Origin of the sequence: Clostridium frigoris, from assembly GCF_018861865.1 — a bacterium.
Lineage (GTDB): Bacteria > Bacillota > Clostridia > Clostridiales > Clostridiaceae > Clostridium_AD > Clostridium_AD frigoris.
Genome location: NZ_JAHLDV010000017.1, coordinates 1 through 57,671, shown reverse-complemented (window position 1 = coordinate 57,671; position 57,671 = coordinate 1). Strand labels below are relative to the sequence as shown.

The 57,671-nt window shown below is 30.3% G+C and carries 53 protein-coding genes, 2 tRNA genes, 2 riboswitches and 1 other annotated feature (1 of these 58 running past the window's edge); of the genes, 41 read left to right on the top strand and 14 right to left on the bottom strand.

The genetic code is table 11. The annotated features are described in order from the left end of the window. Positions 1–35, bottom strand: the beginning of a protein-coding gene (locus tag KPL37_RS20075) for a cell wall hydrolase (protein WP_425514034.1). It extends 643 nt beyond the left edge of the window; the window shows 35 of its 678 coding nt (coding positions 1–35); its start codon is at positions 33–35; its stop codon lies beyond the left edge, outside the window. Positions 36–188: 153 nt separating this feature from the next. Then, positions 189–315: riboswitch (cyclic di-AMP (ydaO/yuaA leader) on the bottom strand. A 221-nt stretch (positions 316–536) separates the two neighbouring features. Here KPL37_RS20075 and KPL37_RS09500 point away from each other — a divergent pair. Further along, positions 537–692: a hypothetical protein gene (locus KPL37_RS09500; RefSeq protein ID WP_216148551.1), complete on the top strand. Its 156-nt coding sequence runs from the start codon at positions 537–539 to the stop codon at positions 690–692. Positions 693–811: 119 nt separating this feature from the next. Here KPL37_RS09500 and KPL37_RS09495 read toward each other — a convergent pair whose 3' ends face one another. The 5 genes from KPL37_RS09495 to KPL37_RS09475 form a co-directional block, all read right to left on the bottom strand. Then, positions 812–1,324: a tryptophan transporter gene (locus KPL37_RS09495; protein ID WP_216148549.1), complete on the bottom strand. Its 513-nt coding sequence runs from the start codon at positions 1,322–1,324 to the stop codon at positions 812–814. 133 nt (positions 1,325–1,457) lie between these two features. Further along, positions 1,458–1,705 (bottom strand) — a binding site (T-box leader). A 311-nt stretch (positions 1,706–2,016) separates the two neighbouring features. Next, positions 2,017–2,976: a UV DNA damage repair endonuclease UvsE gene (gene uvsE, locus KPL37_RS09490; RefSeq protein ID WP_216148546.1), complete on the bottom strand. Its 960-nt coding sequence runs from the start codon at positions 2,974–2,976 to the stop codon at positions 2,017–2,019. 427 nt (positions 2,977–3,403) lie between these two features. After that, the gene (locus KPL37_RS09485) at positions 3,404–4,822 is read right to left on the bottom strand and encodes a sensor histidine kinase (RefSeq protein WP_246578211.1); all 1,419 of its coding nucleotides are present in this window, start codon (positions 4,820–4,822) and stop codon (positions 3,404–3,406) included. Positions 4,823–4,874: 52 nt separating this feature from the next. After that, complete coding sequence (locus KPL37_RS09480; RefSeq protein WP_216148543.1) at positions 4,875–5,558, bottom strand: response regulator transcription factor; 684 nt, start codon at positions 5,556–5,558, stop codon at positions 4,875–4,877. Between the two features lie 185 nt (positions 5,559–5,743). Beyond that, the gene (locus KPL37_RS09475) at positions 5,744–6,205 is read right to left on the bottom strand and encodes a DUF4342 domain-containing protein (protein WP_216148540.1); all 462 of its coding nucleotides are present in this window, start codon (positions 6,203–6,205) and stop codon (positions 5,744–5,746) included. Positions 6,206–6,486: 281 nt separating this feature from the next. Between KPL37_RS09475 and KPL37_RS09470 the strand changes: the two genes are divergently transcribed. The 9 genes from KPL37_RS09470 to KPL37_RS09430 all read left to right on the top strand — a co-directional run bounded on the left by KPL37_RS09470 (position 6,487) and on the right by KPL37_RS09430 (position 14,216). After that, the gene (locus KPL37_RS09470) at positions 6,487–7,932 is read left to right on the top strand and encodes a DEAD/DEAH box helicase (protein ID WP_216148537.1); all 1,446 of its coding nucleotides are present in this window, start codon (positions 6,487–6,489) and stop codon (positions 7,930–7,932) included. Positions 7,933–8,448: 516 nt separating this feature from the next. Next, the gene (locus KPL37_RS09465) at positions 8,449–8,775 is read left to right on the top strand and encodes a hypothetical protein (protein ID WP_216148534.1); all 327 of its coding nucleotides are present in this window, start codon (positions 8,449–8,451) and stop codon (positions 8,773–8,775) included. A 266-nt stretch (positions 8,776–9,041) separates the two neighbouring features. Continuing rightward, positions 9,042–10,244 carry a MerR family transcriptional regulator gene (locus KPL37_RS09460; RefSeq protein WP_216148531.1) on the top strand — a complete coding sequence of 401 codons (1,203 nt, stop codon included), beginning with the start codon at positions 9,042–9,044 and terminating at the stop codon, positions 10,242–10,244. A 122-nt stretch (positions 10,245–10,366) separates the two neighbouring features. Next, complete coding sequence (locus KPL37_RS09455) at positions 10,367–11,551, top strand: DegT/DnrJ/EryC1/StrS family aminotransferase (protein WP_216148528.1); 1,185 nt, start codon at positions 10,367–10,369, stop codon at positions 11,549–11,551. A gap of 18 nt (positions 11,552–11,569) precedes the next feature. Continuing rightward, on the top strand, positions 11,570–12,691 hold the full coding sequence (locus KPL37_RS09450; protein WP_216148525.1) for a DegT/DnrJ/EryC1/StrS family aminotransferase: 1,122 nt from the start codon (positions 11,570–11,572) through the stop codon (positions 12,689–12,691). Positions 12,692–12,725: 34 nt separating this feature from the next. After that, positions 12,726–12,926 carry a hypothetical protein gene (locus KPL37_RS09445; protein WP_216148522.1) on the top strand — a complete coding sequence of 67 codons (201 nt, stop codon included), beginning with the start codon at positions 12,726–12,728 and terminating at the stop codon, positions 12,924–12,926. Positions 12,927–13,013: 87 nt separating this feature from the next. Continuing rightward, positions 13,014–13,337: a PadR family transcriptional regulator gene (locus KPL37_RS09440; RefSeq protein WP_216148519.1), complete on the top strand. Its 324-nt coding sequence runs from the start codon at positions 13,014–13,016 to the stop codon at positions 13,335–13,337. Further along, positions 13,321–13,488: a hypothetical protein gene (locus tag KPL37_RS09435; protein WP_216148516.1), complete on the top strand. Its 168-nt coding sequence runs from the start codon at positions 13,321–13,323 to the stop codon at positions 13,486–13,488. The genes KPL37_RS09440 and KPL37_RS09435 overlap by 17 nt, the downstream gene beginning before the upstream one ends. After that, entirely contained in the window at positions 13,485–14,216 is a 732-nt protein-coding gene (locus KPL37_RS09430; RefSeq protein WP_216148513.1) for a TraX family protein, read from the top strand. Before KPL37_RS09435 ends, KPL37_RS09430 begins: the two co-directional genes overlap by 4 nt. A 116-nt stretch (positions 14,217–14,332) precedes the next feature. On the opposite strand, the gene pdaA is transcribed toward KPL37_RS09430, so the two are convergent. Further along, a complete protein-coding gene (gene pdaA, locus KPL37_RS09425; protein WP_216148510.1) occupies positions 14,333–15,247 on the bottom strand; it encodes a delta-lactam-biosynthetic de-N-acetylase in 915 nt (304 codons plus the stop codon). A gap of 262 nt (positions 15,248–15,509) precedes the next feature. On the opposite strand from pdaA, the gene KPL37_RS09420 reads away from it, so the two are divergent. Further along, positions 15,510–17,039, top strand: a complete 1,530-nt coding sequence (locus tag KPL37_RS09420) for a S24 family peptidase (RefSeq protein WP_216148507.1) — start codon at positions 15,510–15,512, stop codon at positions 17,037–17,039. 56 nt (positions 17,040–17,095) lie between these two features. Here KPL37_RS09420 and KPL37_RS09415 read toward each other — a convergent pair whose 3' ends face one another. Further along, positions 17,096–17,920: a hypothetical protein gene (locus tag KPL37_RS09415; protein WP_216148504.1), complete on the bottom strand. Its 825-nt coding sequence runs from the start codon at positions 17,918–17,920 to the stop codon at positions 17,096–17,098. Positions 17,921–18,268: 348 nt separating this feature from the next. Here KPL37_RS09415 and KPL37_RS09410 point away from each other — a divergent pair, with 348 nt between their 5' ends. From KPL37_RS09410 to argH, 8 genes are all read left to right on the top strand, one after another. Further along, entirely contained in the window at positions 18,269–19,126 is an 858-nt protein-coding gene (locus KPL37_RS09410) for a DegV family protein (RefSeq protein ID WP_216148501.1), read from the top strand. Positions 19,127–19,724: 598 nt separating this feature from the next. Continuing rightward, entirely contained in the window at positions 19,725–20,771 is a 1,047-nt protein-coding gene (locus tag KPL37_RS09405) for a carbamoyl phosphate synthase small subunit (protein WP_216148498.1), read from the top strand. A gap of 79 nt (positions 20,772–20,850) precedes the next feature. Further along, a complete protein-coding gene (gene carB / locus KPL37_RS09400) occupies positions 20,851–24,057 on the top strand; it encodes a carbamoyl-phosphate synthase large subunit (RefSeq protein ID WP_216148494.1) in 3,207 nt (1,068 codons plus the stop codon). A 328-nt stretch (positions 24,058–24,385) separates the two neighbouring features. Then, positions 24,386–25,186: an ABC transporter substrate-binding protein gene (locus KPL37_RS09395; protein WP_216148491.1), complete on the top strand. Its 801-nt coding sequence runs from the start codon at positions 24,386–24,388 to the stop codon at positions 25,184–25,186. Between the two features lie 62 nt (positions 25,187–25,248). Next, positions 25,249–25,896 (top strand): amino acid ABC transporter permease, encoded by a 648-nt coding sequence (locus tag KPL37_RS09390; RefSeq protein ID WP_216148489.1) that lies wholly within the window; start codon positions 25,249–25,251, stop codon positions 25,894–25,896. 15 nt (positions 25,897–25,911) lie between these two features. Further along, entirely contained in the window at positions 25,912–26,643 is a 732-nt protein-coding gene (locus KPL37_RS09385; protein ID WP_343216241.1) for an amino acid ABC transporter ATP-binding protein, read from the top strand. Between the two features lie 59 nt (positions 26,644–26,702). Then, complete coding sequence (locus KPL37_RS09380) at positions 26,703–27,908, top strand: argininosuccinate synthase (protein WP_216148483.1); 1,206 nt, start codon at positions 26,703–26,705, stop codon at positions 27,906–27,908. Between the two features lie 48 nt (positions 27,909–27,956). Next, positions 27,957–29,273 (top strand): argininosuccinate lyase, encoded by a 1,317-nt coding sequence (argH, locus tag KPL37_RS09375; RefSeq protein ID WP_216148480.1) that lies wholly within the window; start codon positions 27,957–27,959, stop codon positions 29,271–29,273. Between the two features lie 121 nt (positions 29,274–29,394). Here argH and KPL37_RS09370 read toward each other — a convergent pair whose 3' ends face one another. Then, on the bottom strand, positions 29,395–30,441 hold the full coding sequence (locus KPL37_RS09370; RefSeq protein WP_216148477.1) for a patatin-like phospholipase family protein: 1,047 nt from the start codon (positions 30,439–30,441) through the stop codon (positions 29,395–29,397). 139 nt (positions 30,442–30,580) lie between these two features. After that, a riboswitch (TPP riboswitch) is annotated at positions 30,581–30,689 on the top strand. A 135-nt stretch (positions 30,690–30,824) separates the two neighbouring features. Here KPL37_RS09370 and KPL37_RS09365 point away from each other — a divergent pair. The 7 genes from KPL37_RS09365 (at position 30,825) to KPL37_RS09335 (ending at position 37,473) form a co-directional block, all read left to right on the top strand. Beyond that, positions 30,825–31,115 carry a thiamine-binding protein gene (locus tag KPL37_RS09365; protein ID WP_216148473.1) on the top strand — a complete coding sequence of 97 codons (291 nt, stop codon included), beginning with the start codon at positions 30,825–30,827 and terminating at the stop codon, positions 31,113–31,115. Beyond that, entirely contained in the window at positions 31,087–31,863 is a 777-nt protein-coding gene (locus tag KPL37_RS09360; protein ID WP_216148470.1) for an ABC transporter permease, read from the top strand. Before KPL37_RS09365 ends, KPL37_RS09360 begins: the two co-directional genes overlap by 29 nt. Positions 31,864–31,902: 39 nt before the next feature. Continuing rightward, positions 31,903–32,907 (top strand): ABC transporter substrate-binding protein, encoded by a 1,005-nt coding sequence (locus KPL37_RS09355; protein ID WP_216148467.1) that lies wholly within the window; start codon positions 31,903–31,905, stop codon positions 32,905–32,907. Beyond that, complete coding sequence (locus KPL37_RS09350) at positions 32,888–33,643, top strand: ABC transporter ATP-binding protein (RefSeq protein WP_216148466.1); 756 nt, start codon at positions 32,888–32,890, stop codon at positions 33,641–33,643. Before KPL37_RS09355 ends, KPL37_RS09350 begins: the two co-directional genes overlap by 20 nt. A gap of 212 nt (positions 33,644–33,855) precedes the next feature. Next, a tRNA-Glu gene (locus KPL37_RS09345) sits at positions 33,856–33,930 on the top strand. Positions 33,931–33,942: 12 nt separating this feature from the next. Continuing rightward, positions 33,943–34,017 (top strand) — tRNA-Gln (locus KPL37_RS09340). Between the two features lie 126 nt (positions 34,018–34,143). Continuing rightward, positions 34,144–37,473, top strand: coding sequence for a DEAD/DEAH box helicase (locus KPL37_RS09335; RefSeq protein WP_216148461.1), 3,330 nt, complete (start codon positions 34,144–34,146; stop codon positions 37,471–37,473). A 50-nt stretch (positions 37,474–37,523) separates the two neighbouring features. Here the strand turns inward: KPL37_RS09335 and KPL37_RS09330 are convergent, their stop codons facing one another. After that, the gene (locus tag KPL37_RS09330) at positions 37,524–38,348 is read right to left on the bottom strand and encodes an MBL fold metallo-hydrolase (protein WP_216148458.1); all 825 of its coding nucleotides are present in this window, start codon (positions 38,346–38,348) and stop codon (positions 37,524–37,526) included. A 173-nt stretch (positions 38,349–38,521) separates the two neighbouring features. Here KPL37_RS09330 and KPL37_RS09325 point away from each other — a divergent pair, with 173 nt between their 5' ends. Both KPL37_RS09325 and KPL37_RS09320 read left to right on the top strand, forming a co-directional pair. Then, positions 38,522–39,139, top strand: a complete 618-nt coding sequence (locus KPL37_RS09325) for an acetate uptake transporter (RefSeq protein WP_216148455.1) — start codon at positions 38,522–38,524, stop codon at positions 39,137–39,139. Positions 39,140–39,451: 312 nt separating this feature from the next. Further along, entirely contained in the window at positions 39,452–40,759 is a 1,308-nt protein-coding gene (locus tag KPL37_RS09320; RefSeq protein ID WP_216148452.1) for a UDP-glucose dehydrogenase family protein, read from the top strand. Positions 40,760–40,820: 61 nt separating this feature from the next. Here the strand turns inward: KPL37_RS09320 and KPL37_RS09315 are convergent, their stop codons facing one another. From KPL37_RS09315 to KPL37_RS09305, 3 genes are read right to left on the bottom strand one after another with little or no spacing between them, the layout of a single operon-like run. After that, positions 40,821–41,816, bottom strand: a complete 996-nt coding sequence (locus KPL37_RS09315; RefSeq protein WP_216148448.1) for a GDP-mannose 4,6-dehydratase — start codon at positions 41,814–41,816, stop codon at positions 40,821–40,823. A gap of 17 nt (positions 41,817–41,833) precedes the next feature. Continuing rightward, positions 41,834–42,970 (bottom strand): glycosyltransferase family 4 protein, encoded by a 1,137-nt coding sequence (locus KPL37_RS09310; RefSeq protein ID WP_216148445.1) that lies wholly within the window; start codon positions 42,968–42,970, stop codon positions 41,834–41,836. 49 nt (positions 42,971–43,019) lie between these two features. Continuing rightward, entirely contained in the window at positions 43,020–43,391 is a 372-nt protein-coding gene (locus KPL37_RS09305; RefSeq protein ID WP_216148442.1) for a hypothetical protein, read from the bottom strand. A gap of 213 nt (positions 43,392–43,604) precedes the next feature. On the opposite strand from KPL37_RS09305, the gene KPL37_RS09300 reads away from it, so the two are divergent. Then, positions 43,605–44,366, top strand: a complete 762-nt coding sequence (locus KPL37_RS09300) for an exodeoxyribonuclease III (protein WP_216148562.1) — start codon at positions 43,605–43,607, stop codon at positions 44,364–44,366. Positions 44,367–44,496: 130 nt separating this feature from the next. After that, complete coding sequence (locus KPL37_RS09295) at positions 44,497–45,510, top strand: WG repeat-containing protein (RefSeq protein WP_216148439.1); 1,014 nt, start codon at positions 44,497–44,499, stop codon at positions 45,508–45,510. A gap of 107 nt (positions 45,511–45,617) precedes the next feature. Here the strand turns inward: KPL37_RS09295 and KPL37_RS09290 are convergent, their stop codons facing one another. Beyond that, positions 45,618–46,511, bottom strand: a complete 894-nt coding sequence (locus KPL37_RS09290) for a LysR family transcriptional regulator (RefSeq protein ID WP_216148436.1) — start codon at positions 46,509–46,511, stop codon at positions 45,618–45,620. Positions 46,512–46,940: 429 nt separating this feature from the next. Between KPL37_RS09290 and KPL37_RS09285 the strand changes: the two genes are divergently transcribed. From KPL37_RS09285 to KPL37_RS09235, 11 genes are all read left to right on the top strand, one after another. Beyond that, positions 46,941–47,738 (top strand): CoB--CoM heterodisulfide reductase iron-sulfur subunit B family protein, encoded by a 798-nt coding sequence (locus KPL37_RS09285; RefSeq protein ID WP_343216240.1) that lies wholly within the window; start codon positions 46,941–46,943, stop codon positions 47,736–47,738. A gap of 19 nt (positions 47,739–47,757) precedes the next feature. Then, positions 47,758–48,168 (top strand): 4Fe-4S dicluster domain-containing protein, encoded by a 411-nt coding sequence (locus KPL37_RS09280; RefSeq protein WP_216148433.1) that lies wholly within the window; start codon positions 47,758–47,760, stop codon positions 48,166–48,168. 48 nt (positions 48,169–48,216) lie between these two features. Next, entirely contained in the window at positions 48,217–50,202 is a 1,986-nt protein-coding gene (locus tag KPL37_RS09275; protein ID WP_216148430.1) for a CoB--CoM heterodisulfide reductase iron-sulfur subunit A family protein, read from the top strand. After that, the gene (locus KPL37_RS09270) at positions 50,193–50,657 is read left to right on the top strand and encodes a hydrogenase iron-sulfur subunit (protein WP_216148423.1); all 465 of its coding nucleotides are present in this window, start codon (positions 50,193–50,195) and stop codon (positions 50,655–50,657) included. The genes KPL37_RS09275 and KPL37_RS09270 overlap by 10 nt, the downstream gene beginning before the upstream one ends. Then, positions 50,645–51,628: a 4Fe-4S dicluster domain-containing protein gene (locus KPL37_RS09265; RefSeq protein ID WP_216148421.1), complete on the top strand. Its 984-nt coding sequence runs from the start codon at positions 50,645–50,647 to the stop codon at positions 51,626–51,628. Before KPL37_RS09270 ends, KPL37_RS09265 begins: the two co-directional genes overlap by 13 nt. Then, positions 51,625–52,659: a 4Fe-4S dicluster domain-containing protein gene (locus tag KPL37_RS09260; RefSeq protein WP_246578210.1), complete on the top strand. Its 1,035-nt coding sequence runs from the start codon at positions 51,625–51,627 to the stop codon at positions 52,657–52,659. Before KPL37_RS09265 ends, KPL37_RS09260 begins: the two co-directional genes overlap by 4 nt. 1 nt (position 52,660) lies before the next feature. Then, positions 52,661–53,512, top strand: coding sequence for an FAD/NAD(P)-binding protein (locus tag KPL37_RS09255; protein WP_216148418.1), 852 nt, complete (start codon positions 52,661–52,663; stop codon positions 53,510–53,512). A gap of 62 nt (positions 53,513–53,574) precedes the next feature. Further along, positions 53,575–54,255 carry a 4Fe-4S dicluster domain-containing protein gene (locus KPL37_RS09250; RefSeq protein WP_216148415.1) on the top strand — a complete coding sequence of 227 codons (681 nt, stop codon included), beginning with the start codon at positions 53,575–53,577 and terminating at the stop codon, positions 54,253–54,255. 50 nt (positions 54,256–54,305) lie between these two features. After that, entirely contained in the window at positions 54,306–55,916 is a 1,611-nt protein-coding gene (locus KPL37_RS09245; RefSeq protein ID WP_216148412.1) for an FAD-dependent oxidoreductase, read from the top strand. Positions 55,917–56,055: 139 nt separating this feature from the next. Continuing rightward, positions 56,056–56,898 (top strand): fumarate hydratase, encoded by an 843-nt coding sequence (locus KPL37_RS09240; protein ID WP_216148410.1) that lies wholly within the window; start codon positions 56,056–56,058, stop codon positions 56,896–56,898. Between the two features lie 12 nt (positions 56,899–56,910). Next, positions 56,911–57,462: a Fe-S-containing hydro-lyase gene (locus KPL37_RS09235; RefSeq protein ID WP_216148407.1), complete on the top strand. Its 552-nt coding sequence runs from the start codon at positions 56,911–56,913 to the stop codon at positions 57,460–57,462. Positions 57,463–57,671 lie beyond the last annotated feature (209 nt).

Genomic DNA, 57,671 nt, shown 5'->3' with positions numbered 1-57,671 from the left:
TGTATGGTACCACTTGGTAGTCTATTGTTTTTCATTAAAACATTTGTAGTTGTGTTATAGGCATTACTGATTTCACTTAATGTATCACCCGATTTAACTTGATAAGTAGCAGCATATACGGAGCTGCTACTCGCTAAAACTAAGGTTAATGCTAGTATAGTGTTTTTTAAATTTAATTTAATGATATTGAAGCCTCCTTTATATGCCTGCGAGGTTAGTTGACGGATTCGGGTTAAAGGTACCCTACTCTAAAGAGAGATTCACCCCATTTATAATCCCCCGTTCTCCATTTAGGAAATTCGGCAATATATTAGCTATATTATAACATGAAACGACAAAATAACCTATGTTAGAAATTGTAACAATATAAAAATACATAATGAGATTAAAAATATAAAAATATTTATATCTGGTTATATAATTATTTTCAGAAAAAATTTGTTTAAGAATATATATATTTTTTATTTTTGTAAATACTATAGGTAAGCGATGCAATAAATATTTTGTATCCAAAAAAGATAAGAGGAGATGTTATTTTGGACAATGATAGTAATAAAAAAGTAAGTACAGAAAAGCAATATGTAGAGAAGAAAAATGGAGATAAGAAAACTTTTGTAAGTGAAGTTCAGGAATTTAACAAACCGGAAAATTACGATGATGCATTTAAACAGTATTATCCTGAGCAAAGCTAAATCTTTAATTATAATAAAATAGAACGGAATGGTTAAGAAGAATAGAAGATTTTTAATTAAAGAATCAAGCTCTATTATGAGCTTGATTCTTTAACGTTTTTATATCATATTCTTAAAAGTTAAAAATTTATAAATTTACTTTTTAATGCTGGGTTTGTTGCAATAAGTTTATGAATAGAAAATCCTACGAAACAATTAAATACAGAAGTAGGAAGTACTATTGACACAAAAAGTGCTAAAAAAGGTGCAGGTAAACTAAATAGAAAGAGAGCAGAGCTTAAAAAAATACTTCCACTTACTATTGTTCCAAGAAAATAAATGCTTGCTAATTTAAGTGAAGAATTAGATTTTAGATTTTTATATATAACATATACAAATATTGAAGTTATTATTTTATCTATAATGCTAGGAAGTTGCCCACCTGGAAAAGTAGTAGTTAAAGCACATAAAACACCGGCAACTATACCTGTTATTAACGCAATTTTAAAATCTTTCGTAATTGTTATGGATAAAATCATAAATACCAATAATAAATCTGGTTTCATACCTAAAAATATACCTGGTGTAATTTGATGCAATATAAGACCTATTGCTAGTAATAGAGATGTTATTATTATTTTATTTGTTTTCATAAAAAGTAACCCCTTTTCAAAATAATTAAGATTCATTGGTTTTAATATTATCTTAGAAGCCGGTATCTTTCAGCACATCAAATTGATCACCACCTTTATATTAATTATTAAAATAAAAAAAACCTCCGCCCCATATTAGGGCGAAGGATATTCGCTATACCACCTAAATTATGCTGAAAAAAGAAGCATATTTTATACTTCGAGTACTAAAATACTCTAGCCCTTCTAACAGTGGGCATCCGGTAACTACTACACTCAAAGTTTGAGTTCGGGTTACTTCTAGCAGGTCCATTCACTAAAGTTATCAATACTGAGATTACACTATCCTCAGCTCTCTGAAATTGCATTACTTTAATTACTCTTCCTGTTCAGTGAATTTGTATATAATTAATAACTTTACTTTGATAGTTATTAAGTTTTATAAGATTGTATAAATCATAGCATTTAAATTATTAATTGTAAACATGTTTTGTTAAAAAAATTTAAATATCCTTAACAGCTTCTATTATGAAGCTATTTTTAATAACATCTCTTGTAAGTGAAATGTAAGCTGTTGGGGGATTATCAATTGTAGCAATATTATTCCTCTTTTATATTACATATTTAAATGCATTGTAATCAGGATTACATAAAAGAGAAGACTTTAGCAATAAAAATATTGCTAAAGTCTTCTCTTTTATAGAAGTATTCTATTAAAATTCTATAGTAGTTTTATCAAGCCAAGTCCATTCTGGTTTAAAGACTTTTACATCTTCTAGAAGTTGAAAGAAAGCCACATCAGCTAGTTTTGCTTCTAATAATACATCAAAATCTATTCCCAAAGGGATACACTTTTCAATAAACTCAATGAATGATGCTGCATCGAGGTTATCAGCATGTTTTTTATCTTTTTCTCCAGTTTTCGGACTAGAAAAATGTACCTTAGGTGGTAAAGATTGACCTTCCCAAGTTTCAAATATGTCTTTTATCATAGGTTCTAAATCGTCACCACCGTTATTGCAATTATGATGATGTACATCTAGTACCATAGGTGCCTTTATTTCTTGGCAAATACTTAATACTTCTTTTGTAGTAAAGCTCTTATCATCATTTTCAAATATTAGCATATCTGTTATTTCTTTTGGTAAGTTATTAAAATTCTTAAAGAATCTTTCTGTAGCAGCAAGTTTTCCGCCTTCCTTACCTCCAATATGTAATACCATTTTGCCTAAAGGATAACTAATATCTTTAAAAATATTTGCATGAAACTGTAAACTTTTTATAGTGCTTTTTATTACTTCTTCCTTTGAACTATTTATAACGTTAGATTCATCTGGATGCATATCTACCCGTAAATTATTATTGTTAATATAATTTCCAAGCCATTCAAAATCCATTTTTAAAATTCTTCTAAATTCCCAGTTAGTTACTTCAGGATGTACTGCTAAAGGAATTAAAGCTGAAGTTATTCTATAAAAGTGGACATCATTTTTTACAGTGTATTCCAAAATTTTATGCAAATCATTAACATTTGAAACTGCTACCTTTTGTAGCTTTTCAAGCTTATCCCTATCAGTTGATTGTTTTGTATATGTAGAAAAAGTTACAGTGCTTGCGGAAGTTATTTTAGCTGACTTTAATGCTGTAGCCACATATCCTAACCTTATTTGCATAATATCACTCCTCATATAATATAGTTATACCATTGAATAAAAATTAAAATATTTCTAATAACTAATATTCATTAATATATTTAAATTGTTGTACTAACATATCAAAATCTATTGTATAAATTAAAATATCTTTAATTTGTATAATTTTATTGCTATCATATTATCTATAATAAAGTTAACTTACAAATATTGTATATGAAATATTGAGTAAAGGTCAGAAAACTTACTGGCGAGATAGTTTCCTATTAATCTCCATAATGTAAAAGCAAATACAATATTTTAAATAATTTTTAAGAATACTTTATTAAATAAATATAATATCTAAATAGATTTAAGAACGAACCCAAATTTAATCATATCACATAACTATAGTGTATGTAAAACAATATACACATAATTGAATAAATATTTGTAAGTAGTGTGAATACTATTTCTTTTCCATTGGAAGGCCAATGGTTATTTTTGTGCCCATTTCCGGTTTGCTTTCTACTAGAATTGATCCATTATGCATTCCTATGATCCATTTTGATATAGATAGACCAAGGCCAGTTCCACCACTTTCTTTTGTTCTTGATTTATCACATCTATAAAATCTAGTGAAAATATGGGGAAGATCATCTTTCGCGATACCAATTCCTGTATCTATAATTTCAATTATTAAATTACTTTTTTTTACATAACTATTCAACTTAATATTTCCTCCAATAGGGGTATACTTAGTACTATTATCAATGAAAATTCGTAAAGCTTGTTTTAGTAAATTCCTATCTGCATAAATAGATAATTTCTCATTAATATCACTTGAAACTTCATGACTTAAGTCAATTAGTTTAGTTTCCGTTATGATTTCCTTTATTAATTCATTTATATAAAAATCTTCTTTATAAACTTTTTTTGTTTTCTTATCACTCCTTGCTAGGAAAAGAAGCTTTTCTACTAGTTGTTGCATATTGTAAGACTCGCTTTTAATAGCAGTAATTGATTCTTCTAGTACATCTTTATCATCTTTTCCCCAGCGGGATAACATATTAGCATAACCTTGGATAACGGCAATAGGCGTTCTGAGTTCATGAGATGCATCTGATACGAATTGATTTTGCATTTCATAGGAAATTTGTATCCTATTTAGCATCTCATTAAAAGTTTCTGCTAGTTGTTTTAATTCGTCGTGTGAAGTGCTAACATTTAGCCTCTTTTCTAAAGCATTAATTGAAATAGCTCTTGTTGCTTTCGTCATATTTCTTATAGGTAAAAGCATTTTTTTACTAGCTCTAGAGCCAAATCCTAATGTAACAATTAAAGATAATATATTCACGATAAAAATAATTGCTGCGAAAATAGCTAAATAGTCATTTTCTTTGCTTAAATTTTTAGAAGACTGAAGAAAAAAGGTTTTATTATTAACTTCAAGTTTAGTGGTAACAAAAACAAGTTGTTGGTTGAGTTCGTTGATAAATAGGGTAGTAGATGTATCCTTATGAAAAGATATACCATTTTTATCGTTTTGACTGGAATAAACAAGATTTTTATTCTCATCAAATACACTCAACGTAACATATTCTATGTTAGCAAAAGCGCTATGATTAAAGCTCTTCAGGTCTTTGTCTGCTTTAGCATAACTAATAGCTAATGTGCTATATTTAGTAAGTTCATTTTGGACTTCATTAATTAAAAAAAACCTGAAGCCAATAATTAAACCAACACTTAACACAAACAGTGTAATAGAAAAAATGAGAGTATACAAAGCTGTCATCTTAAAGTTAATTGAAAATCGTAGCCGTTTATTAATTGTGTATGCTAATTTTCTTAATAACTTTGGTGTAAAGGTTACTATTATTACGAGCATTCTTAAGAGTAATCTGAAGCATTTTATTGTAATTTTAAAGAGAAATCTTATATTATTCATACTTTAAAATATATCCCACCCCTCGTACTGTATAAATAAATTTCTTGTCAAATTTATCATCTATTTTACTTCTTAAATATCTAATGTATACATCTACTACATTAGTATCACCCATATATTCATATCCCCATACAATATCTATAATTTTGTTCCTTGTAAGTGCTATATTTTTGTTTTCTATTAGCAATTTAAGTAAATCAAATTCTGTCTTAGTTAGGTCTATGGTGCTGTTATTATAAGTGACCATATGTTGATCTAAATCTACGGTTAATTCTCCAACAGATAATATATTTAAGACTTTTTTTATTCTTGTATTCTTTTTTAATGCGGTTCTTATTCTTGCAAGTAATTCTTCAATGGCAAAAGGCTTAGTCATATAGTCGGTTGCACCTATGTCAAGTCCAGTAACTTTATCCATTATCTCATCTTTTGAAGTAAGTATTATGATAGGGATATCTGACACTTGTCTTAGTCTTCTTAGTACTTCTAGACCGTTTAAAGTAGGCAACATAATATCAAGAAGTAACAAATCAAAGACTTCATTCATAGCCTTATTTAAACCTTCACGTCCATCATGACTTTGTGAAACTATATAACCTTCATACTTTAGCTCGAGTTCAAGAAATCGTGCTATTTTTACCTCATCCTCAATTATTAAAATCTTTTGTCCGTTCATATATAACTATACCTCCAAAACATAATATATTAATCTACATTATAATTTTCTTATCAAATTATTAAATATATAATAATAGTATTATTATATGTTATTTAGAATATAATTGCAGATAATTAGACATATTCAATAAACTTATTATCTTTAAAAAAACCTACATTAGCAAAATGTAGGTTTTTTAAGCTTTATTCAGTTTTCGTTTCTTCTTTAATTTTTTTAGTCACCTTATTAACAATAATAGACACTTTATCAAAGATTTTATTTGCCTCAGAATTTTCATTATTTTTCTTTACAATTCTTATTTTGTGATTAGTTATAATAGCGAGTAGTAACCCTACAATTACTATTGGGGCAGCGACTATTGTTAGAATAACAGCGAGTGTTATGCAAATATTTAAAACCACATTATCATTTTTTTTAATTAATATCTTCGTTTCGTTACCAGTTTTAATAAGAATTTTTACCTTTTTAAAAAATGTACTGTCATTACAAGGCTTTTCATCTGGCTTGATTTTGTTCTGCTTTTCAAGGTATATTAAGGATTCAATGAGATTACCCTCGTTTTGCTCCAAAGCATTTTTAGCATCCTCATAACTTACATTCGCTCTTTTTCTTAATTCATCAATTTGATCTAAATTTATTGACATATTTATTCCTCCCTTTTTTATTTTAGTAGATAACAATTTTACTTTGCTATAGCTGTTTAGTTGTTTTCTATACCTTTATTATAAGACCTGAGAATTAAAGAAATATTAGTAAAAGATTAGAATTGCATTAAAATATATCAGTGTTAAACAAACAAATTTATAGTATTTCAAAAATTATAATATGAATTATAGTCTTAATCATGGTATAATATAAACTTATGAGCTAAAAATTCATTTAAGGTATACTTAAAATTATATATGAAACAAGAGAGGAAGTTAAAATGAGTAACATGAAATTTGAGGAATTTAATATCAGTGAAGAAATACTAAAAGCAATTAAAAATTTAGAATATAAAAAACCTTCAGATGTACAAGCAGCTGTAATACCTATAGCTCTTGAAGGTAAAGATATTATAGTAAAATCACAAACCGGTAGTGGAAAAACAGCTGCATTTGCTATACCACTTTGCGAAAGTGCTGATGTAGAAGAAACACAGCCTCAAGCTTTAGTATTAACACCTACTAGAGAACTAGCACTTCAAGTAAGTCAAGATATAACAAACATAGGAAGGTATAAAAAGATTAGAGCAATAGCTGTTTTCGGTAAACAACCAATCGAAATGCAAAAAAAACAACTTAAGCAAAGAGTACATGTAGTAGTAGGTACCCCAGGAAGAACTTTAGATCATATTGAAAGAGGCTCTATTAATTTATTTAAGGTGAAATACCTAATAATAGATGAAGCAGATGAAATGCTTAGTATGGGCTTTATAGAACAGGTGGAAGAGGTTGTTAAGGCTGTTCCTAAAAACAGAGTTACTATGTTATTTTCAGCAACAATACCTGAGTCTATTGAAGCAATTTGTATGAAATATATGGTTGATCCTGTTAAAGTAGAAATAAACCCTGAGAAGTTAACAGTTGATAAGATTGATCAAATATGTTACGAGGTAGATGAAGATAGGAAATTTAGTTTGCTCAAGAGATTACTTTATATTGAAAATCCAGATTCTTGCATTGTATTTTGCAGAACAAAAGAAAATGTAGACGAAATTACTGTTCAAATGAAGAACCGTCATTATTCATGTATTAAGATACATGGAGGTATGATTCAAAATGATAGATTAGATGCTATGGAGAGATTTAGAAAAGGCGAATTTAGGTTCCTAGTGGCTACAGATGTTGCTGCAAGAGGAATAGATGTTGAAAACATAACACATATTATAAATTATGATTTACCAATTGAAAGAGGTAATTATGTACATAGAATAGGTAGAACTGGGCGTGCAGGAAAAAAAGGAAAAGCTATAACTTTTGTTACTCGTAATGAAGAGAGATTTTTAAAGGCTATAGAACAGTATATCGGGATGGAAATACCAAAGGGATCAATTCCAACAAAGGAAGAGTCAGAGCCTTTTAGGGAGGCATTTTATAAAAAGCATGATGCCAAACCTGTTATTAAAAAGACTAAATCATCAAATTTTAATGGCGATATAATGAAAATGTACATTAGCGCAGGGAAAAAGAAAAAAATAAGAACTGTGGATATTGTAGGTACTATTTGCAATATAGAAGGAATTAGTTCTGATGACATAGGTATTATAGATATTCAAGATAGTTTTTCACATGTAGATATTATGAATGGAAAAGGTAATTTAGTGTTGGAAGCCCTTAAAAATGGTACAATAAAAGGAAAAACTATTAGGGTTGAGAAGGCTAATAAATAGTATTTTATAACATTACTTTAATATGTAATTAAAAATAGGAATGAGATAGATAAATTAATTATCTATCTCATTTTATTTTAAAAAAATTTAAATAAATAATAAATATAGAGTGATTATTGGATTTTATATATTTTATAATCAAGATAGTTAACAATTATTTTATGCATATTCACATTCAATAATAATACTGTATTCATGAATATTTTTTAGTGATTTGCAAAATATATATTTGTCATAAGTTTTATAAAAGAAGTATATATGTACAGTATAATATGTGTTCGTAATTTCTATCTTTTGAATGTGCAAGATTAGGTCTTAATTTGACAGAATAACAATAGAGTTATAATATTATTATATAAATGTAATTCAAATTTTCTTTGATATGTGTTAAAATGTAAAAGTTGTTGAAAAGATTTGGTAAAGCGTGATATTTAAAACAAACAACTAGGATTTATAGAATATATTAATTGTAATATAGATGATAAATAATATTACCTGTTAAAAAGGAGAGCTATAATGAAAGCATTTCAAGATTTAGTAAATGAGACTTTAGAAGTTCAAGATTTAGAAGAATTAGAATCGGCAGCAGATTTATTTCAGTTTGGTATTGAAAAAGGATATTATAATAAACGACAAGCGGATCAATTTAACGTTACTTATTGGAAAATGAAAAACAAGTGCTTAGCTTATGAAGTTGCCAAAGAAATAAAGGGTAATAAATTAGATATAATTACTATGGTTACTAGTGCTCCAACGGAAATAAAAGATAACATACGAGAACTTACTAATTATGTGAATGGACGAGTTAAAGCTCTGAAAGGTAAAATGAACGGTATTAGATAGTAGTAATATTTTATAAATAAAAATAGAGGTATATATTGTTATAAGTAAGTAATTATAATAGTATATACTTTTATTTATGTAATTTTAATATTTAATAGAAAAAAGTTTATAGTATATAAAAAAACAATAAGGAATAATTTTCTGAAAGATTTTTTAATGTTCAAAAAAACTATTGCATATGACGTAACGTAATGTGTTAAAATAATTGTAGAACCATTAATTACGTATGGTTATTGGTCAAAGTTTCATAATTAGGAGTGATCATATTGGAAAAAAATGAACTTGATTTTTTTACAATTGGTGTATTCGCAGAAAAAGCTGGTGTTACCTTAAGGACACTTAGATATTACGATAAAATAGCTTTAATGAAACCGAGTTCCTACAGCGCTGCGGGGCACAGATTATATAGTAATCAAGATTTTGCAAGGCTTCAGCAAATTTTAACATTGAAATTTATTGGATTTTCTCTAGATGATATCAAGCAAATAGCACAAAGTGATGTGACAGACAAAAATTTTGTAAAATCATTAGAAATACAAAAAAAAATTATGAAGCAAAGAGTTCAACATACTTTAATGGTAATTAAGGCAATTGATGAAGCTATTGATATGGAGAATAAGGCAGATGTAAGTTGGGATAAGTTTACTAACATTATAAATGTGATTAATTCAGATAAAAAGTTACTTGAACAATATGAAAATGCTTCAAATCTAAGAGCTAGAATGAATATTCATGAGAGGTATAGTGTAAACAAATATGGTTGGATGAGGTGGTGCTTTGAGGAATTGGATTTACCTTCAAAGTGTAGGATTCTTGAACTTGGATGTGGAGATGCTAGTTTATGGAAAAAAAATAAAGGTAAAATTTCTAGTGAACTTGATATAACTTTGAGTGATTTTTCTAAAGGAATGTTAAATGATGCTAAGATAAACTTAGGTAAAGAGTCTGAAAATTTTAAGTTCCAAATTATAGATGCAGAGGATATACCGTGTGGCGATTGTAGTTTTGACGTTGTAATTGCAAATCATATGCTTTATCATGTTGATAATATAGGTAAGGCATTGTCTGAAATATATAGAGTATTAAAACCGGCTGGGTATTTTTATTCTTCAACTGTTGGAGAAAATCATATGATTGAAATTAGAGATATAATGGTTAAATTTAAATCAGAAACAATGGATATTAAAAGTTCAGATATTACTTCAAGGTTTAAACTTGAAAATGGTGTTGAAAAATTAGAAACATTGTTTGATAATATAGAAATGAAAAGATATGAAGATAACTTAATTGTAACTGAAGCTACACCTATTATTGATTATATTTTTTCGATGCCAGGTAATGTACGTCAAAGTTTTAATAAAGAAAGACTGGATGAACTTACTAAATATTTAGAAGCGAGAATTGCTACTGAAGGTGGAATCTATATAACTAAAGACACTGGATTTTTTAAGGGTCAGAAGGGTTTGTAATTAAAAATTTATGGGCACTACACTTTTTTCTTTTGCTATTTAGTTATAAGATCAAAGTTAAAAATAAATAAGTCAATGATTATATTACAAAATAAATTGAATATGAAAGGTAGGAGATATATATGAAAATAAAGAATATTCCATTTTCACCACCAGATATAACAGATGTTGAGAAAAAACTAGTAATGGAGGTACTTGATTCAGGCTGGATTACAACTGGACCTAAGACTAAGGAGTTCGAAGATGAAATTACTACATATTGCGATGCAAATAATGCAGTAGTTCTTGCAAATGCAAGTGCAGGATTAGAACTTATACTAAAGGTGTACAATATTTGTGAGGGTGATGAAGTTATTACAACACCTTATACATATGTAGCAACATCAAATGTAATACTTCATAGGGGAGTTAAACCAACTTTCGTAGATGTTAAAAAAGACAGTTTTTTAATAGACGAGCAAAAATTAGCTATGGCAATTACTCCTAAAACAAAAGCAATAATAACTGTAGATATTGCAGGAGTACCTGTTGATTATGATGCTATAAGAGCAATACTTAAGGAGAAAAACAGAGAAGATATTATATTTATATCAGATTCAGCTCATTCTTTCGGTGGAATATATAAGGGCAAAAAAGTTGGAGCACAAGCTGATTTTAATGTTTTTTCATTTCATGCAGTAAAAAATTTAACAACAGCAGAAGGTGGAGCAATTACTTTTAATGATAATAAGTTTAAAGGTAAGGAAGACTTAGTAAAAGAATTTAAAATAACTTCACTTCAAGGTCAGTCAAAGGATGCTTTGGCTAAGATGAAGGCGGGAGCTTGGAAATATGATATTATAACAGATGGTATGAAATGCAATATGACAGATATTAATGCAGCTATAGGTCTTGGACAGATTAGGCGTTATGAAGGAATGCTTACTAGACGTAAGGCCATTTTTGAAATATATACTAAATCTCTTGATAATAAAGAGTGGGCAATTATTCCTTTTACAAAGGATGAAATTAGAGAGACTTCATATCATCTATATACATTAAGATTAAAAGGATTTAAAGAAGCTCAAAGAGATGAATTAATACAAAAGCTTGCAGATATAGGTATAGCTACAAATGTTCATTTTACGCCACTACCAATGTTTACACTTTATAAAAATCTTGGCTATTCTATAAAGGATTATCCAAATGCATACAATCAATATGCGAATGAAATAACACTACCAGTATACTCAACACTTAAGTTAGAGGATGCAGAATATGTAGTAAACAATGTAATAAAGTGTGCTGAAGAGATAATATCTAAATAATAAAACGGAGGTTACATTATGAAAGTTAAATTTTTTACACCGACAAGAGAATATCAAGAGAAAAAATCAGAATTTGACAATGCTGTTCTAGGATTTATGGAAAGAGGCGTATCAATGCTTGGTAAGGAGGTAACTGATTTTGAAGAGTCAGTTAAAGAATTTACTGGTGCTAAATATGCAGTTGGTGTTGCATCAGGTACAGATGCATTGGTAATGGCATCTGACATACTTGGGTTTAAAGAAGGCAAAGAAGTAATAACTTCGCCATTTACTTTTTTAGCTTCTGCATCTTGTATAGCGAAAAATGGTGCAAAACCTGTATTCGTTGATATTGATGAAGAAACTTTTGCTATAGATGCTAGTAAAATTGAGGAAAAAATAACAAAGGATACAGTAGGAATTCTTCCAATCCATTTATTTTCACAAATGAGTGATATGGATAAAATTATGGATATAGCGAGTAGACATAATTTAAGAGTTCTTGAAGACTCAGCAGAATCTTTTGGTATGAGATGGAAAGGTAACGGAGCTGACTATAGACATGCAGGAACTATAGGAGACTTTGGTGTATTCTCATTTTTCCCAACAAAGACTTTAGGAGCATATGGCGATGCAGGGATGATCGTAACCAATGATGAAAATTTAGCAAATCTTGCTAAAATGTATAGAGTTCATGGAGCGTCTAGAAAATATCATTATGATTTTATTGGATATAATTCAAGACTTGATTCAATGCAAGCATGTATATTACAAGTTAAAATTAAATATATAAATGATGCAATTAAAAAGAGAGATCATATTGCAAAATTATATATGAAAAGGTTAGAAGAGTGTGAGTTTATTGAAATACCTAAAATTAAAGGAGATCAAAAATCAGTTTATTACGCATTTAATATATTAGCTGATAGACGTGATGAGCTTTCGGAATGTTTAAAAGCAAACGAAATAGGAACTAGTATTTATTATCCAATTCCACTTCATCTTCAAAAATGTTTTGCCTACCTTGGGTATAAAAAAGGAGATTTCCCAGTAGCTGAAAAGATATGTGAAAGAATAATTGCACTTCCTATATATCCTGAAATAACTGAGGAAGAAGTAGAATTTGTTTGTCAAACTATTAAGAAATTCTATAAAAAATAAATTATAGTACAGGAAAGATCATAAGGAGAACATTATGGATAACGAAATAAAAGAAATGTTAATAGAAATGCAGACAGAGATTAAAGATATTAGCTTAAGGCTAAAAAATGTTGAAAATAATCAAACAAATGTTGCAAATGCTGAACATAAAAATTGGCATATGTTAGCAGATAAATTAGGACAATATGATTCAATATTGCATAAAATTTATGGAAAAAAGGCTTCTGATAAATAAAAAAAGTAAATAATAAAACAATAAATAATATAGTAGGGAGGACACCAAGATGTGACTTCCCTATTATTTTTTTGTATAGTTTATAAAATGTTGACATTCACTTATTTTATTTTACTTACATTAGTAAAGCCTATGCATGGATACGGAATAATGCAGGAGAGTGAAAAAAATTCAAAAGGTGAAATGGTAATAGGTCCAGCAAGTCTTTATACAATTATAAAGAAATTACAAAATGCAGATCTTATCTCATTAGTAGAAGACGATGAAGAAAGACGAAAAACCTATACACTTACATTAAAGGGCAAAGAAATGCTAAAAAAAGATATTAATAGAAGAATATCTATGGTAAGGCATGGAGAGAAAGCTTTAAAATATTTAAAGGGGGACGATATTAATGGAAAAGAAGAATAAATATATTTTGAATATGGGGCTAGCTTTTGATGAAGACAGGGTATTGAAAAAATTAAGGCAAATGGCTAAAGAAGGCTGGATTCTTGAGAAAATGTCATTGATTAGGTATAATAAGCATTATTCTAATAATTATTGGGGGCGGTATTCATGACAACTAGCATGTTAAAATTTACTGCATGTATATTAATGCTAATTGATCATATAGGACTAATGTTTTTCCCAAAGACTATATTCTTAAGAATGATAGGAAGATTGTCGTTTCCTATATTTGCTTATTTAATTGCTATAGGGTACTCTAAAACAAAATCGTTTTATAAATATGTATATAGAATATTTATATTTGCAGTTGTATCGCAAATGCCGTTTTCAGTAGCTTTTAGTGAACAAATTAAAATTAATAGTTTATCTGACTTTTTAAACTTTTTTATAGGAAAACCATATTTGCATTTAAATATCTTTTTTACTTTAGCAATTGGACTAATTGTAATTCGTGTATGGGACACAGGTGAGTCAAAGTTTTTTAAAACAATGAGTATTTTGGCATTGAGTATAATGGCTGAAACCTTTAATACAGATTATGGGCTTTATGGAGTTGCTATTATATTATCATTTTATATTTTTAGAGATAGCAAAGTTAAAATGCTTATATCACAAGTTATAGTATATTTACTATTTAACGCATCAGGAACTTTATTATATGTGTATGAAATTCAAGGTAAAGCAATAAATCCTAGTTATTTTGTTCAAATATTATCACTTTTATCATTAATTTTTATATTTAGATATAATGGTAAGAAGGGTAGAAATTTAAGATATGCTTTTTATGCTTTTTATCCAATGCATTTATTAATATTAGGCATTATAAAAATTTTAACATAGATGAATTTTTTAAATATAAATACTACAATTTATACTAATTTTAATAGACTGTAGTATTTATAATAAAGTTAAAGATATATTTTTTTAAATAAAACAATTATTACAACAGATGGTAATTATTTTTTAATAGGTAACTCATCTAAGCTCTTTAATACGTAGCCTTGTTTCTTCCACTGCGTTATTACATCATCTAATATTTCGGCATTAGTTTTTGATACTGCGTGTAGTAATATAATTCCACCATTATGGGTCCTTTGCATTATACGTTTTTTTGCATCTTCATGTGATGGTTGTTTGTTAGTTAACCAATCCATATAAGCAAAACTCCAAAATATAGTTTTATATCCATAGTTTTTAGTATATAGCAGAGATAATTCACTATATTTGCCCATAGGAGGTCTAAAATACTTAGACATTTTTTTGTGAGTGATACTTTCAAAAACATCTTCTACATCAGATAATTCTTTATCAAATTTTACTTCATCTTTTATAGAAGCCATTGATAAATGGTGATTACTATGATTACATACTAAGTGTCCTTCTGCTACCATTCGTTTAATTAATTCTGGACTAGAAGTAATATAAGGCTTTACTACAAAAAATGCTGCTTTTACATTATGTTTTTTCAAAACATCTAATATTGGCGCTGTATATCCAGCTTCATAACCCTCATCAAATGTAAGATATAATACTTTTTTAGAAGTATCGCCTAAATGAAAACAACCATATTTTGATATAAGTTGGCTAGTTTCTTTAGGCCCATCTGGTGGAGTATTGTCATTTTTAGGTTGAAAATACCAATTATATTCTTTTGTACTTATCTCAACATGGTTTTTATTATTACTAAAAACATTTTTGATGAAATTTACTATAGTAATTGCTTTTGTATTATCAGGGTTATCATGTTTAATAAATTCAGTTTTTATATTTCCTTTCGGAAAAATTTTTAAACTTTTACTGTAACAAACACCTGTTAAACTATTAGCTACAATAGTTGAACAAATAATAAGACTTATCATTTTTCCGTTCATATAAATCACCTCTAGTCTATAATATTTAGATAAGTTAATTATTTAATATATAACTTATTATGCTCAGTAAATGTATTAAGATATTCATAAATTTAATGTTGTTATATTGGTAATTTTTCAATTTTTTTGTTTGACTTATTTTAATTTGTATTTAATATGAAGAAGTTAAATAGCAAATATTTTATAAGTGAATCAATAAAAATTTTACTTTAACAACGTTGTTATTGTATAATATTATTAAGAGGATAGTGGAGGTAATTAAATGGAACTAGATTTAAAACAACGCAGAATGATTCATAGCAAGCCTTCAAGATATAGTTTAGTTAGAGGCGATAAAGGAACAGGTAAAACAACGGCAGCCATTTATAGAAGCCTTTATTTAAAAAACAACTATTGTTTATACGAAGATGATAAAGTATTAATGCTTACATCTGAGGACGAAGATATAAATTTTATTGAAGATATATACGTAGCAGCAGAAGAAGAAACTAGGTTTGAGTATTTAAGCTTATTTTCTGATGAAAAAAGAAAAATTCATGTGAATACATTAGAAAGTATTATGTATAAATATTTTTTAAAATATGAAAATAAAAAAGAAATAATTATAGATAATGATAAAAAAAATATCATAATGAAAGAATGTATAATTAAGGTTAAGGAGAATTATCCTAGGTTAAGAATACTACACAGTGATTATATTCAGTTCTTTATAGATGAGGTAAAATGGATTAAAAGTTGTAATTATTTAAAAGTAGATTTATATTTACAAGCAAGTAGAATAGGAAGAAAATGTGAAAAAGGAAAAGGGCCACAAAAAATTAATAAAAATTCTACTGTTAGAAAAGCGATATATGAGCTTATGCTTATGTATAACGAAAAGATGAACTTGGAAAACTTCATTGATAATGAAGATGCTAATATATATGCACTAAAAATGTTACAGTCCGATCCAGCGAATAAGTATACCCATATTATAATTGACAAAAGTGACAATTTAACTAAGGTGCAATTGGAGTTTATTAATGATCTTTATGAACAGAAATCTTATTCTACTATGACATTTATTGTTGATATAGGGGAAATACGTAATGCGAATTCATGGGTTATAAGAGGCAAAAAGGTTAATCTTAGGCCTCTAGGAGAAAAAGTAAAGTCATACATATTCAAAAATAATTATCAACTCCAAGAAAAGCTTATGGAAGTTCATGAAGATATAGTAGTTAATAATTTTAATATTGATGATCTAGAGAATTTTCAATATTGTGATATAAGACATGGCAGAGCATATGAATTTATGAGGGATTATAGTAGAATATCTGATATTATAGTAAATGATGAAAAAGGTGATTACGAGTACATAAATGAAGAATTAGTTGAACTTCCTGTATATAGTGATATAGCAGCGGGGGAACCTATACAGATCAATTCCGAAATAGAAGGCAATTTCTACATCCCAAGGTATTGGTTAAAGGGAGTCAACAATCCATTTATTTTAAAAGTTAAAGGTGATAGCATGATTGGGGCTAATATCGATGATGGAGACTATGTGGTTATAAGGCAGGAACAAGCAGCAAACAATAAGGATATTGTGGCAGTAGACATAGGTGGAAATGCTACTCTAAAGAGGCTTTCTATAGGTAGGGATAGGATATTACTAATGCCAGAGAATGAAAAATATAAACCTATTGTTATTGATAGTGAAGATACATATATTATAGGTATAGCTATTGGAATTATAAAACATAAAAATAATGGTTTAGAAGGAAATGGTATAAAACAAATAAACCTATAAAAAATAATATCCTAGGATATACTAGAATATTATTTTTATAGGTTTATAATAAATATTTATTTTCTAAGAAAAAAGCTAAATTTATCTTTGTTTGTAGTTGTAATGGATAAATTTCGTTTATGAAGTATAGTACTAAATTCTTCAATTTGTCCATCACATATGTTAGCATAATCAGTTTTACCTTCTTTTACCCAACCCATAAATATATAGGCATGAGAGGGGGTACCGACTTTTCCTGGCATATCTGTTGTAAAACAAAGATCACCTTTTTTTAACTGAGCTATGTTACGATTCTTTTTCCAGTCCAAAGCAATTAAAGATGACATCAATTGTTTAACAGTTGTTGTTTTTGCAGGTATAGCATATTCATTAGATCTTAAAATTTCTGATATTAGGTATACATTAAGACCTTTTTTGCTCCCATGGTTTAAATCAACTGCTTTTTTTAAGACGGAGGTTCTATTAGCTTGGACATTTAAATATTCATAAATATTAGCTGGACCTACAACAGCTTTATCGGTGTTAGTAGCAGTTGTAATACTAGCAGAATTTTTAGTAGCGGTTTTACTTTTAACTACATCCGTTTTGGGTTTCATAAATGAAGTGTTCATTAAAATAGAAAATATAATTATAGATACTACAACTATTCCAAGCCCTATAACAACTATATTGTTTTTAAATTCATTTTTGTCTGCAATATCATGCATTTCTTTTATGTATTTTTTACTTTCTGTATCATTTTTTAACTTATTTGATGCACCATACTCAGTTTTAGAGTTATATTTTTCAGATTTGTCTCTATTTGAATACAATTTATTTATAATTTCATTATTGTCATTGTTGTCCTTATTGTTCTTATTTTCTACGTCATCTTTATTCATATTTTTCTGCTAAGAATATAGGTTGAAATCTTATTATTAACCTATAATTTGCAGCACCTCCCTTTGTATTATATTAAAGATTTAATTATAAATATTATTCATTTTAATTGATGTAATTTATTATACTATTTATACCACCCACTTTTTACACTATAATTATAACATATGGAAAGGTATTTAGGTGCTATTTGTAAAAGTTCAAAATAAGTTAATATTTTGTGTAATATATTACATTTTCTTATTCATATATACGATATAAGAGTTGGCTTAATTTTTTTATATACAATTTGAAAGATATATTTGTAGTATAATATACTTAATATTTAATAAGCGAGGGATTAGTTGATTATGGCTGTAAAAATAATAACAGATAGTACTTCCTATATAAGTTTAGAATTAAAAGAAAAATATGATATTTTCATAGTTTCATTAAGTGTTATTTTTCAAAATGAGGAATTTAGAGAAATAAATATTGAAAATGAAAATTTTTATGAAAAGCTAAATAAAGATTTAAGTATTCCAACTTCATCCCAACCATCGATTGCTGAAATGTATGAAATTTTAGAAAATGAAGTAAGGGATAATAATGAAGTAGTTGGCATTTTTATGTCGTCGGATATGAGTGGAACTTATTCAAATGCATGCCTTGCAAAGAGGATGATTCTTGAAAAATATCAAAATGCAGTGATTGAAATTATAGATTCAAGATCTAACTCAATGCAACTCGGCTTTGCAGTATTGGCAGCAGCGAGGGCGGTGTATCAAGGAAAGCCAATAGATGAAGTAATTAATATAACACAAGATAACATTAAAAGAAGTAAATTTTTGTTTATACCTGACACTTTAGAGTATTTAAAAAAAGGAGGTAGAATAGGAGGAGCAAGTGCCTTAGTTGGTACTATCTTTCAGATAAAACCTATTCTTACAGTAGTAAATGGAAAAACAGAACTATTTGATAAAGTAAGAACTAAAAAACGTGCTATTCAAACTATGGTTGATAAATTTATTGAAGATATAACAAAACATGGACTAGGAGAGGTAATTGTTCATCACATAAATGATGTGGAAGGAGCACTTGCTTTTGCAAAAATAATTGAAAAATGTATAGGAAAAAAAGTAGATATAGCTCCTATTGGACCTGTAATAGGAACGCACGTTGGACCTGGTGCATTAGGTATTGTATACTATACAGAGTCGAACTTATAAAAATAATGAGTTGTAATTAAATATACACTGTAATTATTGCAATTATATATGAGTAAAAGGAAGAAGCGTTATGAAAGGGTTTTAGTATAATTATACATAAAAAAATAAAATTACGTTTTTTATATTTCTTGTTTTTATTTTTTTTGAACAGGCTGCATCCTTATATTTTATAAGGTTAAGACGTGTATGAATACGTTGTAAATAATAATATATATAGCTATATATTATTGATTCTGAATAAAGTTGCAATTTAATTTTATAATTATACATTGACAAATAATAAAATTTACATTAAAATAAGAAGAAATTATAAATTAAACAAAGGTACACTTTTAAGTTAGCCCTGTGAGGCTAGGAAGGAGTATAGATAATTATGAAATGTGTTATTTATTCTGTCAATTTTGAATTTAATTTTATTAAATATAATGCAGCTATGGCTTTACGCAATAAAATTGTAAGTATATTTTTTATTTCATTAATAAATGCGGTTACCACATTAAGAAGGATAACAGAGTGATTATTTTAATAGTTGCTTTGTTATCTTTATTAGTATACTTGGAAGAATATGTACTTTTATGCAATTTAAGGAGGATTTAATATGAAAGGTAAGTTAATTTTAGAAAATGGAATAGTCTTTGAAGGTAATTTGTTTGGATATTTAGAAGAAAGCGTTGGAGAAGTAGTTTTTAATACAGGAATGACGGGGTATGAAGAAATTTTAACGGATCCATCCTATTATGGTCAAATAGTAACTATGACTTATCCACTTATTGGAAATTACGGAATTAATTTAGAAGATGTAGAATCAAAGTCTTCTAAGGTTAAAGGTTTTATTGTCAGAGAAAAATGCGATTACCCTAGTAACTGGAGATGCGAAATGAATCTTGAGGGATATTTTAAACAAAATAAAATAATAGGACTTGAAGGTATTGATACAAGAGCATTAACAAAAATACTTAGAGAAAATGGTACTATGAAAGGAATAATTACAACTTCGAAGCTTACAAAGGCTGAAATAGAGCAAAAACTAAAGAACTTTAGTAATAGTGATGCAGTAATGAAGGTTACTACAAAGAAAGCTTATACAATTGAAGGCAGTGGACAACATGTAGCTATTGTAGATTTTGGAATAAAGGAGAATATACTTAGGTCTTTCAAAAAGAGAAATTGTAAACTAACGATTTTTCCAGCTGGTTCTAAGGCACAAGAGATATTAGAGGTTAATCCAGATTTGATATTTTTATCGAATGGACCTGGTGACCCTCAGGAGTTACAAGAGGCTATTAAAATGATAAAAGGAATTATAGGTAAAAAGCCCATTGTAGGAATTTGCCTAGGACATCAACTTTTGGCATTAGCTCTTGGTGGTAAAACGGGAAAACTTAAATTTGGTCATAGAGGATGTAACCATCCAGTTAAGGATATAGAAGCGAATAAGGTTTATATTACATCACAGAATCATGGCTATTATGTAAGTGAACTTCCTGAAAATATGCAAGTTACACATGTTAGTGTAAATGATGGAACCATAGAGGGAATGAGACATAAAAGTCTTCCTATATTTAGTGTGCAATTTCATCCAGAAGCTTGTCCTGGACCTAAGGATATAGATGTGATTTTTGATAAGTTTCTTTCATTTATATAGAACATTTTAAATAACCATTTTTATGAAATTTAAGGTACATAAATAGAATTTAATAACAGATTATACGGGAGGAATTCATATGCCATTAGATAAAAGCATTAAGAAAGTATTAGTAATAGGATCAGGTCCAATAATAATAGGTCAAGCTGCGGAGTTCGATTATTCTGGAACACAGGCTTGTCAAGCACTAGAGGAGGAAGGCGTAGAGGTTGTACTTGTAAACAGTAACCCAGCAACAATAATGACAGATAAAGAAATTGCTGGTATTGTTTATATAGAACCTTTAACTATAGAGTTCCTAGAGAAAGTTATTGCAAAGGAAAGGCCAGATAGTTTACTTGCTGGTATGGGTGGACAAACAGGGTTAAATTTAGCTGTAGAATTATCTGATAATGGAATCCTTAACAAATATAATGTAAGAGTAATTGGTACATCTATAGAATCAATAAAAAAAGGTGAAGATAGAGAGCTTTTTAGAGATTTGATGCAAGAAATTAATCAGCCAGTTGTAGTAAGTGAAATTGCTACAGATATTGCAACTGGAGTAAAGTTTGCAGGCGAAATAGGTTATCCTGTAATTGTAAGACCAGCATATACTATGGGTGGTAGTGGAGGCGGAATTGCTGAAACTGAGGAGGAACTAATTGAAATACTAGAATTAGGATTACAATTAAGCTCTATAGGGCAAGTTCTTTTAGAAAAGAGTATTAAAGGTTGGAAAGAAATAGAGTATGAAGTTATGAGAGATAGTTTAGGTAATTGTATTACCATTTGCAATATGGAAAATATAGATCCTGTAGGAATACACACTGGAGATAGTATTGTTGTCGCCCCTAGTCAAACTCTTTCTGATAAAGAGTACCAAATGCTTAGGAGTGCATCCATAGATATTATAAACAGCGTAGGAATTGAAGGTGGGTGTAATGTTCAACTTGCACTTGACCCAAAAAGCTTTGAGTATGCAGTTATAGAAATTAATCCAAGAGTAAGCCGTTCTTCAGCATTAGCATCAAAAGCTACAGGATATCCAATTGCAAAGGTAGCATCTAAAATAGCATTAGGATATGCACTAGATGAAATAAAGAATGCGGTAACACAAAAAACTTATGCGTGTTTTGAACCATCACTGGATTATGTAGTTGTGAAAATTCCTAGATGGCCTTTTGATAAATTTGATGGTGCAAATAGAGTGCTCGGCACCAAAATGATGGCAACTGGTGAAATAATGGCAATCGGAAGTAATTTTGAAGCAGCACTACTAAAGGGAATTAGATCTCTAGAAATAGGACAATATTCACTGCAATATGATTCATTATCAAATAAAAATTTAAAAGAACTAAAGAAAAGGGTAATGGCTGCAGATGATGAGCGAATATTTTACTTAGCTGAGATGCTACGTCGTGATTACAGAGCTCAAAAGGTCTCAGAAATTACAGGGATAGATAATTTCTTTGTAAATAAGATTAAATGGATAGTAGATGAAGAGGAAAAAATAAAAAAATCTACACTTAATGATATGACTAAAGAATGGTTGTACACATTAAAGAAAAAAGGATTTTCTGATAAAGGAATAGCAGACTTATTAGATGTGAGTCCAAATGAAATTTATAAACTAAGAAATACCTTGGATATTAAACCTGTATATAAGATGGTAGATACATGCGGCGGAGAATTTGAAGCATTATCACCATATTACTTCTCGACTTATGATGAATATGATGAGGTTGAAGTTAGTAATAAAAAAAAGGTTATGGTAATTGGGTCAGGTCCTATAAGAATAGGGCAGGGAATTGAATTTGATTATGCATCAGTTCATAGTGTATTTGCACTTAAAAAGCTAGGAATTGAAACTATAATAGTAAATAACAATCCTGAAACTGTTAGTACGGACTTTAATATATCAGATAAATTATATTTTGAACCATTAACAGAGGAAGAAGTATTTAATATTGTTGAAAAAGAAAAACCAGATGGAGTTATACTTCAATTTGGAGGTCAAACAGCTATTAAACTTGCTCAGTTCTTAAGCGAAAAAAATATATCAATATATGGAACTAAACCTGATCAAATAGATGCTGCAGAGGATAGAGAAAAATTTGATGCATTACTTGAAAAACTAAATATAAACAGACCCAAAGGAAAGGCAGTTTGGAATCTTAAAGATGGATTATGCGAAGCTGAAAAAATAGGGTATCCAGTTTTGGTTAGACCATCGTATGTATTAGGTGGACAAGGAATGGAAATAACTTATGAAGAAAAAGAACTAAGACATTATTTAAAGAATGCATTTGTGAAGGACAAGAAAAATCCCGTCTTAATTGATAGGTATTTATTAGGCAGAGAAATAGAAGTTGATGCTATCTGTGATGGGGAAGAAATATTAATTCCTGGTATTATGGAGCATCTAGAGAGAGCGGGGGTTCATTCTGGAGATAGTATTACAATATATCCAAGTCAAAATATATCGGATGCTATAAAAGCTAAAATATTAGAATATACAAAAAAAATAGCGATAGGTCTTGAAATTATAGGTATGGTTAATATTCAATTTATAGAGTTTAAAGATGAACTTTACATAATAGAGGTTAATCCAAGGGCTAGCCGTACAGTCCCATATATAAGTAAGGTTAGTAAGGTTCCGATAGTAGATCTTGCTACAAGAGTAATGCTTGGAGAAAAATTAAAGGATTTTGGATATGGATTAGGAATTTACAAGGAGCCTAAATTAGTGTCAGTTAAGGTACCTGTATTTTCAACTCAAAAACTTCCTGAGGTTGAGGTATGTCTTGGACCGGAAATGAGATCGACTGGAGAAGTTCTAGGGGTAGGAAGAAATTTTGACGAGGCTTTATATAAAGGCTTTGTTGCATCTGGTATGAAGGTTAAAAAAGAAAAAGGTGTTATACTTGCAACAATAAATCCTCAGGATTATGATGAATTCTTATATATAGCCAAAGGATTTAGTGAACTTAATTATAAATTTATAGCAACAGAAGGTACAGCGAAGGTATTAAGAGATAATGGAATTGATGCTATAGAGGTTAAAAAGATTTCAGAGGGCACACCTAATATAATCGATGTAATTAAGGGTAGACAGGTTGATTTAGTGATAAATACACCTACAAAAGGAAATGATTCAGAAACAGATGGATTTAGAATTAGAAGAACAGCAATCGAAAGTTCACTCGGTGTACTAACATCACTTGACACTGCAAAGGCATTAGTTGATCTTATGAAAAAAAATATTAGAAGTGAAGATTTAGAAGTATTTAACTTGGCCGAATAAGTCATTAATAAAAACAAATTAAAAAATAAAAATGCCATTAGCTTATTATAGAGCTAATAGCATTTTTATTTTTAATTTTTAAAAGAATCAAAAAATAAATTAGTTTGAAAAGTTCTCATCATATATCATGCATAAATATCATATATAATGAATAAATATTAATAAAAAACATTGCATTATCATTAAAAGTAATATATAATAAGTACAAGTAAGTGAGATAAATCAATAATAAAAGTTAGCAGTTAGTTAATTGAAAAAATAAAAACAAATATTTAATATACATTGAAATGCATAAATATTCATAAAGTTATTTAATATAAATGGGGGAATGATTAAATTGAAAAAATTCATGTCAATAATATTAGTTGTTACTATGGCAAGTGTATTACTTGTTGGTTGTGGGCAGAAAAAAGCAAAACTTAATTCATTACAGGCTGTTAAAGAATCAGGTAAATTGACGGTAGGATTAGATGACTCTTATCCTCCGATGGAATTTAGAGATTCTAAAAATAAATTAGTTGGTTTTGATGTGGATTTGGGCGATGCAGTAGGGAAAAAATTGGGTGTTAAAACAGAGTATACATCAACAGATTTTAATGGGATACTTTTAGCTCTTGGATCATCAAAATTTAATGTTATAATTTCAGCTATGAGTATTACTGATAAGAGAAAAAAGAGTATTGATTTTTCGGACGCTTATGTAATGGGTGGTCAAGTTGCTGCAATAAAACAAGGAAATACTACAATAAAGAGTTTAGCAGATTTAAAGGGCAAAGTTGTATCTTGTCAATTAGGATCTACTGGAGATACTGCAGCGACAGCAATGAAAGGATTAAAGGAAGTCAAAAGATATGATAAAATAACAGAAGCTTTCCAAGAACTAACATCGGGAAGAGTGGATGCAGTAATTATGGATGCTCAAGTTGGTGGTTATTACGTAGCGAAGAAAGCAGGTCAGTATCAAGTTTTAACAGAGAAAATAAGTGAAGAACCAATTGGAATTGGATTTAAAAAAGAAGATAAAGAATTAAAAGTAGCAGTGCAAAAGGCGCTTGATGAACTTAAGGCAGATGGAACTCTTTCTAAGCTTTCACAGAAATGGTTTGGATTTGACGCATATAAGAAATAATCATAAGGGATAACAATTTATAATTGTTATCCGTTCACAGAGAAATGCTAGGAGGAACAAGAATGGATGTAGATGTTATAAAAGAAGTTTTTCCTGTGTTATTACAAGGAAGTTTAATGACACTTGAATTAACTGTATTATCAGTAGTGCTTGGAAGTCTATTAGGCATGCTTACAGCATTACTAAAACTTTCTAAAAATAAGATAATTGCTACTGTAGCAGGGTTTTACACTTGGATTTTTAGAGGTACACCAATGCTTCTTCAATTGTTTGTTTTTTATTATGGATTGCCATTTGTGGGTATTAAGTTATCACCTTTTCAAGCTGCAATAATAGGACTCAGTTTAAATTCAGGAGCATACATGGCAGAAATTATAAGAGGTGGAATACTTTCAGTAGATAAGGGCCAGTTTGAGGCCTGTAGGTCACTCGGTTTCACATATTTAGATACTATGAAAAGAGTGGTATTACCACAAACATTTAAAATAATTATTCCGTCAGTTGGTAATGAATTTATAACAATGCTTAAAGATACTTCTTTAGTGTCAGTAATTGCTATGGAGGAGGTTATGAGATCAGCACAGCTTTTATATGCTTCAACATTTAAGCCAATGGAAGTTTTCTTTTTAACCGCATGTTTATATCTTTTAATGACAACAATTTTCACTACAGTTTTTTCACATTATGAAAAAAAACTGTCAGTATATTAGTAGAGGTGATATGAAGTGTATATGATAGAAACAAAAAATTTAACGAAAAAGTTTGGTAGTCTTACAGTTTTTGAAGGCTTAAATGTGACAGTTAAAAAGGGTGAAGTGCTAGTTATATTAGGACCTTCGGGTTCTGGAAAAAGTACATTTTTAAGATGCTTAAATCATCTTGAGGAGCCAAATGGGGGAGAAGTTTTTATTGAAGGCGAAAAGTTAAATGTTAAAAACAAAAAACATATGAGAAATACCATTGAAAAAGTAGGAATGGTATTTCAAAACTTCAATTTATTCCACCATATGACGGTACTTCAAAATGTAATTGAGGCTCCAATTACTGTAAAACATGAACCTCGCGAAGAAGTATTAAAAAGGGCAAAAGAAATTATTGAGAAGGTAGGACTTATAGAAAAGGTAGATGACTACCCGTCGAAATTATCAGGAGGACAAAAGCAAAGAGTTGCAATAGCAAGGTCTCTTGCAATGAGGCCGGATATAATGCTCTTTGATGAGCCGACATCTTCCTTAGATCCGGAACTTGTTGGTGAGGTTTTAGGGGTAATGAAAAACCTTGCAAAGGATGGCATGACTATGGTTGTTGTAACTCATGAAATGGGATTTGCAAAGGACGTGGCAGATAGAGTTATTTTTATGGATGGAGGAAAAATAGTAGAATCTGGGACACCAGAAGAATTTTTTACTAATCCAAAAGAGCAAAGAACAAGAGAATTTTTAAATAAAGTATTATAGCATAGAACACAATTAATATATCAAAATATAGAGGAACAAAATTGAAAGGGGAAATTAAAATGAAAGAAAAAGTTGTTTTAGCATATTCAGGAGGATTAGATACGTCTATAATAATAGCTTGGCTTAAGGAAAATTATGATATGGATGTTGTCGCAGCATGTATAAATGTTGGACAAGAGGACGATATGAAAGCAATAGAGAAAAAGGCAATGAGTTCAGGTGCAATAAAAATATATATTGAAGATTTAACTGCGGAGTTTATTAAAGATTATGTATTCAAAGGAGTTAAAGCCAACGCTACATATGAAGGAAAATATTTATTAGGTACAGCATTTGCAAGACCATTAATAGCTAAAAAACTTGTAGAAATTGCTCATAAAGAAGGAGCTAAATATATATGTCACGGATGTACAGGTAAGGGAAATGATCAAGTTAGATTTGAAGTTGCAATTGCAGCAATAGATCCATCTATAAAGATTATCGCTCCTTGGAGAATTTGGGATATAAAATCAAGAGAAGATGCTATAGATTATGCAAATGCTAGAGGTATAGCAATCAATGTTACTAAAGAAAAAATATATTCAGTAGATCAAAATTTATGGCATGCAAGTCATGAAGGCGGAGACATTGAAGATTTTAAAAATGATCATAAAAGAGAAATGTATCTAATGATTACACCTCCAGAACAAGCTCCAGACGAACCTACTTTTGTAGAAATATATTTTGATAAAGGAATTGCTACTAAAGTTGATGGTATTGAACTTGAACCAATAGATGTTGTTAAAGTGTTAAATAAAATTGGTGGAGATAACGGAATAGGTATTGTAGATTTAGTAGAGAATAGACTAGTGGGAATGAAATCAAGAGGAATATATGAGACACCTGGTGGTACAGTACTTTATGCTGCACACAAAGAACTTGAGGAAATTACAATAGATAAAGATACACTTCACTATAAATATCAAGTATCACAAAAATATGGCGAGCTAGTTTATGATGGACTTTGGTTTACAACTATGAGAGAAGCTCTTGATGCATTTGTAGATAAAACACAGGAAAATGTAACAGGATCTGTTACTTTGAGGCTTTATAAAGGAAATATGATGGTATCAAGTAAAGCATCACCTAATGCATTATATGATGCTAGTATATCTTCATTTGGTGCAAGTGTATTATATGATCATAAGGATGCAGAAGGATTTATTAATTTATTCTCATTACCAAGCAAAATTAAAGCATATAAACACTTAAACAATTTTAAATAAAAATTATAAATATAAAATCATAAATTTACAGGTAAAGCGGGTGACAATATGAAACTTTGGGGTGGAAGATTTAAAGAAAAAGAAAGCAAGCTTATGGAGGACTTTAATAGTTCTCTAAGCTTTGATAAAAGATTGTATTATGAAGATATTATGGGAAGTATTGCTCATGTTAAAATGCTTACAAAATGTAACATTTTGACAAAGAATGAAAGTCTCACAATAGTTGATGGTTTGAATACTATTTTATCAGATATTAAAGATGGAAAGCTTAAAATTGAAGGTGACTTCGAGGATATTCACAGCTTTATGGAAATAAACCTTACAAAACTTGTAGGTGATGTAGGCAAAAAGGTACATACAGCTAGAAGCAGGAATGATCAAGTTGCAGTAGATATGAGATTATATTCAAAATATAAGGCTTTAGATGTTATTGATAACTTGGATATCATTTTAGGGACAATTAAAACTTTAGGAAATGAAAATTCTGTTATAATGCCTGGTTATACCCATATGCAAAGAGCTCAGGTGGTAACATTTAAGCAACATATAATGGCATATTACAGCATGCTTAGTCGTGATAAGAAAAGACTTACTAGTGCTATTGAAATTATGGATGAAAATCCACTTGGATGTTGCGCTCTTGCTGGAACAACTTATGATACAGACAGAAGTTTTACAACAAAAGAGTTAGATTTTAAAAAACCTGCTGATAATTTCATGGATGGAGTAAGCGACAGAGATTATTTATTAGAGCTTTTATCTGCTTTTTCTATTATAATGATGCATTTTAGTAGACTTAGTGAAGAACTAATTTTATGGAGTACTAAGGAGTTCAATTTTATTGAAATTAGCGATGAGTTTTCTACAGGTAGTAGTATAATGCCACAAAAGAGAAATCCTGATGCAGCAGAACTAATAAGAGGAAAAACTGGAAGAGTGTACGGAGATTTAATGAGTCTTCTTACAACTATGAAGGGAATCCCACTTGCTTACAATAAAGATATGCAAGAAGATAAAGAGCCTTTCTTTGATGCAGTTGATACTGTTATAAAATGCATTAAGATAATGAATGAAATGCTAGGAACTTTAAAGATAAAAAAAGATAATATGCATAATGCAGTTAAAAAAGGTTTTTTAAATGCTACAGAAGCTGCAGATTATCTTGTTAATAAGGGAATGGCTTTTAGAGATGCTCACGGCGTTATTGGGAATATAGTTATAACATGCGAGAAGAAACAAAAGGCAATAGAAGAATTAAATTTAGATGAGCTTAAAAGTTTTAGTGATTTATTCGATGAAGATGTATATGAATTTATAGATTATGAAAACACTATAAGCCGTGGTATAAAAAAAGAAATGAAATAGTATTTTATACTGGTAAGTTAAGAGCACGTAACAGGTAATTATCACTTGTTACGTGCTTTAAATTGTATATATATATAAATTGTAACTGTACGTATACTTTATTTTTTTATTTAGATAGGAATTAAAAAATATTCTTGGACATAAAACTATTATAACTTCTATCAGAAACGTTACTTCTCATTATTCTGTGTTTTTTATAATCATTTTCAAAGGTTTCAAGAAAATCTTTAGCACAAGACTTACCGGAGTTGTATAAAGCTAAAATTTTATCCCTGCTTATATTAAAATCTGTAGTTTTAATATCTAGGGTATTAATTTTGCAAGTTCGCAGAAAATCCATTTCTCTTATATGAATATCATCTTGTGCTTCTAGCATAGTCTCAATAATTGAGCTAGTGAAATTTAGGATATTTGTGATTTTATGTTCGCGGATTTCCTTATTTCCACCGAGTTTAAAACCAATGGTCGGCCATTGTGGAATACCGTTTATATCAAAAATCCAAACTGGATAATTACTTAAAACACCTCCATCAACAATTAGCGATTTTCTGTTGGGATTTTTATTTAATAACTTTACAGGTTGAAAAAAGTATGGAATAGATATGCTCATTCTGATTGCCAAACTTACTTCAAGTTCATCTGGATTAATGCCGTATTCAGCGATATCTTCAGGTAGTATTAACATCTTTCCACGGCTTATGTCAGTTGCTATAATATGCAGTTTGTATTTTCTTTTATACTTGTCATTATTTAAAAGAATACCTTGTTCATTTGGAATTATCAAATCCCCAAAAGTCACTTTTTTTCGGTTACTTAGTTTTAGTTTATTAGATAGGACTTCATCCATCCAGTTTTTGATATAATCGCCTTTAAAAAGACCCTTTTTAAAAAGTAAATTATGAATATTAGAGAAAAAAGGTATGATAGAATAATTTCTATCAGCTATTTTAGTATATTCAAGCTCTATCATTAATTTTTTTATCTCATCACTTGAGTAGCCGACTGCAACTAGTGCAGCTACAATGGACCCGGCAGAGTTTCCGCAAATGTTTTTCCATTGATATCCTTTTTGCTCAAATGGTTTTAAGGCGCCAACAAGACCAATCCCCTTTACTCCACCACCCTCAAATACGATATCAGCTAATTTCGTGCTGCTATAAATGTTCATATAATATCACCTCTTCATGATTAATATATGAATTAATATATTGATGTGACCTACTCTGTTAAAATAATGTGAAAAAAATCTTTAAAAAGTTTGACAATATAAGGAGTAATAGATACCATATATATGTAAACTAATTTAATATAAAAACTAGGGGAGTCAATATTTTTGTCTGAGAAGAAACATATAAGTTTCGACCCTTATAACCTGAATTGGATAATGCCAACGTAGGGACGTGTAATGTGCATTTAGTTTTAAGTACTGTATAAATGGTGCAACTTATATGTTATAAAACCCTTCGCTTAAATTAGAGCCAAGGGTTTATTTTATTACCTTAACAAATATTAAATAATGTTTCATAAAAAAATATATTAGGAGGAATTAATATGTCAGTTGTAAATGTAAGTCTTCAAGTTATCCCAGTTGTAACAGAGGATAGAATCTATCCAGTGGTGGACAAGGTTATAGAGTATATTCAAAATAGTGGAGTTAAATATGAGGTAGGTCCAATGGAGACCACTATGGAGGGAGAATTGAGTGTATTGCTTGAAATTGTATCAAAGGCTCAAGAAATTTGTGTAGCGAGTGGAGCATCAAGAGTACTATCTGTAGTGAAAATCGATTATAAGGCTGAAGGCGTGACAATGAATGAAAAAGTATATAAATATAGAAAATAAGCTTATACCAATAGTTTTTCAAGTAGTAATTCTTTTGATATGGCAGATAGCTGTAGATAAGTGGAAGGTTCCACAGTACATACTGCCCTCACCAAAAGACATTGGTATTACTTTAGTTAATATATTGCCAAGCATTACTAGTCATATTTACACAACTTTATATGAGGCATTGATTGGGTTTTCAATATCAATTGTGTTAGCATTAATCTTAGCTATATTAATGGATAATGTAAAGTTTGTTAAAAAGTGTTTATATCCAATTATAGTAGTATCTCAAACTATTCCTATTATTGTTTTAGCTCCACTTTTTATAATATGGTTTGGTTTTGGGATAATGCCTAAGATAGTAGTTGTAGTGTTAGTATGTTTTTTTCCAATAGTAGTTAGTTTGAGTGATGGTTTACAGTCGGTTGATAATGACATGGTAAACCTTTTAAAAACTATGGGAGCCGGTAGATTTCAAATTTTTACAATGGTAAAATTACCATCTTCTACTGTTAATTTTTTCTCAGGCCTTAGAATAGCTGCAACATATAGCATTATGGGTGCAGTTACTGGTGAATGGCTAGGAGGAGATAAAGGCCTTGGAGTTTATATGATTAGAGCTAAAAATTCATATTCACTTGACAAGGTTTTTGCAGTAATTATAATTATAGTAATACTAAGCATGGCATTATTTGGAATTGTATATTTATTACAATATATTTTAACTCCTTGGACTCGAAATTCAAAGGAAAACAATAGATAAAAATATACTATGTATATTTTTATATTTGGGGGTAAAGTTATGTTAAAAAAATCAATTGCTTTATTGTTAACAACTTCAATGATCATGATTATGTTTGTGGGTTGTGGTGCTAAAGAAGAAAGTCCGAAAAAGGAGGTAACTTTAAAAAAGGTTATTGTTATTTTGGACTGGATACCAAACACTAACCATACTGGTTTATATGTTGCAAAAGACAAAGGATATTATAAACAGCAGGGACTTGATGTGGAAATTATTCAGCCAGCTCAGGGAAGTACAACAAGTTTAATCGCTACAGGCAAGGGAGATTTCGGAGTAAGTTATCAAGAAGATGTGACTTATGCAAGAACTGCGAAAGTACCACTTCCAGTAAAAGCTATAGCTACAATTCTTCAACATAATACATCTGGGTTTGCATCACCTAAGACAAAAAATATTAAATCACCTAAAGATTTTGAAGGGAAAACCTATGGAGGATGGGGTTCACCATCTGAGTCTGCAATATTAAAAGCAATTATGGAAAAAGACAATGCTACTTTTTCAAAACTAAAGACAGTTGATGCAGGTACAGATGATTTCTTTGCTGTAACTAAGAAAAATATCGATTTTGAATGGATATTCTACGGTTGGACAGGGATAGAAGCTAAACTTAAAAATATACCAATTGATTACATTGATATTGGTAAGTTAAATCCAGATTTAGACTATTATACTCCGGTAATTATAGCTAATGAGAATAAGCTAAAACAAGATCCAGAAACTGCAAGAAAATTTTTAACTGCAACTACAAAAGGATATGAATACTGTATTGCAAACCCTGTGGAAAGTGCTAAAGTATTAGTAAAGAATGCACCAGAGACAGATAAAACCTTAGCTCTTGAGAGTCAAAAATATATGAAGAATCAATATAAAGCGGAAGCTAAAAAATGGGGCGTAATGAAAACATCAGTTTGGGATAATTACACAAAATTTCTTTTAGATAGAAAACTAATTCCAAAAGATATGAAGGCGAGTGAGGCATTTACTAATGAGTACTTACCAAAATAATAATATAAAGTTAGCCGTCAATAATATAGAAAAGAATTTTGGATCTATGAATATAATAAAAAATGTTTCTTTTTATGCAAAAGAGAATGAGTTTGTGAGTCTACTTGGACCAAGTGGAAGTGGTAAAAGTACCATTTTTAACATTATTTCAGGGCTTTTACTTCAAGATGCGGGTAAAATTATAATTGATGGGGAAGAATGTTCAAGTCGACTTAAAAAAGTAAGTTATATGCACCAAAAGGACTTGCTTCTTCCCTGGAAAAATATTATTGATAACGTATCTCTGCCTCTTATTATAAAAGGTAAATCTAAAAGAGAGGCAAGGAATCAGGTTCTTGAATATTTTAAAGTTTTTGGACTTGTTGGTTTTGAATATAAATATCCTTTTCAGCTTTCTGGAGGGATGAGGCAAAGGGCAGCTTTACTTAGAACATATATAGCATCAGCGGATATTATGCTTTTAGATGAACCGTTTGGAGCACTGGATGCTATTACAAGGTCTAAAATGCATTCTTGGCTTCTAGAGGTAATTAAGGAACTTAAAGCTACTATCATCTTTATAACACATGATATTGAAGAAGCTGTATTCTTATCTGATAGAATATATGTATTATCAGATAAACCAGCTACAATAAAAACAGAAATTATAGTTGATTTACCTAAAACTCGAACTAAGGATATAGTTACATCAGAAAATTTCAATAAAATAAAAAAAGAAATATTACTAGCATTATAAATAAGACGCCTAACTTAAAAATAATTAAGTTAGGCGTCTTATTTATAAGTTATGTATGATAAAGGGTAGCAATGATATTAATAATATATTAAAAAAATAAAAACTATATATGTATAAAATAAATTATTTTAAATATTTATTTGACTTATGCTGTATTACGAGGTATACTATATCTCGTAGTGCAAATCACTACTAGCGCAAATAGCTAATATGGCTCCTTGGTCAAGAGGTTAAGACGCCACCCTCTCACGGTGGATTCAGGGGTTCAATTCCCCTAGGAGTCACCATTTATTTACTATTGGGGTGTAGCCAAGCGGTAAGGCACTAGACTCTGACTCTGGCATTCGCAGGTTCGAATCCTGCCACTCTAGCCAAAATTTTAATCAAATTAAAAATAATATTTTTTAATATGATAAATATAAGTAATTCTAGCATAAATTTATTTTGCTAGGATTATTTTTTTATATATTAAAGTATTGAGAGTGATAATTTATCTGAAAATGTTTTTTAGAAATATATATGCACCAAAAACTAGAAAACTTGATGGGGTGAAATTTTTGATCGATATTAATGAAGATATAATACGAGAAAATACTGATAAAGAAACTTATAAAGTTGGCAAAAATCATTATTTAAGTAATAAAGTTAAGAACATAGATTTAGAAATAGAAGATTTGGATAATTATACACGAACTACGATAATTTCAAATGTAGAATCATCAAGTCTTGATTTATATAAAGTGGAGATAAATTTTGATGATATTAATTTATTTATAAATTATAATTGCGATTGCAATAAATATAGTTTTGGTTATTATGGATGCAGAAATATGTGCAAACATGTTGTGGCTACATTATTAAAGTACGTTTATGAGAAAGAACAAATTATTAAAGTGAAGAAAATGATTAAAACAAATAATTTAATTAAGCAAATAACTAATAATATTAATGTAGCTCAAAGAGCAAAAATATATTTAAATATAGATATCAAATATGAGTATGGATCTAGCAGCGATAATACAAAATCATTTGTGAGTTTAAAGATTGGTGAGGAGAAGCAATACGTAGTTAAAAACATAAAAGAATTTTTAATTTGTTATAATAAAAGTTTCGAGTCTATGGAATTTGGTAAGAAATTTACATATAATCCTTGTTTGCATTCTTTTAAAGATGAAGATCTAAATATAATAGAGCTATTTAAAGAAGCAGGTGAACTGCAATCCGTTGCAGGGGCTGCAAATACATATAAGAGTAATGCAGTAAAGTTTCTGTCGGGTAAAAAAGCTTTTTTTACAGATAGTATGATTAAAAGATTATTAAGGTACTTATACAATAGAGAGATAACGGTTGTTATAAAAGGTGAAACGTTTGTTAATGTACACATAGAAAAGGAACCTATGCCTCTAGAATTTAATATAAATAGGGAAGACAATAAATTTATATTAAAGCAAAAGGATAATATGCCTATTTCACTAACCAGTGATGGTGAATTCTTTTTCTATGAAGGAAAAATATATGAGCCACCAGTTACACAAAGGGATGCATATATGCCTTTTTATAATAGATTTAACGATGAAAAAAATGGGTATATAGAATTTTATGAAGAAGAGAAAGATGATGTAGCATCATTTGTACTTCCAACATTAAATAAAATAAGTAGTAATGTTAATATAGATATGTTACTTAAAAATGAATTTTATGTAAAAGAGCTTAAGGCAATTATTTATTTTGAAAAAAAATCTGAAAATGTTGAGGCTCTTATAACTTTCAAATATGGAGATATAGAGATAAACCCTTTTAATAGTAAAGATAACAAAGCACAAGAGGGAAGAGCGCTTGTAAGAGATATGGATAAGGAAATGAGTATTATAAACCAATTTGATGAATTTGGGTTTGTTCGTACTAATAATAGTTTTAAAATGTTAGATGAGGAAAAACTTTTAAAGTTTTTAGTTTCAGGACTCGCAAAGCTCCAGGAAATGGCGGATGTTTATTATTCTGAGGAATTTAAAAAAATTAGTGTGCATGGAAATTCTGGGTATAAGTCTAATATTACTCTCAATAAGGATAATCTATTAGAATTTAACTTCAGTATTGAAGGTGTAGATAATATTGAACTTAAAAATATTTTCGCATCACTAAGAGAAAAGAAAAAATATCATAGGCTTAAAAATGGAAGTTTTGTCTTGCTAAATTCTAATAATTTGCAGAAAGTTGCCCAAATGATAGATTATTTAAATATAAAAGACAAAGATGTTTCAAAGAATAAAATTCTGCTTTCTAAATATAATGTTTTATATATAGAAGAAAAATTAAAACGAGAACAAATGGATTTTGTTAATACAAATAAAAAATTTAAAGAATTAGTTTATGATTTAAAAAATACAAAGGAATTGAAAGTAACAATTCCAAGTTCTTTAGATAATATAATGAGAGATTATCAAAAGGTTGGATTTAAATGGTTAAAAACTCTTGCTAAATGTGGATTTGGAGGAATACTCGCGGATGAAATGGGTCTTGGAAAAACGCTCCAAGCTATAGCATTTATTCAGTCTGAAGTGGAGGAGAATGACAACAAACAACCAACACTCGTAATATGTCCAACTTCAGTTGTATATAATTGGAAGGACGAAATAGAGAAGTTTGCACCAACACTAAACTGTATAGTAATATCCGGTAATAAACGTCAGAGAGAAGAACAAAAACAAAACATAAAGGACAATGATGTGGTTATAACTTCGTATGCTCTTATAAGGCGAGACCTTGAGGATTATAAAAAAATTCAATTTAGGTATTGTTTTATAGATGAGGCTCAATTTATTAAAAATTTTAATTCTCAAAATTCCGCTGCTGTAAAAAGTTTGAATTCTTTAGGCAGATTTGCACTTACAGGAACACCTATTGAAAATTCACTTACTGAACTTTGGTCAATTTTTGATTTTATAATGCCGGGTTATATGTTAAATCATAGTGCTTTTTCAAAAAAATTCGAAGCTCCAATTGTGAAAGATGGAAATACAAACGCATTAAATGAATTAAATAATCATGTAAAGCCATTTATACTTAGGCGAACAAAGGGTGAGGTTGCAAAAGATTTACCAGCAAAAATAGAACATAGAATTTCAGTGGAAATGACAGAGGAGCAGAAAAAAATCTATTTAGCTTATTTAAAGGATGCTAAAGGAGAATTAGAAGAAGATGTTAGGGAGAAAGGATTTAATAAAAGCAAGTTTAAGGTACTTTCAATATTAACAAGGTTAAGGCAGATATGTTGTGATCCATCTACTTTTATAGAAAATTATAATGGAGGTAGTGGTAAAATGGAAGCTTTAGATGAAATCTTAGCTAATAGTTTAGAAGAAGGCCATAGAATATTAATATTTTCTCAATTTACGAGAGTTTTAAAGAATATTGCGAGTAGGTTAGATGATAAAGGAATAAACTATATGTATCTTGATGGTTCAACAAAAGCAGAAAAAAGAGTCAAGATGGTGAAGGGTTTTAATCAAGGAGAATCACAGGTATTCTTAATATCTCTAAAAGCTGGTGGGACTGGTATCAACCTTACAGGTGCAGATATGGTTATACACTTTGATCCTTGGTGGAATCCGGCCGTAGAAGCTCAAGCCACAGATAGAGCTCATAGAATTGGACAGAAAAAAACAGTAGAGGTTATAAAATTAATAGCAAGAGGAACTATAGAAGAGAAAATATTTAAGCTACAACAAAAGAAAAAAGAAATTACTGATAGTGTTATTAATGATGAAACAGGAGCAGAATTGTTCTTATCGCAGATGAGTCAAAATGATATTGCAGATTTATTTGTCTAAAAAGCAGGCATAGACCGAAATTAGGGTTCTATTGCCTGCTTTTGGGTTATTTATAATTTTACAGTTTGACCTATATCAATAATTTTTATGCTACCATCATTTATTCTTTTTAATGTATTAACAGTGTCTTCATCTTTGTCTTGAGCTAAAATATATGTTTTATAATGAATAGGTATCATTAATTTAGCCTTTGTCATTTTAAACATTTTAAAACTTTGCTCTGGAGAACAGTGCATCTCTTGAAATTCATCAGGTTTATAGCAGCCTACAGGCATGATAGCTACATCTGCAATTAAATTTTTATATGCATCTGTAAATGCAGTGTCCCCAGCAAAAAAGATCTTTTCAAGGCCGTTTTCAATTATATATGAGTTGCTTTCAGCTTCAGCTCCCCAAGGGTAACGCCTTCCATCATGATTTGCTTTTAATGCCTTTATTTTTATGTAGCTGTCACAATACGATTCATTAGGTTTTAGAAGTACTATATTTTTAAAACCTAAAATTTTAAAAGGAATTTTTAAATTTTTAGGAGCAATCACTATAGCACTTTTGTTTATTTTCCTAAGAGTTGAATAATTCATATGGTCCATATGACCATGAGAAAGAAGTAGGTAATCGATAGGAATAGAGGTTAAGTTCAAAGATGGTTTAACTAATCTTCTTAGTTCACCAAGATTTAGACTAGTTACGGGATCGGTTACTATAATTTTATCATTTAAATTAATAACTACAGTAGCATGGCCTACCCAATGAATAGAATTTCTTACTATAGGCTCATATAATGGCGTTTTTAAGGGTTTAAAGTATAACTTAAAATTTCTATAATGTAACTTATACATATATTCAATTATTTTAGCTAATCTAGCAAAGATCATTTTATACCTCTTATTTCTTTATTGTATATTTTTAATATTGTCTAAGTCATTATACCATAACACATAAAAATTAAAACATTATGCAAATCATTGTTAAATAATTGACAATATCACTTTTTTCTGATATTTTATTATTATAATAACTAATATATCAAAGAAGAGGGGGGAGAATTATGATTACAAACGAAATACAAAATGTAAAAATTACTAATGCAGATCCATCTGCTTTAGGATTATTTGGACTTGCAATGGTAACGCTTGTGGCATCCTCACAAAAACTTGGACTTACTGAAGGTGTATCTTTTATACTTCCATGGGCTATATTCTTAGGTGGATTTGCTCAACTGTTTGCATGTATAAATGATTCGAAACGTAATAATGTATTTGGTGCGACAGCTTTTGGTGCTTTTGCATTCTTTTGGATGTCTGTTGCTTTGTCATGGATAATTAAAGCTGGTGCGTTTGGCCATGCTTTAGCATCAACAGTAGACGCTAAGCAGTTAGGTGTTGCTTATGTTGGATACTTGATATTTTCATTGTTTATGACTATAGGAGCATCAGAAACTAATAAGGTACTTTTTTTAATTTTTGTATTAATTGATTTTTTATTCATAGGATTAGCACTTAGCACTTTTGAAATCATGTATGAATTTTCACATGGACTAGCGGCTTATTCTGAATTGTTAATTGCTATAGTTGGTTTTTATGGTTCTGGGGCCGCAGTTTTAAATTCTCACTTTGAAAAACAATTTTTACCTGTTGGAAAACCATTTGGTATATTTAAAAGATAACTTATTTAAAGATTAGAATGGTATAAAATTATTTTTTTTAATGTAAACGTATTAATTATAAGTAATTAACAAAAGCATCATATTGCATATAGGCAATATGGTGTTTTTGTTTTAACTCATAAAAGTTAATCAACTTTCACCAATTGATGATTAGCTTCATATAGTATTTATATATGAGAAATCATGCTTTTTAATATTACAATAAACTAATAGTACAAGATCAGCTATTAATTTACGAGTGAAAATAATTGATAAACGCGTATGTGTAGATGATAAAAAATGTGATACTATCAAAGAGGAGAATGTGATTGTATGAATATATGCGTTATTGGAGCTGGATATGTAGGACTTATAACGGCATTGTGTTTTGGTAAGAAAGGAAATAAGGTAATTTGTGTAGAAAAAAGCTTAGATAAATTAAGTATGCTTAATAATGGTGTACCAACTATATTTGAGGATGGATTAGACGAATTATTAAAAGAAGCTTTAGATATAGGTAGTGTTCGGTTTACAGAGAATTTGGAAATAGGAGTTAAATCGTCAGATATAATATTTATTGCTGTAGGAACTCCAACAAAGGATAATTGGGATGTAGATATTGGACAAGTAGACGCAGTAATAAATTTAATAGCCCCTTATATTGATGAATATAAAATAATAATAACTAAAAGTACAGTGCCTGTTGGTACTCAAAAATATATAACGCGCAAGTTATTAGAAAATCATGTACCAAAGGAATACTTTAGTGTGGTTTCTAATCCTGAATTTCTAAGAGAGGGAAAAGCTATACATGATTTTTTTTATGGTGATAAAATAGTTGTGGGCTCAGAATCACAAAAAGCTTTAGAAATAGTGAGAAAATTATATGAACCGTTTAAAATAAAGATGGTAATAACTACTCCTGAAACAGCAGAATTAATTAAATATACATCTAACGCAATGCTCTCTGTCAAAATTTCTTTTATGAATGAAATAGCTAATCTTTGCAATAAAGCTTGCGCTGACATTGATGTAATTGAATACGCTTTAGGACTGGATAAAAGAATTTCACCGTTATTTTTAAAAGCCGGAATAGGATATGGTGGGTCTTGTTTCCCGAAAGACACAAAAGCATTAATTAAAATATCAGAAAATTATAATTGTAATCTTAATATTATAAAAGCTGCTGTAGATGTAAATGAAAAGCAGAGAGGTTTACCGGTGAATATATTATTGGAACATTATAAAATAATTAAAGGCAAAACAGTAGCTATATTAGGTCTAACGTTTAAACCTGATACGGATGATATTAGGGAAGCTCCATCTTTATATATAATCGAAAAATTATTAAAAAATAAAGTTAATATAAAAGTATATGATCCTATGGTTACAAATCAAATAAAAAATATATTTCCAAATATAATTTATTGCAGTGAAATGTATGAATGTTTAGAAGAATGTGATGCAATGATAATTTGTACAGAGTGGAGTGAGTTCTATAGCATAGATTTATGTAAGGTTAATGAGATTATGAGTGAATCTGTAATAATTGATGGAAGAAATATACTGGATATAAAGAAAATTAAAGAGGCCAATATTAAAGCATATTATTCTATAGGTAAAGGAAATATTATAAATTAAAAAAAACAAGCAAAATGGCTATTACTTTAAATAATAAGGTAGTAGCCATTTATTTGTATTATTAATATAATGGGACAGTTTTAAACCATTTTACAAATTTATGAATCCCATTTTCAAAATTTGTTGTTGGATTATAACCTAGAATTTCTTTGGATTTAGAAATATTAGCATAAGTTACATTCACGTCACCAGCTTGCATAGGTAAATATTTAATGATAGCCTTAACACCTATTTCGAGTTCCAATCTTTCTATCATATATTTGAGCGTGATTGTACTAGATCCACCTAAATTGAAAATTTCATACTTGTTATTGTTTCTATTTGTCCATGTTATGACATTATTTATGCCTTGAACGATATCATCTATATAAGTGTAGTCTCTTTGCGTAGTACCATCTCCAAAAATAGAAATTTCTTTTCCGTTTAACATAGACGATGTAAATTTGTAAATTGCAAGATCAGGTCTTTGTCTTGGACCATATACAGTGAAAAATCTAAGGCAGGCTATATTAAATCCATACAGATGATTATAAACATGACATATTAGTTCGCCAGATTTTTTAGTAGCTGCATAAGGTGAGATTGGCGAATCTACAGAGTCTGATTCAGCGAAGGGAATCTTTTTATTATTACCATATACAGAAGAAGAGGAAGCAAATATAAATTTATTTATGCTATATTTATTACATAAGTCTAATAAGTTTAGTGTCCCACATACATTTACTTCATTATATAAAAGTGGGTCAATAATAGATGGGCGAACACCAGCCATTGCTGCAAGGTGAATTACTATATCTATTTTGTATAAATTAAATACTTTTGTCAAAAATATGGTATCTCGAATATCGCCTTCTTCTATTATCAAATTATCATCACTAATATAATTAATTTTCATTAGATTTTTCATATTTGTGATATTATTTATTTTTGCTTGTGGATTATAGAAATCATTAAAATTATCAATAATGATTATTTTATTACTTTTTCTTAATAAGTAATCACAGAGGGTAGATCCAATAAAACCTGCCCCCCCTGTTACTAAAATTGAATTATTCAATAGTCACCCCAATAAAATTATTTAGTGCTTTCAAAAAGTTTTAACAAATCATTAGCAAGTCTATTAAAATTATATTTTTCTTCAGCTAAATTTCGTCCATTAGTTCCTAACTTAAGTGATAAATCTTTATTATCTATAAGATGAATTATATTTTTTTCAAGAACCTTAGGGTTCTTATAATCATTTATTACAAACCCATTTACACCCTCCTCCATTACCTCTGCATTCCCACCTCGATTAGTAGTTATGATAGGAAGTCCTGCAGCCATAGCTTCATAATGAACACGTGCTAATGGTTCTTTCCATTGAGAAAAATTAACAAAAACATCCCCAATGCTATAATATTTTGGTATTTCATAAGGAGTTAGGAAACCTATAAAAATAACTGGTCCTTTTAGTTCTTTAGATAAGCTTTTCAATGAGTTGATATAATCAGTAGGTTCATCTACGCCATACCACTTACTTCCTATAATCACTAAAGCAGTATTTGGGTGCGACTCCATAACTGAATGCATAGCATCGAGTACTATATGGGTACCTTTTTTTGGTGTTAATCTACCTACATATAATATTGTTTTATAATTTTGAAGACCATATTTTGTACGAAGTATACTTCTATTAGACTCCTTATCATCATCCCAAATTGGTTTATATATACTACAATCTACTGCAGAATACACTGGATGAAGTTTATCTTTAGCGAATGGATACAATTCTTTTACGCCATTTGCAATAAACTGGCTTACTGTTGTGATAAAACTTACTCTATTAATACAATTCATTGCTAACTCATTACTAATTTTATTAAGTCCAAACATTTCATTATGAAGACTTAAACTAAAAGCACAAGTTAAGTCTTTACTTAAGAAAGGGACCCATCGAGGCCTATTAAACACATGAACTAAATCAAAATCATCTGTAAGATAGTGTTTTATCCCCTGAACATATTCGCTACTAGTGCTAGCAGGTAATCGTATATATTTTACACTTTTATCAGTAACCCTATTAGGCAGTTTAGGATCTTGAATACTAAACACCGTTATCTCATGGATTTTTGATAGCATGGGCAATGCACCTTCAAGATACATTTGGACAGCGCCACCATTAATAGGAGGAAAAGTAAGCTTTTCTGTGCAAATTATTGCTATTTTCATTATAGGACTCCTTTAAATCCAAGTTAGAACTTATCTATTATTTTCTGATTTATTTAAATTTAGAGGGTTCATAATCAAAGCTTATATTAGTATCTATTTCCATGCCATCATTGTTTATATTAGTATTTTCTTTGAACGTTTCAGCTAGCTTAGAGTTTTCTCCAAATTCTTCATTCTGATTAGGGTCTGACTTACTAGTTTTAGTTTGTTTAGGTTTTTCTCCCCAATTAACACTAATTGTAAAATCACCATAATTTTCATTACTATTAAATTTAACTAGGTAATCTAAATTTTCATAATCTGGTATTACAACAAGATGTCCATCTATTTTGAGTTTACTTTTAAATAATTTTATAATTTCATCCTTTAAAAAGAAGTAAAAATTTTCTTTATCTCCATTATATTTTTCTCTGTAATCCATAAATAACGCCACCTTTCACTATAATAGTATTCCCATTTAATCATAAGGGTGATAGTAATTAGATAAATTCAAAGAAAAAACATAAATAATTTTATATTTCTTAAGAGTATGTTATATTTATATTAGAAAATTTACATGTTAGATAAAAATTAGTAAACAATAAATATATAACTTGTTACTTATATAAAATAGTTTCATAAGGAAGGTGTTTTTATTAAAATTTATTCATGGAATGTAAATGGGATAAGAGCTATAAAAAATAAAGGATTTATTGAATGGATAACAAGGGAGCAACCAGAGATTTTATGTTTACAAGAAACAAAAATTCAAGATGATCAAATAAGTGATGAACTTAAGAATATTGAGGGGTATTATTCATATTTTTCTTGTGCACAGAAAAAAGGATATAGTGGAGTAGCTATATACACTAAGCAAAAACCGATATCTGTAACGCGAGGAATTGGAATAGAAAAGTTTGATAGTGAAGGGAGAATAGTGATAGCTGAGTTCGAGAACTTTACGCTTTTAAATATATACTTTCCAAATGGTCAGAAAGATGAGGATAGATTAAGTTATAAAATGGAATTTTATGATCAATTACTAAATTACTGTGAAAAGTTAAGGGAAAAAGGAAAGAAACTTATTATTTGTGGAGATTATAATACCGCTCATAATGTTATTGATCTTAAGAATCCAAAGGCAAATGAGAAATACTCAGGATTTTTACCTATAGAGAGGGAATGGATGGATAAATTTATATCTTATGGTTACGTTGATACTTTTAGATATATTCATCCAGAGGAAGTGAAATATTCTTGGTGGAGTTATAGATTTAAGGCTAGAGAAAAAAATGCAGGGTGGCGTCTTGACTATTTTTTTATAACAAAGGATTTATTAAACGAGCTGAAGGAAGCTTCTATTTTAAATGATGTTGTGGGATCAGATCATTGCCCTGTAAGCATTATTTTACAGTAATATTTTAGTATACATATAAAGTAGGGACATCAAATTACTTATTTAAACTAGTTCAGTGTATAATGATATTGTATTTAGTTAATTTATAATTTTTGAACTGGTTTTCAAAAAGTGAAAGGAAGTTTTAGTTATGGACAATAAGAATAATTTATATCCTGTGAAATTTAGGAAAAGATATGGGTATATAGATATGAAAGGTAGTATAGTTATAGAAAACAAATTTAATTATGCGCAGGAGTTTGAAGGCGACCTAGCAATAGCCGGTATAGATAATAAGTATGGCTTTATAAATAGGTTTGGAGAGTTTGTAATAGAGCCTAAATATGATGAAGTTATGATTTTTAATGAAGGCCTTGCAGCAATTAAATTAGGAGATAAGTATGGATATATTAATTTGAGTGGCAAAATTATAGTTGAACCTAAATATGATGAAACTAATTTCTTTATTGAAGGAAGAGCTGCAGTAAAGAGAGGGTATATGTGGGGATATATAGATAGTGAAGGCACGGAAATAGTATCACCAAAATATCTAGATGCTAACAATTTTAGTGAGGGTCTAGCAGCAGTTCAAATAGGTGGCAAGATAGCTTATATAGATAAGAATGGCAAAGTTATAATTGATGCAATTTATGATTATGCTAATGAATTTAATAGTGGAATAGCATCCGTTTGCTCTAAGGGTAAGTATGGGTATATTAACAATAGCGGGGAAATAATTATACCACTTCGATATAATGTTTGTGACCAGTTCAATGAAGGTTTAGCAGCGGTTGAAATAAGAGAGAAATATGGATACATAGATAATACTGGAGAGATTATTATAAAACCTAAATTTGAATGGGCTGACAAATTCTATGGAGGCATAGCCGTAATTTGTGAAAATGAAAAATATGGTTGTATCGATAAAAGTGGAAATATTACAATACCAACAAATTTTGAAGATATAGATATTATGAGTGAGGGTCTAATAGCTGCTCAAATAGGAGATTTATGGGGTTACATAGATTGCCTTGGTGAAATAATTATAGAACCGATTTATGAAGAAGCTTATGAATTTACTGAAGGAATTGCAAGGGTTGAAATAGGTAAAAGAATTGGATATATTAATAAAGTTGGGGAATATATTTGGGGATTACAAGCTTAAATGTTATGATAAAGCATCTATATATATTATAGGTGCTTTTGTTGTATATTTATATTCTCAATAAGAAAATTAACGGAAAAACCATAAAAAAATATCTCCATATTAACTTAATCTAAATTTTTTTGAGCGGTCAAGGGATTTGCATTTAGGAAATCTATAAATACTTTTGAAACAGTGGATAAATAACAATTTTTTCTCCAAACGAGAGCAATTTTTATAGGAATGGTAGTTTTTAATGGAATTTTTGTTATTTTATCATTATCTTCAACAATTTCCTTTAATAAAAAAGATATGCCAACACCACTTATAATAAGTCCCTTGATAGTTTCTAAGTGATTGGATGATAAAATAATATTAGGCTGTACATGTTTTTCATTAAAAGATTCTAATATTTTTTCCCTTATGTAGAAGCCTTCTTTTAGTAGGATAATAGGTTCTTTTTTAATATCTTCAAATGTAATAGTTGACTTTTTTCTTAGCGTATGTTCTTTTTTTAAGCAAACCAATAGTTCGCTATTTAAAATAGGCAAAGAAGTTAGTAGGTTATTATCTGAGTCACCTATAATAAGACCTAAATCCAAGTCTCCATTTTCTATCATTTGTCTTGTTTCAATAGACCCATATTCTACAATGTTGAGTTTGATATTTGGGTATAATTGTTTAAATTTAATAAATACTATAGGAAATATAAAGGTACCAATCATTGGGGGGATGCCTATTGTAAGTATGCCCTTTTTAAGATCTTGATAATCTTTCATTTCGGTAGTGGCATTGTCTACTAGTTTTAAAATCTCATCTACTCTCTTTAAAAAAACGTTTCCTTCAACTGTGGGGAAAAGTTGCTTTTTAGATCTGTCAAAGAGTACACAGGACAGTTCTTTTTCTAAATTCTTAATGGAATTGGTAATAGACGGTTGAGTTACGTAAAGTTTTTTTGCAGCTTGTGTAATACTATTTAATTGACAAACCATCTGAAAATATTGTAACTGTCTTAATTCCATAATGTAGCCTCCTAATTACAGATTTAAACTACGAAATCATAGCTGATTAATATTTTAAATTATAATAGAAAGCGTTATAATTTTAACGAAAATTAAATTAAATTATATAATATTAAAAAAATAAAAAAATACTTATTTGTTGATAAATGTAGATATACCAATAAAATTAAAAGAAAAAATGTTTTGTTATAGTAAATTTATAAGATGTTTCTTTATAATAGGCAAATACTATTATATCATAGTTTAATGGTATTTTAAATTTAGAATAATACATGTTATAATTTTAACAAGAAGTTAAGTGAAGCTTCATAATTTTTAAGAGATAAACGTTAACAGATAATATAAACATTTTTTACTAACTAGCATTAAAATATTAATAAATTGAAGGGAGGTGCAAATCTAGACTTATACATTTGTTTAAAAGTCTAGATGAAAAATATGAAGTATAGTTATTATCCAGGTTGTACGTTAAAGACGAAAGCTCAGAAATTAGAAAAGTATGCACTAGATTCTGCGAAAGTCTTGGGGTTTGAGTTAGAAGAGCAAAAAGAGTGGCAATGTTGTGGTGCGGTATATCCTATGGCCACTGATGAAATAGCTACTAAATTATCCGCAGTGCGTAGCCTAGTCGCAGCAAGAGATAAAGGTGAAAAGCTAGTCACTTTATGTGCAGCATGTCATCACGTGATTAAAAGAGTAAATGAAGATATGAAGACCAAAGATGATATAAAATCCAAGGTTAACAATTATTTGGACTTGCCAAAAGAATACGAGGGGGAGACACAAGTTCTTCACTATCTAGAAGTACTTAGAGATGAAATAGGATTTGATGAACTAGCTAAAAAAGTTACGAATCCTCTTACTAATCGTAAAATTGGTGCATATTATGGTTGTTTGTTACTTCGTCCAAGTAATACCATGAATTTTGATGACCCAGAAAATCCTTCTATTATAGAAGATTTTATAACAGCAATAGGAGCTATTCCAGTTATATATCCGTATAGAACTGAGTGTTGTGGAGGGTACCTTTGTTTAGAACAGAAGGATCTTGTAAACAAAATGACAGATAATATAATACAATCCGCTGTAAAAAATGATGCAGAAGAAATTGTTACTGCATGCCCCCTTTGTAAATATAACCTAGAAATTAGTAATGATGGGGCAAAAGATAAACTATCTATTACCTATTTCACAGAACTTTTAGCAGAAGCTTTAGGTGTTAAATAAGATAGGAGGAGATAGTGTAATGAAAAGAGTGAAAATATATTCCGGCAAAAGATCAAAAGAGTTAGAGCAAATTTTTCGAATTAGTGGGCAGAGGATACAAGATTGCATCCAGTGTGGAAAATGTTCAGCAAGTTGCCCTGCAAGTGAAGGTATGGATATTCTACCTCATCAGATCATAAGATTACTTCAGACAGGAGAACTAGACAAGGTTATAGAGAGTAAAACGATTTGGTCTTGCGCTTCATGTTTCACATGTTCTGAGCGTTGTCCTAGGGATATAGATATTGCAAACGTTTTAGAGGCAGTGCGACTTATAGTCATTAGGCGTTCAGGAGAAAATAGAATAAAAGCTGAAGATGTTATTAAAAAAATAGATGATAAAATGCCCCAACAGGCAATAGTAAGTGCATTTAGAAAATACAATAAATAATTTTTACATTAAAATAATGATACTATTATTTTTAAAGGAGGAATCAAATTGCAGAAAATTGGAGTTTTTGTTTGTTGGTGTGGAAGTAATATAGCAGCTACCGTAGACATTGATAAAGTCATAAAAGAAGCACAAAAAATGCCTGGAGTTGTATATGCTAAAGACTATCAATATATGTGTTCCGAAGTAGGTCAGAATTTGATCAAAAATGCGATAAAAGAGAAAAAATTAGATAGAGTTGTAGTAGCATCATGTTCACCTAGAATGCATGAAGCAACATTTAGAAAAGCGGCAAAGTCAGCAGGTTTAAATCCATATTTATTAGAAGTTGCAAATATTCGAGAACATTGTTCTTGGATTCATAAGGATAAAGAAATTGGCACACCTAAGGCCATTGCTCTTGTTAGAGCCGCAGTGGCTAAAGCAACATTAAATAGTGAACTTACACCAGGTCAAATAGATGTAACGAAAAGGGCACTTGTTATTGGTGGCGGAATAGCAGGAATCCAAACGGCTCTTGATATTGCTGAGGCTGGTTATCAAGTTGATATCATTGAGAAGTCACCAAGCATTGGTGGTAAGATGTCTCAACTAGATAAAACATTCCCAACACTAGATTGTTCGGCCTGTATTTTGACGCCGAAAATGGTAGATGCCGCGTCTCATGAAAATATAACATTATATACATACAGTGAGCTTGAGTCAGTTAAAGGATATGTTGGAAACTTTGAAGCAACTATTAACCAAAAGGCACGAAGTGTGAATATGGATAAGTGTACTGGTTGTGGCGTTTGTACTGAAAAATGTCCTTCTAAAAAAGCTAAAAGTGAGTTTAATGAAGGCTTAAGAAACAGAGGAGCCATTTATATGCAGTTCGCTCAGGCAGTACCAAACGTACCTGTTATAGATAGAGAACATTGTATTAAGTTTAAAACAGGAAAATGTGGGATATGCGAAAAAGTATGTACAGCGGGTGCCATTGATTTTTCTCAGGTAGATACTAAAATAACAAAACAATATGGTGCAATAGTGGTATCTACAGGTTATGATATTATAAGTTTAGATAAATTTGGAGAATACCAGTATGGGCAACATCCTGATGTAATAACATCTCTTGAATTTGAGAGATTAACAAATGCTGCGGGTCCAACAGCGGGTCATCTATTATGTCCATCAGATCAAAGAGTGCCTAAAAAAGTAGTGTTTATACAATGCGTGGGTTCAAGGGACAAGTCCTTAAGGGGTAAACCTTATTGTTCAAAAATTTGTTGTATGTATACAGCAAAACATGCAATGTTACTAAAGGATCATTATCCTGATATGGAGGCCTATGTTTTTTATATAGATGTTCGTACACCTGGGAAAAACTTTGAAGAATTCCAGAGAAGAGCTGTTGAAGAATTTGGTGTTCATTATATTAAAGGAATGGTAGGCAAAATCTTTCCAAATGGAGAGAATCTTCAAGTTAATGCTATTGATGCTTCGACTGGGGAGACAGTTCAAATTGATGCAGATATAGTAGTGCTCGCTGCGGCAACTAAGGCCAAAGATGATGCAACTACAATTAAAAGAATATTAGGTATAAGTACAGATACAAATAATTTTTTTACAGAGGCTCATCCAAAACTTCGTCCTGTTGAAACTCATTCTGCAGGAATATTTCTAGCAGGAGCATGTCAAGGACCAAAGGATATACCAGAAACAGTAGCACAAGCAAGTGCTGCAGCAGCAAAGGTAATTGGCGTATTAAGTAAGGATAAATTGGTTAACAATCCTTGTGTTTCGAAAGTAGATGAATCAATTTGTAGTGGATGTCTTGCGTGTACTAAAATATGTCCATATGATGCAATCTCATCAAAAACAATTGAAGTTAAAGAGAATGGAAATATAATTACTAAAATAGTTGCAAGTGTAAATGAAGCACTTTGTCAAGGATGTGGTGGATGTACTGTAGCTTGTCGTCCTGGTGCCATTGATCTTAAAGGATTTACTAATAAACAGATTTTAGCGGAGGTGGATGCAATATGTCGATAGAAGCCAAAAAAATTGAGGGGATAGATAAAAGTGAATTTGAACCCTTAATTGTAGCTTTTTGTTGTAACTGGTGTAGTTATGCAGGCGCAGATTTAGCGGGGACAAGCAGATTAGCTTATCCTGCCAATGTTAAAATTATTAGGGTTCCATGCTCATGTAGAGTAAGTGAAAACTTTATACTTCGTGCATTCCAACATGGGGCTGACGGTGTAGTAATTGCCGGTTGTCATCCAGGGGATTGCCATTATACAAGTGGGAATTATCATACAAGACGTCGTTTTTCAATTTTGACAAATTTGCTTGTATTTATGGGTATAGAAAAAGAACGTTTTAGAGTGGATTGGATTTCAGCAGCCGAAGGACAAAAATTTTCAAGCGTTATGAATGACGTATTAGAGAAAGTTCATAAACTTGGCCCTAATAGAAAGTTGAGGGATGAAAGATGGATAAGATAACAAAAAAAATAAGAGAGACCGCAAAATTAGCCCTAGAAAATGGGGAAGTAGAAAAAATTATAGGCTGGGAAAAGGGCGATACATTTGATGATTCTTATCCCGTATTTATTACAGAGGTCGATAAAGTAGATTCTTTAGTATGGGATTGTTTCTGCGTTAACAACCTAAGTAAATACTTGCTTAAGGAATTAAAAGATAATAAAAAAGTAGGTATATTTTTAAAGGGATGCGATTCTCTTGGATTTAACCAACTGATAAATGATAACAGAATAGATCGCGATAAGGTTGTTGTATATGGAATAAGTTGTCCTGGCATGATTGACCCAGAGAAAGTAAAAAAAGAAGGATTAAATAAAGGTCTATTAAGCGTTAAAAGATCTGGGGATGAAATTATATTTGTAAAAAAAGATGGTGAAAAGAAGGTTACCTCAAAGGAATTTGAATATGATAAATGTATTAGATGTAGACGACCTAATCCTGTAGTTTATGATCAGTTGATGTCGGATGCTGTAACTAGAGAAGTAGATCCACTAGAACGATTTAAAGAAGTGGAAAAACTTGAAGCTCTAACTGATAAAGAACGATCTGATTTTTGGTCTGCTCAATTTTCAAAATGCATAAGATGTAATGCTTGTCGTAATATATGTCCTGCATGTAATTGTGTAAAATGTATTTTTGACAATGATAAGGCAGATGTATCAGGTAAAGCAAATGTAGAAAGTGAAGATCAGTTCTATCATGTTATTAGGGCTTACCACGTTGCTGGTCGTTGCGTAGACTGTGGAGAATGTAGCAGAGTATGTCCAGCTAATATACCGCTTTACTTATTAAACAGTAAAATTATGAAAGATATAAACGAACTTTACGGTGAATATGATGCAGGAGTAGATCCAGCTAAACAAGCTCCAATAGGTATGTTTAAACTGGATGATAGTGATTCATTTACATCGCATGGAGGTGAAAAAAAATGATGAAGAAAATATTAAAGAATAAGTTTTCAGAGCTTTTTAGTATTATTGATAAATCCTATGAACTGTTTTTACCTATTGAAGTGGATGGAAAAGTAAACTTTGATATGTGGAAACAAGGAGATGCGGTGAATGTAGAAAAACTGAAAACAAATATTTCACCAAAAAGTTTTATTTTCCCTCAAAGTGAAACCTACTTAAAGTTTAAAAGGGATGGCAAAAAACTTGAACTAAAGAATGTAGGAGGAAAGAAAGAGGAGTACGTATTATTTGGGGTAAGGCATTGTGATGCAAGGAGTTTTAAGTTACTTGACAATGTATTCCTGGGTGAGCCTGTAGATGCTTTATACGAGGAAAGGCGGACAAAAGGAACTATCGTTTCAATGGCCTGTTTTAATCCTTCGGAAACTTGTTTTTGTAGCTCATTTGGGATTAAGCCAGAAACAGCGTCTGAAGAAGTAGATGTTAACACCTGGGATATTGGGGATAGCATACTTTGGAATCCACAAACTCAAAAAGGTGAAAACTTAACAAAAAAATTAATTGATATTTTAGAGGATGTTACAGAGCAAGATAAAAGTGAATTAAAGGTATTACAAGAAGCTACAAAAGAGAAAGTGAAAGATCTTCCTTTGGCAAATATAAATCCTAAAAAAATAACTGGAGAGCTTAATGAGTTATTTGAATCTGAAATTTGGGGAGAACTTAGTGAGCGATGCTTAGGATGTGGTTCATGTACTTATGTATGTCCTACTTGTCATTGTTATGATATTTCTGACTTTAAAGGTGATACATCGGGAGAAAGGTTCCGTTGTTGGGATTCATGCATGTTTTCGGACTTTACTCTTATGGCACATGGAAATATCAGAAAAACTCAAAAGGAAAGATTCAGGCAGCGTTTCATGCATAAGCTTGTTTATTATCCCAATAATAATGAGGGCGTATATGGATGCGTTGGATGTGGAAGGTGCGTTGAAAAATGCCCAGTTCATTTGGATATTGTTAAAGTAATTAAAAAGTTGGGTGGTGAATAAAATGAGCTGTACTTGTAATGAACATGAACATGTAAATCCTTTAATGCCAGAAATAGCCGAGATAGTTGACATTATGGAAGATACACATGATGTAACTACTTTTAAAGTTACAAAACCTGGTGGTGGAAAACCATTTGAACATATGCCAGGTCAATGTGCGATGATTTCGGTTCCTCCATTTGGAGAAGCTATTTTCTCAATCACTTCTTCTCCAACGCAAAAGAATTATATGGAGTTTAGTGTAAAAAGATGTGGTGTGGTTACAGAATATCTACATGGTTTAGAGGTAGGAAGTGAAATTGGAATAAGAGGACCCTATGGAAATAATTTTCCTGTTGATGATGAACTAAAAGGAAAAGACCTTCTTTTCATCGGTGGTGGCATAGGCTTAGCACCTATTCGCTCTGTTATAAACTATGTAATGGATAATAGAGAGAATTATGGAAAGGTAGATATTCTATATGGATCAAGATCACCTGAAGATCTTGTCTTTCAAAAGGATATTTTTGAAAACTGGCCATCAATGCCTAATACAAAGGTTCATTTAACTGTTGATAGAGAAGCCGAAGGGTGGGAAGGACATGTAGGATTTGTTCCATCTTACGTTAAAGAAATTGAATTTAGTGCTGATAAAGTAGCCTTGTTATGTGGGCCGCCTATCATGATTAAATATACTCTTCAAACACTTATGGAAATAGGATTTAAGAAGGAGCAGGTATATACAACGTTAGAATTAAAAATGAAATGCGGCGTAGGAAAATGTGGACGTTGTAATATTGGAGATAAGTATGTGTGTAAAGATGGTCCAGTATTTAGATGCGATGAAATAGATGAACTTCCTGATGAATATTAATATTAATAAAAAAACAGTTCAAACCATCCCATTAGAGATTTGGGATAAAGGAGGCATATAAAATGTCCAACAAAGAAATGGTGGAAATATATATATTAAATAAAAAATATTCTGTACCTTCAAGTCTTACAATTATGGATTCAATGGAATATGCAGGGTACAAATTAGTAAGAGGATGTGGATGTAGGGGCGGCTTTTGCGGTGCTTGTTCCACAATATATAGAATCAAAGGCAAGAATGAATTAAAGGTATGTTTAGCATGTCAAACTAAGGTTGAAGATGGTATGTATCTTACTCAATTGCCATTTTTCCCTGGAGATAAAAGAACTTATGATATGAACGAACTAGCGCCAACAGCTGATACAATGATGAAACTTTATCCTGAAATATATAGCTGTATTGGTTGTAATTCATGTACTAAAGGGTGCCCACAAGGGCTTAATGTTATGCAGTATATTGCCAGTGCTCAAAGAGGGGATATCGAGAAATGTGCTCATGAATCTTTTGATTGTGTTATGTGCGGAATCTGTGCTTCTAGGTGCCCTGCAGGTATAACTCATTATCAAGTAGCAATGCTTGCTCGAAGACTTACAGGCAAATACATTGCCCCTGAAACAGAAGATTTGACAAAAAGGGTGAAAGAGATTCAAGAAGGCGAGTATGATAATTCAATGAAAGAATTAATGATTAAAAGTATAGATGAATTAAAGGAATTATATAACACAAGAGATATTACAAAGTAAAGAGCACCAATAAATCTCATAAAATATAGGGTTACCAGGGAGGTATTTTAATGTATACAGCAGAAATGAGGGTGCTAATAAAGAAGGTAGAGGCCACCCGTGAGCAAAGACTAGGAGTTCAGTTTCCGAGGATGAGTGCTAAGGAAAAGGAAGATATATTAAAGGAAAATTATCCGGATTATAAGGAAGATGAGTTCAAAAATTTAAGTGTTGGACCGAGCAAAGGATCTAAGGTTCCATTACAACTTGCAGAACTTATTGAAGCTAAAAGTAGACTTAAAAATTTAGATATGGATTTAACTAAAGTAGATTATGATGTAGATGTTTTAATAATAGGTGGAGGAGGAGCTGGAGCCTCAGCAGCTCTGGAAGCCCACAAAACAGGAGCCAATGTATTAATTACCACAAAATTACGTTTTGGTGACGCCAATACGATGATGGCTGAAGGTGGAATACAGGCTGCAGATAAGCCAGATGATTCTCCTGCAAAACATTACATGGATGTAATGGGAGGTGGACATTTTACCAATAAAAAAGAACTTGTTAATGCTCTTGTAATGGATGCTCCAGGAGCAATAAAATGGTTGAATGAACTTGGGGTAATGTTTGATAAAGAAAAAGATGGTACAATGGTCACTACCCACGGAGGTGGAACATCAAGAAAAAGAATGCATGCTGCTGCCGACTATTCAGGAGCTGAAATCATGCGTGTCCTTAGGGATGAAGTTATTAACAAAGGTATCGAAGTGGTAGAATTCTCACCCGCTGTGGAGATAATCCTAGACAAAGATGGTAAGGCTGCTGGAGCTGTATTATTTAATATAGAAACAGAGGAATATCTAATAGCAAGAGCTAAAACTGTTATTATAACAACAGGAGGTGCAGGACGACTTCATTATCAAGGTTTTCCTACAACAAATCATTATGGTGCTACAGCGGACGGGCTAATCCTAGGATATAGAGCAGGAGCTGAACTCATTTTCGCAGATGCTGTGCAGTATCACCCTACAGGAGTAGCATATCCTCCACAAATTTTTGGAGCACTTGTTACGGAGAAGGTTCGTAGTTTAGGGGCGACACCTCTAAATATTGATGGTGAGCAATTTACTTATCATCTTGAAACCAGGGATGTAGAAACATCTGCATTAATTAGAGAATGTCATATAAGAAATAAGGGTATTGATACAGCTGCAGGGGAAAAAGGCATATGGTTAGATACTCCTTTAATAGAATTAATTAATGGTGAAGGAACAATTGAAAAGAGACTTCCAGCAATGCTCAGAATGTACCAAAAATTTGGTATTGATATGAGGATAGATCCAATTCTCGTATATCCAACACTACATTATCAAAATGGAGGGCTTTTAATTGGTGAAAATGGTCAAACTAAGGTAGAAAACCTTTATGTGGCAGGAGAAGCTTCAGGGGGAATCCACGGTAGTAACAGGTTAATGGGTAATTCACTATTAGATATTATTGTTTTTGGACGTAGAGCTGGAGCACATGCAGGTGAAAATTGCAAAAAAGTTAATGTGAAAGAACTTAGCCTTGACCATGTTAAAAAATACCACAAGAGCCTTGAGGAAAACGGCATAGTCACAGACAAAATTTCTCCTATGTTGTTACCACATTATACTCATGGAAGAGAAAATAATAAATAATACTATATAGGCAGAGTTTTACTAAGCCTTGGATTATTTGTTTTTATAAAACTAAATGTAATATAGCTTGAAAGGCGATGATATAAAGGAAATAGATTATTGCGTTGAAAATAAAAAAAATGAAAGGAGTTGTTGGTTCATGCGTAAAGTGGATGTAAAAGAAATTGAAAATGCTTTAAAAGACATGAGTATTAAGACTAATTTTTATGTGGGAGAAGACGTATTAGGTGCTTTTCATAAAGCCGAAAAGGAAGAAACATCTCCTGTAGGAAGAGATATAATAAGTAATTTGCTTAAAAATGCTGAAATTGCAAAAAACGACCAAGTTCCAATTTGTCAGGATACAGGTATGGCTGTAGTATTTGTAGAAGTAGGTCAAGAGGTTGAGTTAATAGGTGGAAATATTACAGATGCTATTAATGAAGGAGTACGACGTGGATATAAAGAAGGATATTTAAGAAAATCCGTTGTAGAAGATCCTTTAAAAAGAAAAAACACAGGAGATAATACTCCTGCTGTAATCTATTATGATATTGTGCAAGGTGATAAAGTCAAAGTAACATTAGCTCCAAAAGGTTTTGGTAGTGAGAATATGAGTAGATTAAAAATGCTTAAACCATCAGATGGTTTAGCTGGTGTACTTGATTTTGTTGTAGAAGCGGTTTCACTTGCAGGTCCCAATCCATGTCCACCTATTGTTGTAGGTGTTGGAATTGGAGGCACATCAGATAAAGCAATGTATCTTGCTAAGAAAGCTTTAACGAGAGATATTGGTAGTCATAATGAAGCAGAGCATTTAAAAGAAATTGAGTTAACTTTACTAGAGAAAATTAACGCACTAGGAATAGGACCTCAAGGACTAGGTGGAAATACTACAGCCCTTGCCGTTAATGTGGAAGCTTTTGCAACACATATTGCTGGATTACCAGTGGCAGTAAATATTAACTGTCATGTTGCAAGACATGCAATAACAATAATATAGGGAGGGGTAAAAATGGAAATTAAGCATATAACTACTCCATTAACACAGGAGAAGTTAAAAAATTTAAAATCAGGTGATAGTGTCTTAATATCAGGAACTATGTATACAGGAAGAGATGCAGCTCATCAGAGGTTGGTAGATGCAATTAACAATGGCGATAAATTACCTTTTGATCCAAAAGATGCCATTATATATTATGTAGGACCTGCTCCAACTAAACCTGGAAATGTAATAGGATCTGCTGGTCCAACTACTAGTTATAGAATGGATGATTTGACTGTTCCACTTCTTGAATTAGGTCTTACTGGAATGATTGGAAAAGGGCTTAGAAGCAAAACTGTAGTAGATTCAATGAAGAAAAATGGTGCTATTTATTTTGCTGCAATAGGAGGAGCTGGAGCTCTTATTTCTAAATCAATAAAAGAATGCGAAATTATTGCTTTTGAAGATTTAGGCCCTGAAGCCGTTAGAAAACTTACTGTAATAGATTTTCCGGCCGTTGTTGTAATAGATAGTGAAGGTAATAATCTTTATGAGACGGAAAGAAAAAAATATCAAAAATAGAATAGTAAGATAACATAAAGATTATGGACATATTATCTAAGAAGCTTTTAATGCGTTAGTAGAAAGAGCTACAGGGGTAGTAAGAACACACTAAAATTGAGTAGTCACGGAAACTAATATGTAAAACTTGAATTTGTATGAAGTAATATCGAACTATAATTTTTGTGTTAAGAGAGCAGTTAGTAATAAAAATAGGCATAGCAAACAAG

Bases quoted from the DNA above. Each gene is read 5' to 3' on its own strand.
- KPL37_RS09390 (WP_216148489.1), top strand. From the start codon at position 25,249: ATGGATGTAGATGTTATAAAAGAAGTTTTTCCTGTGTTATTACAAGGA.
- KPL37_RS09465 (WP_216148534.1), top strand. From the start codon at position 8,449: ATGAAAGCATTTCAAGATTTAGTAAATGAGACTTTAGAAGTTCAAGAT.
- KPL37_RS09280 (WP_216148433.1), top strand. From the start codon at position 47,758: ATGAAAAGAGTGAAAATATATTCCGGCAAAAGATCAAAAGAGTTAGAG.
- KPL37_RS09485 (WP_246578211.1), bottom strand. From the start codon at position 4,822: ATGCTCGTAATAATAGTAACCTTTACACCAAAGTTATTAAGAAAATTA.
- KPL37_RS09330 (WP_216148458.1), bottom strand. From the start codon at position 38,348: ATGATCTTTGCTAGATTAGCTAAAATAATTGAATATATGTATAAGTTA.
- KPL37_RS09495 (WP_216148549.1), bottom strand. From the start codon at position 1,324: ATGAAAACAAATAAAATAATAATAACATCTCTATTACTAGCAATAGGT.
- KPL37_RS09270 (WP_216148423.1), top strand. From the start codon at position 50,193: ATGTCGATAGAAGCCAAAAAAATTGAGGGGATAGATAAAAGTGAATTT.
- KPL37_RS09305 (WP_216148442.1), bottom strand. From the start codon at position 43,391: ATGGATTACAGAGAAAAATATAATGGAGATAAAGAAAATTTTTACTTC.
- pdaA (WP_216148510.1), bottom strand. From the start codon at position 15,247: ATGAACGGAAAAATGATAAGTCTTATTATTTGTTCAACTATTGTAGCT.
- KPL37_RS09360 (WP_216148470.1), top strand. From the start codon at position 31,087: ATGAAAAAGTATATAAATATAGAAAATAAGCTTATACCAATAGTTTTT.
- KPL37_RS09405 (WP_216148498.1), top strand. From the start codon at position 19,725: ATGAAAGGTAAGTTAATTTTAGAAAATGGAATAGTCTTTGAAGGTAAT.
- KPL37_RS09235 (WP_216148407.1), top strand. From the start codon at position 56,911: ATGGAAATTAAGCATATAACTACTCCATTAACACAGGAGAAGTTAAAA.
- KPL37_RS09370 (WP_216148477.1), bottom strand. From the start codon at position 30,441: ATGAACATTTATAGCAGCACGAAATTAGCTGATATCGTATTTGAGGGT.
- argH (WP_216148480.1), top strand. From the start codon at position 27,957: ATGAAACTTTGGGGTGGAAGATTTAAAGAAAAAGAAAGCAAGCTTATG.
- KPL37_RS09475 (WP_216148540.1), bottom strand. From the start codon at position 6,205: ATGTCAATAAATTTAGATCAAATTGATGAATTAAGAAAAAGAGCGAAT.
- carB (WP_216148494.1), top strand. From the start codon at position 20,851: ATGCCATTAGATAAAAGCATTAAGAAAGTATTAGTAATAGGATCAGGT.
- KPL37_RS09395 (WP_216148491.1), top strand. From the start codon at position 24,386: ATGATTAAATTGAAAAAATTCATGTCAATAATATTAGTTGTTACTATG.
- KPL37_RS09480 (WP_216148543.1), bottom strand. From the start codon at position 5,558: ATGAACGGACAAAAGATTTTAATAATTGAGGATGAGGTAAAAATAGCA.
- uvsE (WP_216148546.1), bottom strand. From the start codon at position 2,976: ATGCAAATAAGGTTAGGATATGTGGCTACAGCATTAAAGTCAGCTAAA.
- KPL37_RS09350 (WP_216148466.1), top strand. From the start codon at position 32,888: ATGAGTACTTACCAAAATAATAATATAAAGTTAGCCGTCAATAATATA.
- KPL37_RS09260 (WP_246578210.1), top strand. From the start codon at position 51,625: ATGATGAAGAAAATATTAAAGAATAAGTTTTCAGAGCTTTTTAGTATT.
- KPL37_RS09335 (WP_216148461.1), top strand. From the start codon at position 34,144: ATGTTTTTTAGAAATATATATGCACCAAAAACTAGAAAACTTGATGGG.
- KPL37_RS09290 (WP_216148436.1), bottom strand. From the start codon at position 46,511: ATGGAATTAAGACAGTTACAATATTTTCAGATGGTTTGTCAATTAAAT.
- KPL37_RS09240 (WP_216148410.1), top strand. From the start codon at position 56,056: ATGCGTAAAGTGGATGTAAAAGAAATTGAAAATGCTTTAAAAGACATG.
- KPL37_RS09410 (WP_216148501.1), top strand. From the start codon at position 18,269: ATGGCTGTAAAAATAATAACAGATAGTACTTCCTATATAAGTTTAGAA.
- KPL37_RS09430 (WP_216148513.1), top strand. From the start codon at position 13,485: ATGACAACTAGCATGTTAAAATTTACTGCATGTATATTAATGCTAATT.
- KPL37_RS09325 (WP_216148455.1), top strand. From the start codon at position 38,522: ATGATTACAAACGAAATACAAAATGTAAAAATTACTAATGCAGATCCA.
- KPL37_RS09420 (WP_216148507.1), top strand. From the start codon at position 15,510: ATGGAACTAGATTTAAAACAACGCAGAATGATTCATAGCAAGCCTTCA.
- KPL37_RS09445 (WP_216148522.1), top strand. From the start codon at position 12,726: ATGGATAACGAAATAAAAGAAATGTTAATAGAAATGCAGACAGAGATT.
- KPL37_RS09415 (WP_216148504.1), bottom strand. From the start codon at position 17,920: ATGAATAAAGATGACGTAGAAAATAAGAACAATAAGGACAACAATGAC.
- KPL37_RS09355 (WP_216148467.1), top strand. From the start codon at position 31,903: ATGTTAAAAAAATCAATTGCTTTATTGTTAACAACTTCAATGATCATG.
- KPL37_RS09250 (WP_216148415.1), top strand. From the start codon at position 53,575: ATGTCCAACAAAGAAATGGTGGAAATATATATATTAAATAAAAAATAT.
- KPL37_RS09470 (WP_216148537.1), top strand. From the start codon at position 6,487: ATGAGTAACATGAAATTTGAGGAATTTAATATCAGTGAAGAAATACTA.
- KPL37_RS09450 (WP_216148525.1), top strand. From the start codon at position 11,570: ATGAAAGTTAAATTTTTTACACCGACAAGAGAATATCAAGAGAAAAAA.
- KPL37_RS09285 (WP_343216240.1), top strand. From the start codon at position 46,941: ATGAAAAATATGAAGTATAGTTATTATCCAGGTTGTACGTTAAAGACG.
- KPL37_RS09265 (WP_216148421.1), top strand. From the start codon at position 50,645: ATGGATAAGATAACAAAAAAAATAAGAGAGACCGCAAAATTAGCCCTA.
- KPL37_RS09365 (WP_216148473.1), top strand. From the start codon at position 30,825: ATGTCAGTTGTAAATGTAAGTCTTCAAGTTATCCCAGTTGTAACAGAG.
- KPL37_RS09295 (WP_216148439.1), top strand. From the start codon at position 44,497: ATGGACAATAAGAATAATTTATATCCTGTGAAATTTAGGAAAAGATAT.
- KPL37_RS09310 (WP_216148445.1), bottom strand. From the start codon at position 42,970: ATGAAAATAGCAATAATTTGCACAGAAAAGCTTACTTTTCCTCCTATT.
- KPL37_RS09440 (WP_216148519.1), top strand. From the start codon at position 13,014: ATGTTGACATTCACTTATTTTATTTTACTTACATTAGTAAAGCCTATG.
- KPL37_RS09245 (WP_216148412.1), top strand. From the start codon at position 54,306: ATGTATACAGCAGAAATGAGGGTGCTAATAAAGAAGGTAGAGGCCACC.
- KPL37_RS09455 (WP_216148528.1), top strand. From the start codon at position 10,367: ATGAAAATAAAGAATATTCCATTTTCACCACCAGATATAACAGATGTT.
- KPL37_RS09380 (WP_216148483.1), top strand. From the start codon at position 26,703: ATGAAAGAAAAAGTTGTTTTAGCATATTCAGGAGGATTAGATACGTCT.
- KPL37_RS09320 (WP_216148452.1), top strand. From the start codon at position 39,452: ATGAATATATGCGTTATTGGAGCTGGATATGTAGGACTTATAACGGCA.
- KPL37_RS09435 (WP_216148516.1), top strand. From the start codon at position 13,321: ATGGAAAAGAAGAATAAATATATTTTGAATATGGGGCTAGCTTTTGAT.
- KPL37_RS09255 (WP_216148418.1), top strand. From the start codon at position 52,661: ATGAGCTGTACTTGTAATGAACATGAACATGTAAATCCTTTAATGCCA.